This window comes from Marinobacter sp. EVN1, assembly GCF_000475375.1.
Taxonomy (GTDB): domain Bacteria; phylum Pseudomonadota; class Gammaproteobacteria; order Pseudomonadales; family Oleiphilaceae; genus Marinobacter; species Marinobacter nauticus.
The window spans coordinates 627,681-681,736 of record NZ_AXCB01000070.1; the positions used below are offsets into that span (position 1 = coordinate 627,681).

Annotated in this window: 65 protein-coding genes and 1 tRNA gene (2 of these 66 cut by a window edge); 19 read left to right on the forward strand and 47 right to left on the reverse strand. The window is 56.3% G+C overall.

Features of this window, described 5'->3' with window-relative positions:
- From rnhA to Q674_RS40090, 3 genes are all read left to right on the forward strand, one after another.
- Positions 1–357 carry the 3' portion of a ribonuclease HI gene (rnhA, locus tag Q674_RS40080; RefSeq protein ID WP_011785020.1) on the forward strand. 87 nt of this gene lie to the left of the window's left edge, so 357 of the gene's 444 nt are visible here — the last part of the coding sequence; the start codon falls outside the window, past its left edge; it ends in the stop codon at positions 355–357.
- A gap of 53 nt (positions 358–410) precedes the next feature.
- Entirely contained in the window at positions 411–1,121 is a 711-nt protein-coding gene (dnaQ, locus tag Q674_RS40085) for a DNA polymerase III subunit epsilon (RefSeq protein WP_011785019.1), read from the forward strand.
- 210 nt (positions 1,122–1,331) lie between these two features.
- The gene (locus Q674_RS40090; RefSeq protein WP_023010131.1) at positions 1,332–3,038 is read left to right on the forward strand and encodes a hypothetical protein; all 1,707 of its coding nucleotides are present in this window, start codon (positions 1,332–1,334) and stop codon (positions 3,036–3,038) included.
- Positions 3,039–3,122: 84 nt separating this feature from the next.
- Here Q674_RS40090 and Q674_RS40095 read toward each other — a convergent pair whose 3' ends face one another.
- On the reverse strand, positions 3,123–3,437 hold the full coding sequence (locus tag Q674_RS40095) for an SCP2 sterol-binding domain-containing protein (protein ID WP_011785017.1): 315 nt from the start codon (positions 3,435–3,437) through the stop codon (positions 3,123–3,125).
- A gap of 232 nt (positions 3,438–3,669) precedes the next feature.
- On the opposite strand from Q674_RS40095, the gene sohB reads away from it, so the two are divergent.
- On the forward strand, positions 3,670–4,731 hold the full coding sequence (sohB, locus tag Q674_RS40100) for a protease SohB (RefSeq protein WP_023010132.1): 1,062 nt from the start codon (positions 3,670–3,672) through the stop codon (positions 4,729–4,731).
- Between the two features lie 49 nt (positions 4,732–4,780).
- On the opposite strand, the gene Q674_RS40105 is transcribed toward sohB, so the two are convergent.
- From Q674_RS40105 to metH, 4 genes are all read right to left on the reverse strand, one after another.
- Entirely contained in the window at positions 4,781–5,287 is a 507-nt protein-coding gene (locus Q674_RS40105) for a DUF934 domain-containing protein (RefSeq protein ID WP_023010133.1), read from the reverse strand.
- Positions 5,280–6,932 carry a nitrite/sulfite reductase gene (locus Q674_RS40110; RefSeq protein ID WP_023010134.1) on the reverse strand — a complete coding sequence of 551 codons (1,653 nt, stop codon included), beginning with the start codon at positions 6,930–6,932 and terminating at the stop codon, positions 5,280–5,282. Before Q674_RS40110 ends, Q674_RS40105 begins: the two co-directional genes overlap by 8 nt.
- 351 nt (positions 6,933–7,283) lie before the next feature.
- Complete coding sequence (locus Q674_RS40115) at positions 7,284–7,517, reverse strand: DUF2970 domain-containing protein (RefSeq protein ID WP_023010135.1); 234 nt, start codon at positions 7,515–7,517, stop codon at positions 7,284–7,286.
- A 15-nt stretch (positions 7,518–7,532) separates the two neighbouring features.
- Complete coding sequence (gene metH, locus Q674_RS40120) at positions 7,533–11,231, reverse strand: methionine synthase (protein WP_023010136.1); 3,699 nt, start codon at positions 11,229–11,231, stop codon at positions 7,533–7,535.
- A 238-nt stretch (positions 11,232–11,469) separates the two neighbouring features.
- Between metH and nfuA the strand changes: the two genes are divergently transcribed.
- The 3 genes from nfuA (at position 11,470) to Q674_RS40135 (ending at position 13,834) form a co-directional block, all read left to right on the forward strand.
- Complete coding sequence (gene nfuA, locus Q674_RS40125) at positions 11,470–12,057, forward strand: Fe-S biogenesis protein NfuA (RefSeq protein WP_011785011.1); 588 nt, start codon at positions 11,470–11,472, stop codon at positions 12,055–12,057.
- A 184-nt stretch (positions 12,058–12,241) separates the two neighbouring features.
- Entirely contained in the window at positions 12,242–13,453 is a 1,212-nt protein-coding gene (locus tag Q674_RS40130) for a DUF445 domain-containing protein (protein WP_031210544.1), read from the forward strand.
- A 21-nt stretch (positions 13,454–13,474) separates the two neighbouring features.
- Positions 13,475–13,834 carry a hypothetical protein gene (locus Q674_RS40135; protein WP_023010138.1) on the forward strand — a complete coding sequence of 120 codons (360 nt, stop codon included), beginning with the start codon at positions 13,475–13,477 and terminating at the stop codon, positions 13,832–13,834.
- Positions 13,835–13,856: 22 nt separating this feature from the next.
- On the opposite strand, the gene Q674_RS40140 is transcribed toward Q674_RS40135, so the two are convergent.
- The 5 genes from Q674_RS40140 to Q674_RS40160 all read right to left on the reverse strand — a co-directional run bounded on the left by Q674_RS40140 (position 13,857) and on the right by Q674_RS40160 (position 16,049).
- Positions 13,857–14,183: a TusE/DsrC/DsvC family sulfur relay protein gene (locus tag Q674_RS40140; protein WP_023010139.1), complete on the reverse strand. Its 327-nt coding sequence runs from the start codon at positions 14,181–14,183 to the stop codon at positions 13,857–13,859.
- A gap of 3 nt (positions 14,184–14,186) precedes the next feature.
- A complete protein-coding gene (gene tusB / locus Q674_RS40145; RefSeq protein ID WP_023010140.1) occupies positions 14,187–14,474 on the reverse strand; it encodes a sulfurtransferase complex subunit TusB in 288 nt (95 codons plus the stop codon).
- Between the two features lie 9 nt (positions 14,475–14,483).
- Positions 14,484–14,834 (reverse strand): DsrE family protein, encoded by a 351-nt coding sequence (locus tag Q674_RS40150; protein WP_023010141.1) that lies wholly within the window; start codon positions 14,832–14,834, stop codon positions 14,484–14,486.
- A 2-nt stretch (positions 14,835–14,836) separates the two neighbouring features.
- Positions 14,837–15,247 carry a sulfurtransferase complex subunit TusD gene (tusD, locus tag Q674_RS40155; protein WP_023010142.1) on the reverse strand — a complete coding sequence of 137 codons (411 nt, stop codon included), beginning with the start codon at positions 15,245–15,247 and terminating at the stop codon, positions 14,837–14,839.
- A 100-nt stretch (positions 15,248–15,347) separates the two neighbouring features.
- Entirely contained in the window at positions 15,348–16,049 is a 702-nt protein-coding gene (locus Q674_RS40160; protein WP_011785004.1) for a Bax inhibitor-1/YccA family protein, read from the reverse strand.
- A gap of 263 nt (positions 16,050–16,312) precedes the next feature.
- On the opposite strand from Q674_RS40160, the gene Q674_RS40165 reads away from it, so the two are divergent.
- From Q674_RS40165 to Q674_RS41260, 3 genes are all read left to right on the forward strand, one after another.
- A tRNA-Ser gene (locus Q674_RS40165) sits at positions 16,313–16,403 on the forward strand.
- Positions 16,404–16,514: 111 nt separating this feature from the next.
- Positions 16,515–16,997: a hypothetical protein gene (locus Q674_RS40170; protein ID WP_023010143.1), complete on the forward strand. Its 483-nt coding sequence runs from the start codon at positions 16,515–16,517 to the stop codon at positions 16,995–16,997.
- Between the two features lie 32 nt (positions 16,998–17,029).
- Positions 17,030–17,182 carry a hypothetical protein gene (locus Q674_RS41260; protein ID WP_161629376.1) on the forward strand — a complete coding sequence of 51 codons (153 nt, stop codon included), beginning with the start codon at positions 17,030–17,032 and terminating at the stop codon, positions 17,180–17,182.
- A 148-nt stretch (positions 17,183–17,330) separates the two neighbouring features.
- Here Q674_RS41260 and Q674_RS40175 read toward each other — a convergent pair whose 3' ends face one another.
- The 26 genes from Q674_RS40175 to Q674_RS40285 form a co-directional block, all read right to left on the reverse strand.
- Positions 17,331–17,591 carry a hypothetical protein gene (locus tag Q674_RS40175; protein ID WP_023010144.1) on the reverse strand — a complete coding sequence of 87 codons (261 nt, stop codon included), beginning with the start codon at positions 17,589–17,591 and terminating at the stop codon, positions 17,331–17,333.
- Between the two features lie 24 nt (positions 17,592–17,615).
- The gene (locus tag Q674_RS40180; RefSeq protein ID WP_023010145.1) at positions 17,616–20,378 is read right to left on the reverse strand and encodes a phage tail tape measure protein; all 2,763 of its coding nucleotides are present in this window, start codon (positions 20,376–20,378) and stop codon (positions 17,616–17,618) included.
- An 11-nt stretch (positions 20,379–20,389) separates the two neighbouring features.
- Positions 20,390–20,764 carry a hypothetical protein gene (locus Q674_RS40185; RefSeq protein WP_023010146.1) on the reverse strand — a complete coding sequence of 125 codons (375 nt, stop codon included), beginning with the start codon at positions 20,762–20,764 and terminating at the stop codon, positions 20,390–20,392.
- 450 nt (positions 20,765–21,214) lie between these two features.
- Positions 21,215–21,628 carry a hypothetical protein gene (locus tag Q674_RS40190; RefSeq protein ID WP_023010147.1) on the reverse strand — a complete coding sequence of 138 codons (414 nt, stop codon included), beginning with the start codon at positions 21,626–21,628 and terminating at the stop codon, positions 21,215–21,217.
- Between the two features lie 4 nt (positions 21,629–21,632).
- Positions 21,633–21,812 (reverse strand): hypothetical protein, encoded by a 180-nt coding sequence (locus Q674_RS41175; RefSeq protein WP_152526099.1) that lies wholly within the window; start codon positions 21,810–21,812, stop codon positions 21,633–21,635.
- Between the two features lie 195 nt (positions 21,813–22,007).
- Complete coding sequence (locus Q674_RS40200; RefSeq protein WP_023010149.1) at positions 22,008–22,982, reverse strand: hypothetical protein; 975 nt, start codon at positions 22,980–22,982, stop codon at positions 22,008–22,010.
- Positions 22,979–23,224 carry a helix-turn-helix transcriptional regulator gene (locus Q674_RS40205; RefSeq protein WP_023010150.1) on the reverse strand — a complete coding sequence of 82 codons (246 nt, stop codon included), beginning with the start codon at positions 23,222–23,224 and terminating at the stop codon, positions 22,979–22,981. Before Q674_RS40205 ends, Q674_RS40200 begins: the two co-directional genes overlap by 4 nt.
- 515 nt (positions 23,225–23,739) lie before the next feature.
- Complete coding sequence (locus Q674_RS41725; protein ID WP_413540199.1) at positions 23,740–23,904, reverse strand: hypothetical protein; 165 nt, start codon at positions 23,902–23,904, stop codon at positions 23,740–23,742.
- Between the two features lie 397 nt (positions 23,905–24,301).
- Positions 24,302–24,589, reverse strand: coding sequence for a phage integrase central domain-containing protein (locus tag Q674_RS41730; protein ID WP_413540200.1), 288 nt, complete (start codon positions 24,587–24,589; stop codon positions 24,302–24,304).
- Between the two features lie 12 nt (positions 24,590–24,601).
- Positions 24,602–25,054 (reverse strand): DUF4124 domain-containing protein, encoded by a 453-nt coding sequence (locus Q674_RS40715; protein WP_023010151.1) that lies wholly within the window; start codon positions 25,052–25,054, stop codon positions 24,602–24,604.
- 74 nt (positions 25,055–25,128) lie between these two features.
- Positions 25,129–25,323 carry a hypothetical protein gene (locus Q674_RS40215; RefSeq protein WP_023010152.1) on the reverse strand — a complete coding sequence of 65 codons (195 nt, stop codon included), beginning with the start codon at positions 25,321–25,323 and terminating at the stop codon, positions 25,129–25,131.
- A 79-nt stretch (positions 25,324–25,402) separates the two neighbouring features.
- On the reverse strand, positions 25,403–25,642 hold the full coding sequence (locus Q674_RS40220) for a hypothetical protein (RefSeq protein ID WP_023010153.1): 240 nt from the start codon (positions 25,640–25,642) through the stop codon (positions 25,403–25,405).
- Between the two features lie 5 nt (positions 25,643–25,647).
- The gene (locus Q674_RS40225) at positions 25,648–26,199 is read right to left on the reverse strand and encodes a hypothetical protein (RefSeq protein ID WP_023010154.1); all 552 of its coding nucleotides are present in this window, start codon (positions 26,197–26,199) and stop codon (positions 25,648–25,650) included.
- On the reverse strand, positions 26,196–28,115 hold the full coding sequence (locus tag Q674_RS40230; protein ID WP_319802630.1) for a DUF927 domain-containing protein: 1,920 nt from the start codon (positions 28,113–28,115) through the stop codon (positions 26,196–26,198). Before Q674_RS40230 ends, Q674_RS40225 begins: the two co-directional genes overlap by 4 nt.
- On the reverse strand, positions 28,094–29,074 hold the full coding sequence (locus Q674_RS40235; RefSeq protein ID WP_023010156.1) for a toprim domain-containing protein: 981 nt from the start codon (positions 29,072–29,074) through the stop codon (positions 28,094–28,096). The genes Q674_RS40230 and Q674_RS40235 overlap by 22 nt, the downstream gene beginning before the upstream one ends.
- Positions 29,071–29,298 carry a hypothetical protein gene (locus Q674_RS40240; protein ID WP_023010157.1) on the reverse strand — a complete coding sequence of 76 codons (228 nt, stop codon included), beginning with the start codon at positions 29,296–29,298 and terminating at the stop codon, positions 29,071–29,073. Before Q674_RS40240 ends, Q674_RS40235 begins: the two co-directional genes overlap by 4 nt.
- Complete coding sequence (locus Q674_RS41735; RefSeq protein WP_081698963.1) at positions 29,295–29,489, reverse strand: AlpA family phage regulatory protein; 195 nt, start codon at positions 29,487–29,489, stop codon at positions 29,295–29,297. The genes Q674_RS40240 and Q674_RS41735 overlap by 4 nt, the downstream gene beginning before the upstream one ends.
- Positions 29,490–29,586: 97 nt before the next feature.
- On the reverse strand, positions 29,587–30,408 hold the full coding sequence (locus Q674_RS40245; RefSeq protein WP_023010158.1) for a hypothetical protein: 822 nt from the start codon (positions 30,406–30,408) through the stop codon (positions 29,587–29,589).
- 3 nt (positions 30,409–30,411) lie between these two features.
- Positions 30,412–31,710: a tyrosine-type recombinase/integrase gene (locus Q674_RS40250; protein WP_023010159.1), complete on the reverse strand. Its 1,299-nt coding sequence runs from the start codon at positions 31,708–31,710 to the stop codon at positions 30,412–30,414.
- A gap of 441 nt (positions 31,711–32,151) precedes the next feature.
- A complete protein-coding gene (locus Q674_RS40255; protein ID WP_023010160.1) occupies positions 32,152–33,105 on the reverse strand; it encodes a biotin-dependent carboxyltransferase family protein in 954 nt (317 codons plus the stop codon).
- Positions 33,102–33,785 (reverse strand): 5-oxoprolinase subunit PxpB, encoded by a 684-nt coding sequence (gene pxpB / locus Q674_RS40260; protein ID WP_022991211.1) that lies wholly within the window; start codon positions 33,783–33,785, stop codon positions 33,102–33,104. The genes Q674_RS40255 and pxpB overlap by 4 nt, the downstream gene beginning before the upstream one ends.
- A complete protein-coding gene (locus tag Q674_RS40265; RefSeq protein WP_023010161.1) occupies positions 33,782–34,522 on the reverse strand; it encodes a 5-oxoprolinase subunit PxpA in 741 nt (246 codons plus the stop codon). The genes pxpB and Q674_RS40265 overlap by 4 nt, the downstream gene beginning before the upstream one ends.
- A gap of 19 nt (positions 34,523–34,541) precedes the next feature.
- The gene (gene hemH / locus Q674_RS40270) at positions 34,542–35,654 is read right to left on the reverse strand and encodes a ferrochelatase (protein ID WP_023010162.1); all 1,113 of its coding nucleotides are present in this window, start codon (positions 35,652–35,654) and stop codon (positions 34,542–34,544) included.
- A 23-nt stretch (positions 35,655–35,677) separates the two neighbouring features.
- Entirely contained in the window at positions 35,678–36,106 is a 429-nt protein-coding gene (locus tag Q674_RS40275) for a TIGR01244 family sulfur transferase (protein WP_022991214.1), read from the reverse strand.
- Entirely contained in the window at positions 36,087–36,542 is a 456-nt protein-coding gene (locus Q674_RS40280) for a YeeE/YedE family protein (protein WP_031210549.1), read from the reverse strand. The genes Q674_RS40275 and Q674_RS40280 overlap by 20 nt, the downstream gene beginning before the upstream one ends.
- A gap of 3 nt (positions 36,543–36,545) precedes the next feature.
- Complete coding sequence (locus Q674_RS40285) at positions 36,546–36,983, reverse strand: YeeE/YedE family protein (protein WP_022991216.1); 438 nt, start codon at positions 36,981–36,983, stop codon at positions 36,546–36,548.
- 343 nt (positions 36,984–37,326) lie between these two features.
- Between Q674_RS40285 and Q674_RS40290 the strand changes: the two genes are divergently transcribed.
- Positions 37,327–37,746, forward strand: a complete 420-nt coding sequence (locus Q674_RS40290) for a phasin family protein (protein WP_011784979.1) — start codon at positions 37,327–37,329, stop codon at positions 37,744–37,746.
- 3 nt (positions 37,747–37,749) lie between these two features.
- On the opposite strand, the gene Q674_RS40295 is transcribed toward Q674_RS40290, so the two are convergent.
- The 10 genes from Q674_RS40295 to Q674_RS40340 all read right to left on the reverse strand — a co-directional run bounded on the left by Q674_RS40295 (position 37,750) and on the right by Q674_RS40340 (position 46,207).
- The gene (locus tag Q674_RS40295; RefSeq protein WP_023010163.1) at positions 37,750–38,379 is read right to left on the reverse strand and encodes a TetR/AcrR family transcriptional regulator; all 630 of its coding nucleotides are present in this window, start codon (positions 38,377–38,379) and stop codon (positions 37,750–37,752) included.
- 18 nt (positions 38,380–38,397) lie between these two features.
- Positions 38,398–39,210 (reverse strand): exodeoxyribonuclease III, encoded by an 813-nt coding sequence (gene xthA / locus Q674_RS40300; protein ID WP_023010164.1) that lies wholly within the window; start codon positions 39,208–39,210, stop codon positions 38,398–38,400.
- A 78-nt stretch (positions 39,211–39,288) separates the two neighbouring features.
- Positions 39,289–40,029 carry a hypothetical protein gene (locus Q674_RS40305; RefSeq protein WP_023010165.1) on the reverse strand — a complete coding sequence of 247 codons (741 nt, stop codon included), beginning with the start codon at positions 40,027–40,029 and terminating at the stop codon, positions 39,289–39,291.
- Positions 40,026–40,550 carry a DUF2878 domain-containing protein gene (locus Q674_RS40310; RefSeq protein WP_014421427.1) on the reverse strand — a complete coding sequence of 175 codons (525 nt, stop codon included), beginning with the start codon at positions 40,548–40,550 and terminating at the stop codon, positions 40,026–40,028. The genes Q674_RS40305 and Q674_RS40310 overlap by 4 nt, the downstream gene beginning before the upstream one ends.
- Complete coding sequence (locus tag Q674_RS40315) at positions 40,547–41,821, reverse strand: SAM-dependent methyltransferase (RefSeq protein ID WP_023010166.1); 1,275 nt, start codon at positions 41,819–41,821, stop codon at positions 40,547–40,549. The genes Q674_RS40310 and Q674_RS40315 overlap by 4 nt, the downstream gene beginning before the upstream one ends.
- Entirely contained in the window at positions 41,809–42,711 is a 903-nt protein-coding gene (locus Q674_RS40320) for a DUF1365 domain-containing protein (RefSeq protein ID WP_023010167.1), read from the reverse strand. Before Q674_RS40320 ends, Q674_RS40315 begins: the two co-directional genes overlap by 13 nt.
- Before the next feature lie 2 nt (positions 42,712–42,713).
- Positions 42,714–43,979 carry an NAD(P)/FAD-dependent oxidoreductase gene (locus Q674_RS40325; RefSeq protein ID WP_023010168.1) on the reverse strand — a complete coding sequence of 422 codons (1,266 nt, stop codon included), beginning with the start codon at positions 43,977–43,979 and terminating at the stop codon, positions 42,714–42,716.
- A gap of 25 nt (positions 43,980–44,004) precedes the next feature.
- Positions 44,005–44,787, reverse strand: a complete 783-nt coding sequence (locus Q674_RS40330; protein ID WP_023010169.1) for an SDR family NAD(P)-dependent oxidoreductase — start codon at positions 44,785–44,787, stop codon at positions 44,005–44,007.
- Positions 44,784–45,254 carry a nuclear transport factor 2 family protein gene (locus tag Q674_RS40335; protein ID WP_023010170.1) on the reverse strand — a complete coding sequence of 157 codons (471 nt, stop codon included), beginning with the start codon at positions 45,252–45,254 and terminating at the stop codon, positions 44,784–44,786. The genes Q674_RS40330 and Q674_RS40335 overlap by 4 nt, the downstream gene beginning before the upstream one ends.
- Positions 45,251–46,207 (reverse strand): acyl-CoA desaturase, encoded by a 957-nt coding sequence (locus Q674_RS40340; RefSeq protein WP_031210552.1) that lies wholly within the window; start codon positions 46,205–46,207, stop codon positions 45,251–45,253. Before Q674_RS40340 ends, Q674_RS40335 begins: the two co-directional genes overlap by 4 nt.
- An 8-nt stretch (positions 46,208–46,215) precedes the next feature.
- Between Q674_RS40340 and Q674_RS40345 the strand changes: the two genes are divergently transcribed.
- Positions 46,216–47,241, forward strand: coding sequence for an NAD(P)/FAD-dependent oxidoreductase (locus tag Q674_RS40345; RefSeq protein WP_031210554.1), 1,026 nt, complete (start codon positions 46,216–46,218; stop codon positions 47,239–47,241).
- 6 nt (positions 47,242–47,247) lie between these two features.
- On the opposite strand, the gene Q674_RS40350 is transcribed toward Q674_RS40345, so the two are convergent.
- Complete coding sequence (locus tag Q674_RS40350; RefSeq protein WP_023010173.1) at positions 47,248–48,732, reverse strand: HD domain-containing protein; 1,485 nt, start codon at positions 48,730–48,732, stop codon at positions 47,248–47,250.
- A gap of 112 nt (positions 48,733–48,844) precedes the next feature.
- On the opposite strand from Q674_RS40350, the gene Q674_RS40355 reads away from it, so the two are divergent.
- The 7 genes from Q674_RS40355 to Q674_RS40385 form a co-directional block, all read left to right on the forward strand.
- Positions 48,845–50,053: a PP2C family protein-serine/threonine phosphatase gene (locus tag Q674_RS40355; RefSeq protein ID WP_023010174.1), complete on the forward strand. Its 1,209-nt coding sequence runs from the start codon at positions 48,845–48,847 to the stop codon at positions 50,051–50,053.
- 14 nt (positions 50,054–50,067) lie between these two features.
- Positions 50,068–50,559, forward strand: a complete 492-nt coding sequence (locus Q674_RS40360; RefSeq protein ID WP_011784965.1) for an STAS domain-containing protein — start codon at positions 50,068–50,070, stop codon at positions 50,557–50,559.
- A gap of 52 nt (positions 50,560–50,611) precedes the next feature.
- Positions 50,612–51,673: an NAD(P)H-dependent glycerol-3-phosphate dehydrogenase gene (locus Q674_RS40365; RefSeq protein ID WP_023010175.1), complete on the forward strand. Its 1,062-nt coding sequence runs from the start codon at positions 50,612–50,614 to the stop codon at positions 51,671–51,673.
- 30 nt (positions 51,674–51,703) lie between these two features.
- On the forward strand, positions 51,704–52,153 hold the full coding sequence (locus Q674_RS40370; RefSeq protein ID WP_023010176.1) for a SixA phosphatase family protein: 450 nt from the start codon (positions 51,704–51,706) through the stop codon (positions 52,151–52,153).
- A 41-nt stretch (positions 52,154–52,194) separates the two neighbouring features.
- Positions 52,195–53,091, forward strand: coding sequence for a radical SAM protein (locus Q674_RS40375; protein WP_023010177.1), 897 nt, complete (start codon positions 52,195–52,197; stop codon positions 53,089–53,091).
- Positions 53,092–53,105: 14 nt separating this feature from the next.
- Positions 53,106–53,672, forward strand: coding sequence for a DUF1285 domain-containing protein (locus Q674_RS40380; RefSeq protein ID WP_023010178.1), 567 nt, complete (start codon positions 53,106–53,108; stop codon positions 53,670–53,672).
- A gap of 201 nt (positions 53,673–53,873) precedes the next feature.
- On the forward strand, positions 53,874–54,056 hold the start of the coding sequence (locus Q674_RS40385; RefSeq protein WP_011784960.1) for an FKBP-type peptidyl-prolyl cis-trans isomerase. Its footprint extends 279 nt past the window's final position; 183 of the gene's 462 nt are visible here — the first part of the coding sequence; it begins with the start codon at positions 53,874–53,876; its stop codon lies beyond the right edge, outside the window.

Consider the following 54,056-nt stretch of genomic DNA (forward strand, 5'->3'; position numbering starts at 1 on the left):
GATGCGTGCAAGACCATGCACGGTGGCGAGTTGCAAACCACCAACAACCGAATGGAGCTGATGGCGGCCATTCGAGGCTTGAGGGAGCTCAAGCGCGCTTGCCAGGTGGAGCTGTATACGGACTCACAATACGTGCGCAAGGGCATTACCGAATGGATGAGCGGCTGGAAGCGCAATGGCTGGAAAACCTCGGCAAAAAAACCGGTCAAGAATGCGGATCTGTGGCAGGAGCTCGATGCTGAAACTGCCAGACACACCGTTAACTGGCATTGGGTGAAGGGTCATTCAGGGCATCCTGATAACGAGTTGGCGGATGAGTTGGCCAACCGCGGAGTCCGCGAACTGAACGGGGCCTGAACCCTGGCCCCCTGGAAAACCGATTAATGAGCAGTGAGTGAGAGCGCAGTTGCATGAGACAGATCGTACTGGATACCGAAACCACGGGTATTGATCCGAACGAAGGTCACCGCATTATCGAAATTGGTTGTGTGGAAGTGATCGAACGCGAGCTGACCGGTCGCAACTATCACGTATACATTAACCCTGAGCGGGAGGTAGAAGCGGAGGCTATCACCGTTCACGGTATCACCAACGAATTTCTGGCCGACAAGCCAAAGTTTGCGGAGGTTGCCGACGAGTTCTTTGAGTTCATCAAGGGCGCAGAGCTGGTCATCCATAACGCCGCGTTCGACGTGGGCTTCATGGACTCCGAATTCGCCCGCCTGAAACCGGTTCGGAAAACAGCAGACCACTGCGGTATTGTCGATTCACTGGCCATTGCCAGGAAAAAACATCCGGGCCAGAAAAACAATCTCGACGCCCTGTGCAAGCGCTATGGAGTGGATAACTCCAACCGTGACCTTCACGGGGCATTGCTGGACGCCGAGATCCTGGCAGACGTCTATCTGCTGATGACCGGCGGCCAGACCGCGCTGTCCCTGGATGCCGGCTCCGGCGATGAAGGTGGCGATGGCGGTATTCGCCGGATCTCCGGTGAGCGCGCGCCGTTGGCGGTGGTTCGGGCCACCAGTGATGAAGCCTCTGCCCATGATGAGTTCATGGCGATGATGGAGAAGCAGGCCGGCGAAACGGTGTGGTCCCGGTTGCAGGCAACAGAATGAGAACCACGTTCAGCTGTACCATTTGTTACATTCCGGCTTTCTTGAGCTACTTGAGTTTTGTGTTATAAGTAATGATAAGTTCGCCAGTTTTTTGCGAACCGTTCAGGTATGGGCAAGGGCTGCCTCGCTGAACAGGAAGGACCTGCCCGTATGCAGGCTGCAGTTCATGAACAGGATGCGGTAGTCTCCGCAAATTAACAGGAAGCGTTTATGGTTCAATCGTCTCTGGCGACGAAATCGCAGTCGTTTGATCTGGTCAAAAGTGAAATCGAACAGACCATCAAGCAGGCAGAATCCAGCCTTGAGCGCTTTCAGGAAAACCGCGAGAGCGGGGAAGATCTGCAGAACTGTGTTGATTACCTGAACCAGCTTCGGGGAATCTTCATTCTGGTGGAGCTCCGGGGCGGAACCCTGCTTTGCCAGGAGGCGGTTAATCTCGCCAATGATGTGCCGGTTGGTGCCAACGACGACAAGAATATACTGCTGACAGCACTTAACAGCGCGCTATTCATTCTCCGCCGTTACGTCGAGTACTACCATCAGCAACGTGAAGATCATCCCGAGCTGCTGCTGCCCGTGATCAATGATCTGCGTGAAGCCCGTCGTGAGAAACCTTATCCCGAATCCTGCTTCTTTGATATCGACATCAAGGAGCGCCCGGACTTTTGCAGCGATCTGGGGCTGAGGTCCATGGATGACGCAGAGTCTGAATATGAAATCCTGGCCCGTCGCATGCGCCTGACCTTCCAGGTGGCACTGCTCGGCATTCTCCGCGAGCGCAACGAAGCGGTTAGCAAGAAGCTCATTGCCAGGGCTGCCCGTGGTCTCGCACGGCTGTGTCAGGGGGCGCCTATGGGGCAAATGTGGTGCCTGCTGGCGTTGGTCTCCGATACCATGCTGGATCGTGCCATGGGCTTTAGCAAGGCCCGCAAACGTCTGCTGATGCGAATCGAGAAATACGCGCGGGAAGTGGTGTATGTCGGCAAGGTAGCTACCGCCAAGGACGCCCCCGAATCGCTGATCAAAGATCTGGTCTATCTGCTTTACCGCAGTGGCTCAGCCAACCCTGAGGTGACGCGGGTACTCTCTGCTTATCAGCTCGGTCCTGCCGAATTCCCGGACGCACTTCTTGAGGCTCATTCCCGGCGCCTCTATGGCCCTGGCACGGACGTGCTCAAATCCCTGTCTGAAGCCTTGCAGGAAGAGCTTAATCAGCTGAAAGACAAGCTGGACATCATCGAGCGCGGAATAGAACCGGATCTGGCCGAACTTGCCTCGATTGCCGACACTCTGGAGCGCCTGGCCAATACGCTGGTGATGCTCGATCTGAACCGCCTGGCCGGTATTTCCCGTGAAGAAGCTGCCAAACTGCGTAAATGGGAAGAGGAAAACCGCCTGCCAGCGGAGGAAGAGCTCTATCGTCTGGCGGATTCCGTGCTGGGGGTAGAGGATGCCGTCATGCAGATCGTGACCCGCGGCATTACCTCAGAGACCGATGCCCTTGCTGGTGCAGACCGGAGCCGGGACGAATCCGTGTACCTGCAGGAAGCCATCTGGGTTGTGGCGGATGAGGCCCGTAGTGCGTTGACCCTTGCCAAGCGAGCGATTACAGCATTTATCGAATCCGATTACGACAAGCTTCATCTGGCCAACCTGCCGGGGACACTGCGCAGTATCTGGGGTGGTTTGCAAATGGTGGACGACCCCATCGCAGCGGACGTCATTGCCAGGGTCGCGACGTCTATTCAGGAGCGCCTGCTGGATGCGCGCGAAGCCCCTGCGTCACAGGTTCTGGAAGCGCTGGCGGATGCTCTCACCTCACTCGAGTACTACATTGAAGGCGTCGGTCGGCGGGAAGACCGGAATGTAGACCTGCTCAAGCTGGCTCAGAGTTCGCTGGATGACGTCGGTCTGTAGACGCCAGGGTGGCCTGAGTTTCTGAATGGCATAAAAAAACCTGCGGTTTGCGCAGGTTTTTTTATAGCTGGTGTTTAACCGGGCTCAGCCCATGTTGAACAGTTCACCCAGCTTGGTTGCCAGCATCATGTCGCCTTCGGCGCGCAGCTGGCCAGCCATGAACGCCTGCATGCCGTCAGTCTCGCCAGAGACAATACCCTGCAGGGTTTCAGAGTTCATGATCAGGGTAACAGAAGGATCGTCGTGTGCGCCTTCGTGCAGCTTGCAGGTGCCGTCATTGATCACGAGGTGGTAAGTCTTGTCGTCTTCGATGTCGAACTGGAATACCAGGTCCAGGCCCTGTGCTGCGTCTGCGTTGAAGTTCTGTTCGAGTTTTTCAAATACCTGAGCTACAGACATTGTTTTACCCTTTTTGATGGTTGTCTTGTCATGGTGGTGACGACTAGTGATCCCTGGCAGAGGCAGCCTGTACAGCAGCCGGGGTAGCGCCAACCTCGCAATCCGACTTTATGGTTAGAGCCGGTTCGTGTCAAGCTTGATCGAACGCTTGTTTTAATTTTATCGCGGGCTTATCAGGCCTGTGCCGAGGCGGTACACTTCGGGGTTTGCAAATACGTGTGGAGACTGCATTTTGGAATTTCTGACCGAATACGGCCTGTTCCTCGCCAAGGTGGCGACTTTCGTGGTGGCGGCGATTGTGCTCGTGTCCATCATTGTCTCGGCAACCCAGAAAGACCGGGACGATCACGAAGGTGAGGGTGAGCTGAAAATACGCAAGCTGAACGATCAGTATCGCCGGCTCAGAGAGTCAATCCAGGCCAGGTTGATGACAGACCAGGAACGGAAGGCCTGGCAGAAGAAAAAGAAAAAAGAGGACAAGGCTGAAAAGAAAGCCGCGAAGAAGCAGCCAGAATCTGACGCTACCGAAGAGAAAACGGCGCGGGTTTACGTGCTCGATTTCGACGGTGACATTAAAGCCAGCGATACCGATACCCTGCGGCGTTCGGTGTCGGCGGTTCTGAGTGTTGCCAATCCGGAAACGGACGAAGTGGTTATCCGCCTGGAGAGCGGCGGTGGTCTGGTTCATGCCTATGGGCTGGCGGCAGCCCAGCTGGATCGTGTTCGCAGCAAAGGTATCAAGTTGACCGCCTGCGTCGACAAGGTTGCGGCCAGCGGCGGCTATATGATGGCCTGCGTGGCTGATCGCATTATTGCTTCGCCGTTTGCCGTGCTCGGTTCCATCGGGGTGGTGGCGCAACTCCCGAACTTCCACCGGTTCCTGAAAAAGAACGACGTTGACTTTGAGGTGCTCACCGCGGGTGAACACAAGCGAACGCTGACAATCTTTGGTGAGAATACCGATAAGGGACGCCAGAAATTCCTCGAGGACCTGGAGGATACCCATGTCCTGTTCAAGGAGTATGTGAGTGAGCGGCGTCCGGATCTGGATATTCAGGCGGTTGCCAATGGAGATATCTGGTTCGGCAAGCGGGCCCTGGACGTGAAGCTGATCGATGAGATCAAAACGTCTGACGAATACCTGATTGAGGCTTGTGAGCGGGGAGACGTGATCTCAGTGTCTTTCCAGCGCAAACGTACACTGCCGGAAAAGCTCGGTTTGGCTACCAGCGCGGCGCTCGAACATACCGTCTGGAAAGTGTTGAGTGCGTTTCGGAATCAAAAAATGCAGTAAACCAGAACTGAACACCAGCGCATGAAGACTCATGCGCTGGTGATTGGTCTCAGGAGGCCCGGCGGCGGAACAGGGGCTGGTCCGTGTCGGTCGCAGCCTGGTAGGTCTGGGTGAAGAAGCTCAGGCACTTCGGTGCCTTCGCAATATCCTTGTCAGCGCGCAGTACGTAGCTGTCAAAGCCACAGCGCTTCATGAACTGAAGCTGGTCAAGCAACACATCGCCAATGGCTCGCAGCTCGCCGCGGTACCCGAACCGTTCACGCAGCAAACGGCCAATGCTGTAACCACGGCCATCGACAAAGCGCGGGAAATTCACCGCGATCAGTGGCAATTCATTCACTTTCTCGCCAAGCAATTCCGGCTCATCGTGGCTGTCAAACCAGACACCCACTGAGGGCTTTGCGGCAAAGTGCTCATGGGCGGCCAGCCACAGATCTGCCGGAATCAAGACCGGCTTATCTTCAGGAATATCCATGGATTCACCCGCCGCAGGGCGGGGCACCACAACCCAGTCGTCATTACGAATCGTGCCGTCAGCGGCAATTACATCAGGCATATACCCGCTCCTTGAAAGGATCCAGACCGACCCGGCGATAGGTGTCCAGGAAGGTTTCCTCTTCCGTCCGGTTTTCTACGTAAACATTGATCAGCTTGGCGATGACCTCTGGCATTTCCTCACGAGCGAAGGACGGCCCCAGAATCTTGCCGATGGTGGCGTCGTGGTGTGACGATCCACCCAGGCTGATCTGATAGAACTCTTCGCCTTTCTTGTCGACGCCCAGAACACCAATATTGCCCACGTGGTGGTGGCCACAGGCGTTCATGCAGCCTGAAATGTTCAGGTCGATGGGGCCGAGGTCGTACAGGAAGTCCAGGTCATCAAAACGACGCTGGATTGCTTCAGCCACAGGAATCGACTTGGCGTTGGCCAGGGCGCAGAAATCGCCGCCGGGGCAGCAGATAACGTCGTTCAGTGTGTTCAGGTTCGCCGTTGCGAAGCCCAAAGGCACAAGCTTTTGCCAGAGCTCAAACAGTCGATCCTGGCGGACGTCTGCCAGCACCACATTCTGTTCGTGGGTGGCCCGGGCTTCACCGTAGCTGTACTCATCCGCAAGATCGGCAATCTGCTCCAACTGGAAGTCGGTGACATCCCCCGGGGGCGTGCCGGTCTTCTTGAGTGTCAGGGTTACAATAGCGTAGCCCGGCTTTTTGTGACTGTTGACGTTGTGGGTCAACCACTTGTCAAACTCACGGTTCTCGAAGCGCTGTGTCGCCAGCAGGTCGGTAGCATTGTCCAGTGCTTCGTATGCCGGCTCGGTAAAGTAGCCCTGGAATTTGCTCACTACCTCCGGCGTCAGTTGGGAAGGTGAGTCCTTGATGTGGGCCCACTCTGCTTCAACTTTTTCGGCAAAGCCCTCAGGGCTCAGCGCCTTGACCAGAATTTTGATACGCGCCTTGAACTTGTTGTCCCGGCGGCCGTAACGGTTGTAAACCCGGACAATGGCTTCCAGGTAAGTCAGCAGATCCAGCTCAGGCAGGAAGTCGCGGATGACCGGGCCAACCATGGGGGTACGACCAAGTCCGCCACCAACGTGAACCCGGAAGCCAAGTTCCCCCTGGTCGTTGCGCACCAGCTGCAAGCCGATGTCATGAACCCGGATAGCTGCCCGATCCGTATGCTCGGAGGCGTTCACGGCAATCTTGAATTTACGTGGCAAAAACGCAAACTCCGGGTGGAACGTCGACCACTGGCGAATAATCTCGCAATAGGGGCGTGGGTCAGCGATTTCGTCCACCTGGACACCGGAGAACGGGTCCGTGGTCGTGTTCCGGATGCAGTTACCGCTGGTCTGATTTGCGTGCATTTCCACTTCCGCCAGCTCAGCCAGAATATCGGGCACGTCTTCCAGGTTCGGCCAGTTCAGCTGGATGTTGGTGCGGGTGGTGAAATGAGCGTAGCCTTTATCATAGTCCCGGGTTACGCGTGCCAAGCGGCGGAGCTGCTCGGAGCGAAGCATGCCGTAAGGAATACAGATACGGAGCATGGGTGCGAGACGCTGAACATAAAGCCCGTTCTGCAGTCGAAGTGGAAGGAATTCCTCTTCAGACAGCTCACCAGCAAGGGCGCGCTCGGTCTGGTCACGGAATTGGGCAACACGCTCTGCGGCTATCTGCCGGTCGTGCTCATCATAAACGTACATAGTGGAACGTCCTGCCTGCTACATCAGAAGAGCTAAAATTTACGGCCGGGTTTCATGGACCGGGCCTTATTCCTGCGAGGCAGGATACCATCGTGTTTTTATTCTCAAAATGATTATTTCAACATAACATTATCGATTCAGGTGATAAGTGATCGCCGCCGGAACTGGACGAATGTCAATTTGCTGCTTTACTTGATCGGGAAAGCCAGAAAAACAACAACTTCGGGTAGGAAGGAGGAAGTGCCATGAAAAAATCCGTGCAATCAGACAGTCAGGCCGATGCAGTGGCGGCGGTATTGCTCGTGCTGCTGGCAGTTGCTTTTGCGGTGGTCTGGGTATCCGGGCAGTAGGCTACTGCCCGGCCAATACCAGTTTCACCACGATGATCAGCCCGCCCACAAACGCGACGGTAAACAGAACGCCTGCAATGATATAGGGCAGCGGGCTGTGGTGTGAAAAGTCTTCCTGGCGGCGCTTGTCAGACTGCACACCGAAAGCGCCGGCAAGGATGCTTTGCATGATCTTCAGAACCCCCGGGCTGCGGTGGCGTTCATTGTTATTGTTGTTTTCGGTCACGTCATTCATGGAATACGCCTCAGGTTATTCCGCCGGATCGTACGCCAGGCTTGGCATCAACCAGCGTTCAGCCTCAGCCTTGGTCAGGCCTTTGCGTTCAGCATAGTCCTCAACCTGATCAACGCCAATTTTGCCAACGGCAAAGTATTTGGCTTCCGGGTGGGCGAAGTACCAACCGGAGACCGCTGCGGTTGGATACATGGCGAAATGCTCCGTTAGCTGGAGGCTGGTGTTGGCGGTGGCATCCAGCAGTTTGAACAGAGTGGCCTTTTCGGTATGGTCCGGGCAGGCAGGGTAGCCGGGGGCCGGGCGGATACCACGGTAGCGCTCCTTGATCAGGTCCTCGTTGGCCATCTGTTCATCGGTGGCATAACCCCAGAATTCCTTGCGCACCCGTTCGTGCATGCGTTCGGCAAAGGCTTCGGCCAAGCGGTCTGCCAGGGCCTGCACCATAATGGCGCTGTAGTCGTCGTGGGCGTTTTTGAACTCAGCGGTCAGTTCGTCCACGCCGATGCCTGTGGTCACCGCAAAGCCTCCGACATAATCGCCCAGGTGCAGACTTTCCGGCGCCATGAAATCTGACAGCGCCATCATTGGCTTGCCCGGAGCTTTCTCATCCTGCTGACGCAGGTGGTGCAGGGTAGTGAGCTCTTCGGTCCGGGATTCATCGGTGTACACGACAATGTCATCACCCCGGCGATTGGCGGGCCAGAACCCGACAACGCCTCTTGCCGAGATCCGCTTGTCCCCGATCATCTGTTTCAGTAGTTTCTGGGCATCGTCAAACAGGGTACGTGCGGCTTCTCCTCGTTTCGGGTCGTCGAAAATGGCCGGGTATTTGCCGGCAATGTCCCAGGAAATAAAGAACGGTGTCCAGTCGATGTAGTCCACCAGTTCCTTCAGATCATAGTCCTCGAAGACCCGGACACCGGTAAATGCGGGCTTGGGCGGCTGGTAGTTCTCGAAATCGATTTCCGGTGCACGGGCACGGGCTTCTTTCAGCGACACCAGCTTGGTGCGGTCACCACGGTTTTTGCGGCGTTCACGAATTTCATCATATTCGGTGCGGGCTGCTGCCACGAACGCGGGCTTCGCGGTCTTGCTCAACAGCTGGGACGCTACGTTTACGCAGCGGGATGCATCAGAAACATAAAGGGCGATGTCGTTCTTGTACTGGGGCTCGATTTTGACCGCTGTGTGGGCTTTCGAGGTGGTGGCACCACCAATCATCAGCGGTATATTGAAGTCCAGTCGCTGCATTTCACGCGCTACGTGCACCATCTCATCCAGTGACGGTGTGATCAGGCCGCTCAGGCCAATCATGTCGACATTTTCTTTTCGGGCTGTTTCCAGAATCTTTTCACAGGGCACCATCACGCCAAGGTCGATTACCTCGTAGTTGTTGCACTGCAGGACAACGCCAACAATGTTCTTGCCAATGTCGTGTACGTCGCCCTTGACCGTGGCCATCAGTATCTTGCCCTTGGCCTGCTGGTCTTCAGTTTTCTCTGCTTCGATGTAGGGAATCAGGTGGGCCACGGCCTGCTTCATTACCCGGGCGCTCTTGACCACCTGGGGCAGGAACATCTTGCCGTCACCGAACAGATCGCCGACCACGTTCATGCCGGCCATCAGAGGGCCTTCGATCACTTCAATGGGATGGCTGGCGTTCTGACGGCAGGCTTCCGTGTCGTCGATGATGTAACTGGTAATGCCTTTAACCAGGGCATGCTCCAGGCGCTTCTCAACGGGCCACTCACGCCAGGCGAGATCTTCTTCTTTGGCCTGGCCGCCTTTGCCTTTGAACTTTTCGGCCGCTTCGAGCAGGCGATCGGTGGAGTCATCCCGGCGGTTCAGAACCACGTCTTCCACCAGCTCTTTAAGGTCCGGCTCTATTTCGTCGTAGATCACCAGTTGGCCGGGATTCACGATGCCCATATTCATGCCGGCCTTGACCGCGTGATACAGGAAAACCGAGTGGATGGCCTCACGTACAGCATCGTTGCCGCGGAAAGAGAACGACACGTTACTGACGCCGCCGGAGATAGAGGCGTGGGGGCAGTGCTCCCGGATCCAGCGCGTGGCGTTGATAAAGTCCACTGCGTAGTTGTTGTGCTCTTCAATGCCGGTGGCAATGGCAAAGATGTTGGGGTCGAAAATAATGTCGGCTGGGTTGAAACCGATTCCGGTCAGCACGTCATAGGAGCGTTTGCAGATTTCGGTTTTGCGTTCGAAGGTATCTGCCTGGCCGTCTTCGTCAAAGGCCATCACCACCACCGCGGCGCCGTAGCGCATACAGTCCCTGGCACGTTTGATGAACTCTTCTTCGCCTTCTTTCAGGCTGATGGAGTTCACCACGGCTTTGCCCTGTATACAGCGCAGACCCGCTTCGATCACATCCCACTTGGACGAGTCGATCATGATCGGCACGCGGGAAATGTCCGGTTCAGAGGCCACCAGGTTCAGGAAGGTAACCATCACCTCCCTGGAATCCAGCATGCCCTCGTCCATGTTGATATCGATGATCTGGGCGCCATTTTCAACCTGGTCCCGGGCAACGCTCAGGGCTTCTTCATACTGTTCTTCCTTGATCAGCCGCAGGAAGCGCTTGGAGCCGGTTACGTTGGTGCGTTCACCCACGTTGATGAACAGGGTGTTTTCGTCACCGGTAAACGGTTCCAGGCCGGAGAGTCTGAGCGCTTTCGGGCGTTCGGGAATCTGTCTGGGCGGATACTTGGCCACGGCCCTGGCGATGGCTTCAATATGATCCGGGCGCGAGCCGCAACAGCCGCCGATGATGTTCAGAAAGCCGTCTTTGGCAAAGCCTTCAATGATCTCGGCCATTTCCTCCGGGGTCTGGTCGTATTCGCCAAACTCGTTGGGCAGCCCGGCGTTAGGGTGCGCTGATACGTAGGTTTCGGCCTTGTTCGACAGTTCTTCCACATAAGGCCGAAGTGCGTCCGCGCCAAGTGCACAGTTCAAGCCCACGGAAATCGGTTTTGCGTGGGCAACCGAATTGTAGAAAGCTTCGGTGGTTTGCCCGGAAAGCGTTCGGCCAGAGGCATCGGTGATAGTGCCGGAAATCATGATCGGCAGCTCAATACCACTGTCGATAAAGAACTGCTGGGTCGCGTAGATTGCCGCTTTGGCGTTCAGGGTGTCGAAAACAGTTTCAATGAGAATAAGGTCTGAACCACCTTCAACCAGGCCGGAAACTGCCTCGTAGTAATTGTCGACCAGAGTCTGGAAATCCACGTTCCGGTAACCGGGATTGTTCACATCCGGTGAAATAGAAGCGGTGCGTGAGGTGGGACCCACGGCACCGGCTACAAAACGTGGCTTTTGGGGATTCCTCGCGGTGAACTCGTCGGCGATTTCCCGTGCCAGCTTTGCCGCAGCTACGTTCAACTCCCGTGCCAGGGATTCCAGGCCATAGTCGGCCTGCGACAGCTTGGTGGAGTTGAAGGTGTTGGTCTCGATAATGTCGGCGCCCGCGTCCAGGTACTCTGCATGGATGTTGCGGAGCAGGGCAGGCTGGGTAAGGTTCAGCAGGTCGTTGTTGCCCTGAACTTCCCGTTCGTAATCCTTGAATCGATCGCCCCGGAATGCGGCCTCATCCAGTTTCTGGTTCTGGATCATGGTGCCCATGCCACCATCAAGAATGACAATCCGTTCCTTGAGGGCTTGGTGCAGCTGTTCCAGGCGTGTATTGCGATCGGTCATAGAAAACTCTTCCGGGTGTCGTTATTAACGTCGTGTTTTACGTTTTGGCGCGGGATCATAGCAAAAATGCTGAAAGGCGTCTTAGTACGGATGATCATTATCAAGTTCCGTTTTGCCTGTCCGCCGTTGGGATAAGGGAAACTGATTACCCCATTAATGCCCGACTATTTTACTTGGTCTTTTATGTTCCGACGATCTCTCATAAAATGTCAGTCACACTTGATAACAGGTAGGAAGCATGGCTCTGGTAACTGTGACTGATTCCGCAAGGGATTATCTTGCGCAACTGATTGAAAAGCAGGACGTTGAAGGTATGGGCGTACGCATTTTCGTGACCCAGCCCGGCACCCGCAACGCAGAGACCTGTCTGGCATACTGTCCGCCCAATGAAGTTGTGCCAACCGATGAGCAGGTCAACCTGGAGAAGTTTACTCTGTATCTGGATCATAATTCGGTGCCGTTCCTGGAAGACGCCTATGTCGACTATTCAAAGGATCAGATGGGCGGGCAACTGACCATCAAGGCGCCTAATGCCAAGGTGCCGCAGGTGGCTGATGATGCGCCCCTGCCGGAGCGTGTGAACTACGTGCTGGCCTCTGAAATCAATCCCAACCTGGCAGCTCATGGCGGTGATGTTTCGCTGGTTGAGATTGTTGACGAATCGGTTGCGGTGTTGCGCTTTGGTGGCGGGTGCCAGGGCTGCTCTGCGGTCAGCCTTACGCTGAAGCAGGGTGTCGAGAAGACCCTGAAGGAACGCGTACCTGAAATCTCCGCGGTGCGTGATGTGACAGACCACTCGAATACCGAAAACGCTTACTATCAGTAAGTTGCACCCTTCCTCCGGCAGTCGCCCCTTCTCTGGCGGCTGCCAGAAACACCCGCCTTGCCTGGCTACACGGCCAATGGCCTGTTAAGCGCAATACTTCATTATCGGTCACATAAACAGAATCAAAGCCCGGGTATTATCCGTGCCGTGTGAGCGAACGCTTTTCTTGATTTCGGGGTAACGCTTGACTGACCTTGCTCTTGTGTCCGTGCCTGTAATGGCTGCCGTGGTGGGATGGTTCACTAACTGGCTCGCCATTCAGATGTCCTTTCATCCTGTCCGGTTCATCGGCGTTGGGGTTATTGGCTGGCAAGGGGTGATTCCGCGCAAGGCCGAGAAAATGGCCCACATCTGCATTGATCGCACACTGCAGAAGTTTGGCGACCTGAATTCTGTGTACCAGAAGCTGGAGCCCAACCGCATTGTGGAACAGGTGGTGGCTCAGGTAACGCCCCGTATGGATGAGTACATTGACGAGGTCATGTATGAAATCCAGCCGGTACTCTGGGATAACCTGCCGCTGTTTGTTCGTGCCCGGATCTATCAGTGGGCACGGCAACAGTTACCCAATCGGGTAGAAGAACTGGTGGAGGATTTTGGTGACGACCTGGATGAGCTGGTCGATCTCAAGGCTCTGTTGAGTCGGGAGCTTCAGAACCATCCGGACCTGATGAATCGTATATTCCAGCAGGCCGGTGCGGTTGAACTCAGGTCGGTCATTAATCGGGGCGCGATTATCGGTGCCTTGATGGGCGCGGTGCTGGCGCCGGTTTCGGTGTTCTACCCCCAGCCCTGGTTACTGCCGGTAGGCGGCTTTTTTATTGGCTTTATCACTAACTGGATTGCCATCAACCTGATCTTTGCACCGGTGCGCCCGCGCCGGGTATTGTTCTGGCAGTTGCAGGGGCTGTTCCTGCGTCGGCAGGATGAAATCAGCGATATCTGGGCGCGCCTGGTGGCGGAGGAATTGATCACGGTGGAGAAAGTCGCCGATGCCATGATCAACGGTCAGCATGGTGACCGTACCCGCGCCATCATCCAGAAACACCTGCGCCCCATGCTCGACAATTCCATGGTCATGAAGCTGGCGGCCCAGGTGTCTGTGGGCATGACCGGTTACACCGAGCTCAAGCGCGTGATGAATCAGAAAGCGGTGCTGGCAACCCGGGATGTATTCAGTGATCCCGCTTTCAATCGGGAGCGTGCACCCGTCGTGGCGGGGGTGCTGGCCAGCCAGATGAAAGCCCTGCGCCCGGAAGAGTTCCAGGACATCCTCAGGCCAGCGTTCCGAGAGGAAGAAATCCAGCTGATGTTCGTAGGTGGCTTGTTTGGTGCCGTGGCCGGGCTCGTTCAGTTTCTTGCCATGACCGGCTTGCCCCAGGCCGTACTGGGCTGACCACACCAGGGAGAATAGCGTATGCCAGTTTGGGCACAGATCCTCACGCAGGTTTTACTGACAGCGGCCACCGTAACGGCCGTTCTCTTCGGTTTCTGGTTCTGGGTGGTAAAGCCATGGCTGGCTGAGCGCATTCAGGAACTGATTGATACCGCCAATGAGATTGAGCCGAGGGTGACCAGTGGCGTTCAGAAGGGTGTGGCTGAATCTATCCGGCAGATACCCCAAAGCGCCTGGGACGGTGCCACCAGGGAATCCACTCGCCAGTTCCTCAAGTTTGGTTCGAATCTGTTTGAAAACGGGCTGAGCACCTTTCTGGGGGCCGCTGCCGAAGAGCAACAAGCCAATCAGGCGCGGTCAGCCGAAAAGCGGGACAGGTAACAGCGCGACATCTTCCACTGGCTCAGAGGCAATTCGTAGGGCGAGGCAGTCCGGCAATCCTGCAGGCTGTTTTGGCGGGGGTTCCGGGGAACAGTGTCATCAGATAGATGCTGTCGCCTTTCTCGTCCCCCAGCGCATCTCTTACGGCCTTCACGAACAACCGGTTCGACGGTGGCGACATCTCATGCTGTTTATAAAAACCCCTTAAAAAGTATATGATTTCCCAGTGTTTTTCCGTTAACTCAATGTCGTCTTCCTGAGCGATTTCCTGGGCTACCTCATTGGTCCAGGTGGCCGCGTCCTCCAGAAAACCTTCGTTGTTTCTCACAGGCGAATTAGAAGCACTCATGGTTTACCAGTTGATGATTCTTGAATGATTGACGGTCAGCTGCACAAAACCGGCGTAGTCGACCAGTTGCTCCGCGGGGACGCGGTTAGCCACGGCGCGCGCATTCGCGTCTGTCTCCAGGCCATAAGACGCCCCTGGCAGCTGTCTTTCCCGATCAAGCAGTGCGAGCACCGCATCCTCAATCAGCAGTAGCGTGTCACCCTGCTGAACAGATGCCAGACAATACCGGAACCTGGCGTGTTCCGGAGCCTTGTTGATGATGTGCAGGGTTGCGGTCGTGTTTTCAGGCATGACAGGGTCCTATCCGGCAAAAACAACGCGGGAAAACTGGCTCAGGGTTTCGGAAATCGATTCCGACGGCGTGCTTCCTGGCAGCAAATCGTCGAACTCCAGTCCATATTGCGCGCATGCTTGGGCATCCACCAGTATCTGTTCAACGCCGAACAGGGCGGCCGCAGAGAGGTTCTTCGCCACAGATTTCTGGCCGACGGCGTCGGCGGCCTGGCCTTTGCACAGCCAGTTGACGCCAGCCCCCAGAAACAGCATGGCGGCGGGCTGGTCGAAGGCTGCCAGGGAGAAGGTCATGTCCAGCGCTTCTCGTCCAGTCCAGGAGCCATAGGGTGGCTGATCGATCACAATCAGGGTGGTCATGGTCAGTGTGCCCCGTGAAAATAAAGAACCCGGTTGGACTTCAGGTTACCCTCTACCCATTCGCCAAGACCGGCAATCTCGAAGGGTGCCCTGAGATTGCTGGCGGTCAGTTCGTAACGGGCCTGTTCGGTCTTATCGACAATGCCACGGCGCAGGGCTGAAGCAATGCAGGCGACCGCTGTGATGTTGTTCCCGGAAAGGAATTCAGACCACAGTCGCGGCCAGTGTTGCTCATCGGAGGGAGGAGCGCTTAGGGCCGACGCCAGGTGTACGCCATCACCATACAGGAACACCCGGTCGATACGGTGGCCCGCTTTCAGCAGGGCCTGAGCGAATGACAGGGCAGTCTGGGGAGCCTGTGTTGCCCAGGGGGCACCGGTAATCACGAGTGTGTAACTGAGTGGCTGAGGCATGGAACTGGATGCTGACTGATGGAAACCCTGCAAGTGTACCTAAAGCAAAAACCCCGGCATAGGCCGGGGTTTTCTCAAGGCATTGGACTGAGTGTACTGATCAGTCTTCGCCGCTGAACGCAGACAGCAGGTGCAGCAGGCTGACGAACAGGTTGTAGATGGACACATACAGGCCCACAGTGGCGATGATGTAGTTACGCTCGCCACCCTTGATGATCTGGCTGGTCTCAAACAGGATCATGATCGAAGCGAAGATCGTGAAGCCTGCTGAAACGGCCAAGTGCAGAGCAGAACTCTCCATGAAGAACGCCAGCAGCATGGCCCCAATCAGCACAAATGCGCCAGCGGTCAGGAAGCTGGACAGGAAGCTGAAGTCCTTCTTGGTGATGATGGCGGTTGCGGACAGGCCTACGAACGCGACGGCCGTCAGCGTCAGTGCCTGAGCAACAATCTGCGAGGCGCCGGCTGCGACAAACGCACCGATGATCGGACCAAGGGTGTAACCCATAAAGCCGGTCAGTGCGAAGGTGGTGACGATGCCCCAGGGGCTGTTTTTCAGTTTATAGGTGGCAAACAGCAGGCCGATGTAGCCCACGATGGTAATCAGGAAGCCCGGGTGCGTGCCATTCATGTTCAGGAACGCAGTCACGGCTGAAAACGCCAGGGTCATACCGAGCAGCATGTAGGTATTACGCAACACCTTCATGGCGTCGTCGCTGATACCGGTCGTTGCGCGACTGGTTTCGCTGGCCGGCGAGTAGGCCGCCTGGTTGTTCTGAACGCCGAAACGTCTGTCTTCCATTGTCATCTCCGTTTAGTGCTCTAGTGCAACTGGATACTGTAGACCATCATAATGTCGAAACCGCAACTTTCAATCATTTACGACAGAGAAACACCAAATGGATTCCATTAAAACGCGGTAATCTTGTCTAAGCTCTGACCAGAAGCCACGGAATTTGCTTTGTTTTTCTTGCAGGGCGTTGACAGAGGGGGCAAATCCGGTATCATTCCTCCCGCTGTCGACACGGCAGCTAGCCGAAGCGTTTCCCGATGCTTCGACAAGACGGTGGGCTGGCAGAGTGGCTGAATGCAGCGGTCTTGAAAACCGCCGACGGTTAATAGCCGTCCCGGGGTTCGAATCCCTGGCCCACCGCCATTTTTCCTTTCAAAACAGCTCCTTATCTCCCGAAATTCCAAAAGGCCTACAACTTGGCCCACATGCCTGATTCGCTTGTTTTTCACCCAACAATCGAAAAGGAATGTGACCATGAGCGAGTTTGCAAACTGCCTTACTGACTGCCGATCCCGTTTGCTTGATGCAGACGCATTGCTGAATTATTTGCACAAACCTGAAAACCTGAATCATATGCTTGAGAGTGACTCCCCAGAGGTCACCCTGGCCGCAATGATTGAGCGCACGTTCGATCTTGTATCCGATGCCTGCGGAAAGACTGAGTTGCTTTGTAAGCAATACGAGGCTGAACCAAAGTCTCTGCCCACACCAAATGATGCACAAGCCACGCAGGAGTCAAGGGTGGAGGATGCCGGCGCCGAGCATTTCAACAACATCGACCTGATCCATGAACACACCCGATCCATGTTGCTCATGATGCTGGTATACCTTGAGCAAGCCAGGGATGGAGGCTCAGAATTGAGCGGTCTCATTGTTGAAAACTATGTCGGCCAGATGATTGATAATATGGACCGAGCGGGTCAGGAAATGAGGGCGCTCGCTGAAGTTGGGCGCTGAGCTGCGATTGCGACAATGAGGAAGGTGAGAAAATGAAAACACCAACAGAATACTATTATGTCTGTCGTCCGGACCAGCCAGCTCTCCCGCTGTCGCCGGAGTTCGAGAAGATCGAGCAGGCGCAAGAATGGCAAAGAGAACAAGGCGACCCAACTTTAAAAATTGCCCGGGCTGGGTTTTGCTGAAAGATTACGCCGATTTTCGGAAGGGCGGTTATCCAGCATTCCCCAATGGGGGAAAGTATTAAACTCTGAGTTTTGCGAGTATGCCGTGAAAGCCCCGGGGAACTCCCGGGGCTTATGATTTACTGTGTTTTGTCGGACAGTTGACTGGTTACTGCTTGGTGGCCGGCGCTGCTGCGTTGGTTTTCTCAAGCCTGTCGTAATTCCGTTTTGCGTTGCCCTTGGCGGCCTCGTGCAGGAAGTCGTGGTCCTCTTTCGATAGCTCTCCCTGGAATTCCAGAAGCATAATCATTCCGTGAGCCATGCTGAGATAACGCTCAAGCTCAACATCGTCGGTTGCCACCTCCATTATTTGGAAAACGTAGCCCAGTGGGTGGTGTTGAAATCTTTTTTTAAACTCTTCGCTGGTCATGCTGTATGCCTCATTCAGTGGGGGTTAGTTGCCTTTCAGGCCCAGGAGCATTTCTTCACCCTCGGCGTTCACTTTTGCCTGGAGCTTTTCTAGGATCTGGAACCAGATCGCTTCCAGGTGGGGCTCAAGGCCGGCTGCGTTGATTGTCAGCTTGGCGTCACCGTTCCGAAGTTGCCGGGTTTTTTCCTTAACCCATTCCACCTCAGCCTCGGTCAGTTTCTTCTGTAGCTTCATCTGGTCGTCACGAAGCTCGTTCTCTTTCTTGATTTGCTTTTCAATGCCCCATTTTTCCCGGAAGTTGTCGGCATCGCCAAGTAGCTCGAAAAGATCGCCGGCAAACTTCGTAGACTCCCCAAAGGTCGATGAAATGGAATCCACCAGGGCCTCAACCTTTTGGGCGTTGGCTTCTGCTTCGGCAATATTCAGGTCTACGTTTGCCTCAATGTTGGCTATCCGTTCATTGCTGGCGATTTTCTCCATCTGAACGTAATAATCTTCAGACTTGGCGATGGCCTTTTCCGTTTTGGTGGCGGTGTCGTCCATGGCGTCACCAGATCGCACGATGGCGCCGGACCAGCTGTTAACCTTGCCGGTGGCCTTGTCGTACCCAAGAACCAGGGTTTCGTTGTTCTCCGCCAGCTGCTTGGTAGCCCGACCAACGTTGCCGAGGGCGTCCCCGCTTTTGTTGGCCTCACCCTGTAGCCGCTCTACGGCGTTGGCGGAACGGTTGAGGTTCTCCCCGGTACCGCTCATGGCCTCGTTGAGATCGCCGTGTTTGTTGGCTGCGTTTACCAGTTCGTTGGCGTAGTCCTGCCAGGCCCGCTGGGTGTCCTTCGTAGCTACTTCGGTTTTGCCCAGCTTTTCAGCCAGGCTGGCGTTTATGTCGCGTAGATCCTGGGTGTCTTTGACCAGTTTCTGCTGGGCCTCGGAGACCGGCGCCATGGCCTTGGTGATTTTCTCCAACTCATCCTTGTTGAACTGCTCATAGAGCCAGCTGCCGATAGAGGTGCCGAATTTGTCCTCCAGCGGTTTGATAATGGTGTCGTTGATGACGGTACCGATCGCATATCCGCCAGCCAGGGCAAAACCGATAAGGCCGCCTTTCCCGACTTTACCCATCTTCTCAAGTTCGCCCAGATTGCCCAGCAGGGCCTTGAAGCCTTGCGCACCGGCCAGGGCGGTTAACCCAGAGCCAACGGACTGCAGGCCGCCAGCCAGGCCGCCCAGAAGGGGCAGAACGGTATCAATGGCCTTGGCAATACCGAGCAACTCTCCAACGCTTTTCTGGGTGGCTGAGTCCAGGTTCTGGAATTCCTCAATGCCGGCGCCAATGGCGTCGAATAGCGGCTCCAGGCCGTTGATGATGCCGGCTGAAACGTTGGTCAGTGCGGTGAAAGCATCCACTACTTTTTGCAGGGCCTGCTGCAAGCCTTCTGCTGCGCCCAGGTCGATATCACCGAATACCGCGGTTACCGCGTCCCCGAGTTCATCCCCCAGGCCGTCGAAGGCCGCCAACAACTGCGAGAAGTCCAGGCCCTCGAAAGCTTCCGGCAAATTCTCGGCAATGATGTTGACCTGTTCGGAGAACCGTTCCAGGCCACCCCGGAGGGCGTCAAACAACTTATCCGCGTTGTCACCCTGTAGGGCTTGCTGGAAGGCTTGAACGAGGCTTGTGGTAGCCTGGGTGGCGGCTTTCGTTTCCTCGATGTACTCCATCCCGGTAACTTTGGCTGCCGTGGTGAATGCGGCCCGAAGTTGGTTCAGGGCGAACTCTGCGGACTGGGTGCGGACCTCGAATTCTCGGAGCGTGGAACCGCTGGCCTCCAATGCTACTTTGAGAATTTCCTCGGAGCGTTCCGCGCCATTCAGAACCGCCAGGAACCGGCTCATTTGCTCGGCGCCGGCAATGACCGTTGCCACGCGCTGTTTCTCGTTGTCGTCCAGGCTCTGGGTGGCTTCAATCAGGTCATACAGAACATCTTTGGTGTTCCGGCGCTGGCCGTCGATTTCAAGCTGAATGCCCAGCTCATCCTCCAATAGTTCCTTTCGCTCTTTGGTCGGCTTGATGAGATTGGAGATTGCCGTTTTCAGGGCGTTGGCCGATTCGGATCCGGAGCGGGTCACTTCAACTACCGGTGTCAGCAGGGCGGCGGTTTCCTCGAAAGTCAGCCCGAGCGTTTTGGCCACCGGGGCCAGAACCTTGAAGCCGTCCCCGAGCTGGGCCACTGACGCCCCGGCATTGTTGGAAACGGCATTCAGAACGTCCAGCAGGTTGGCGGCATCTGCAGCCGGTGCCTTGAAGCCCGCCAGCGTACCAATCAACAGGTCCGCCGATTGCTGGGTGGTCAGATCCGCAGCGTTAACCGCCAGCAACGACTGTTCAACGAGTGTTAACGAGTCGTTGATATCGAAACCGGCCTGGCGGAAATCTGCCGTGCTCTGAACAATGGCTCCGGCGTCCACACCGAACTGGTTGGAGAGGTTGCTGAATGTGTCCGCGTAATCGGCTGCAGCTCCCTCGTTATCGCCCATGACTTTCTGAAGGTCAATCAGGGCCGCCTCAAAGCTAACGGCCTCCTTGGCTGCAAAGGTGAGAGCAGCAGCGCCCAGGGCAACCAGTGAGGTCTGCAACTTCAGAATACTGTCGGCAGCATCCGCCAGCGGGCCGGTGATGTTGCCGGTTTTATCGACGAGTGTATCAAGGTTCCTGCCAACGGATGAGATAGCGGGGCCGGTTTTATCGACGCCACCAAAAATCAATTCAACGGTTTTTTTCAGGTCAGCCATGATGTTTACCCTCAGTGGTAGCCGCTTGTCTTTGCGGCGGTGATAGCGGTTTTAAGTAACTGTGCTGGGTTGTCCATGTGTTGAATGAGTGGGCTGGCGTCAATGCCTGCGGCCTGGGCGATGTCCCTCAGTTCCCGGGCAAGCTTCAGCTTTTCTTTAACCGCCTTTCGAGGAATCGGGCGTTGGCATAGAGCAACGAACAGATCATCTTCGGAATTGGCGATGCACAATTTCAAAATGTCATCCTTCGTGGCCAGGTCGTATTCCTGGCGTAGCTCCTGCTCGATCGCTTGAAGTTTTTTCAGCTCCGCTTTGAATGCAGCGGAGGCCCGTTCAGCTGTGGCCAGTTGGCTGTTCAGCTTGGCGAGGGTGCTCTGGGTAGTCATTGGTTCTCTCCTGTCTCTGGAATCATCAGATGAATCAAATCTAGTTTATTGTTTTGTATAGGGTTTCCCGTCCAACTGGTGAGGCCCCATGTAGCGCCAAAAATTTTCCGAATACCGGGTGGTTGCCCCGTCCCCGCGGAGTTTTTGAGGTGCCAGGGTCCCCCGGGTTTTTCAGGTGGTGTGAGTGACTACCGTTTGTGCTTACTGAACAGCCAATGTGTTCACTGGTGGCCGTGGGTGATTTCTCACTGGATCCACCGCAAAGAGAGAGCTGAATAAACACCCCCCTTGGTAAACTATAAGGTGTACACATAGCGACTAATGAGCGCGCCCAAAATTGCATGACTGATACACATAGCGACCAGTGGAAGGGGGAGGGAGGGGGAAAATCCCCTGACTGATACACATAGCGACTACATTGATACGAATAGCGACTACAAGTTTTAATTTTCATGCTGCGAGTTTCTCCAAATTCAGATAGCGGGCGCTGGGGGCCTGGGTTGGTTTTGTGTCGAGCTTGCCTTTGCACTCGTCGATAGGGCGCCACGTAACGGCGTAGAGAGAGCACCGGTTCCGGCCTCCCTGCCTGGTCTGCTCCAACAGGCCGGCTTCAGTCAGCGCTTTGAGGGCCTTGTTCAGGGTTCCCGGTGACCGCCACCCCTTATCCCTCAAAACGCTCCATGAGGCCGTCAGATCGCCGTTGTTGTTTCCGCAGAACTGGCCGGCAACATCAACCAGCAATTTCACCGCCCAGCCGTCCAGGTTGAGATAGGCCTCACTCTTCAGAACATCGCGGGGTATATGGAGGTACCCCGCTTGTCCTTTCCGGCCCTTGTGCTTTGCCCTGGGGTCTTTGGCCGGCATCCGTTCAGGCTCCCTGGCAGGCGATAGAGAGAAGCTCTCGGGCGAGGGGAATGGAGTCCCGGGACAGTTGGTAGATTCCAGGCCGGCACAGAGTTCCATCCTCGTTGATGAGGGTTCGCCTCAGGCAGGCGATGGTCAGGCCCCGGCTCCGTAAAGTGGCAATGTACTGAGGCGAGTTGCTCACACGGCCTATTCTGTCGGCTTGCTCACGACTGACCGGGCCCATGAGGAGGGCGGTTAGGATTCGTCGTTCTCGAGCTAACAGTGGGGTGGAGATTCGGACTCTATTTTGTTCGGGCAGGGGTGTGCTAAGATTGTTCATGGTTTTATTCCTCCAGGAAGGCAGCTCACCAAATGGGCGTGGTGAGCTGCCTTTTTTTCAGCTCTTGCGAATGTCCGCCAAAATTCCCGCAACTCTCTCAGAAACCAATTCCTCATCGGCGCTGATTGAGTTGTTCTCGATACCGTGAAAGCCTCCCATATCAAGCCTGACGCGCCCGCTTAAACGGCTGAACTCGTCCCCGGTGCCGTGGGTGCCCGATAGCTTATTGGCTGCCAGAATCTCGTTGAGAGCGGGGCCGATTTCCTCAAAGGCCTTTACGATTTTCTGGAGCCCGGCATCGTGAATTTCCTTGGCGTACAAGCTCAGCTGACAACGGAATTCCTGCTCTGCCTGACGCTTGGTTTCTGAGAGGTCCGCCAGCCGTTTCTCGTAGCCTCGTTGAGTTGCGCCGGCCAGACTGGCGGTTTCCTCCTGTTCTGCCAGCTGTTTCCTCAGCTTGGTCAAATGGGTGGTGGCTTTCTTGAGATCCGCCTCGGAGCCTTCGCCGAGGTCCAGGTCAGCGGCCAGCAGATCACGGTCAGAAGCCGCTTGGGCGATTTCCTCTTTCAGAGATTCAATACCTGCTGTCGGTGTCCGGGCTGCTGCTTCTTCCCGGGCCTGACCGATTCGGTCTATCTGTATTTCGAGTTTGGTGATTTCGGCTTGAGTCTGTTGAAGGTCCGCCAGCGATACCTTGGGTGGGTTGTTCAGGAGCGATTCTTCTTCCTTGGCCAGGTGGTCCAGCTGTTTCTGGAAAGGTCGCATTTCTTCCTGAAGCTGTTCGTTGCTCTGCCTTACTTGATCCAGTTCACGACGAACACGAGCCGTGTCACCTGACCGGCCTGCAGTCCGCCAGCCATGTTTCGGAGGTGGTGAGGTGAGTTCCTGAAGCTGTTTCTCAAGATTCGCTTGTTGGCCTTGGACATTTTGGAGCCGGGATCGAATGTTGCTGAACTCCGGCATGAGTTCTTCACGTTGGGTCTCGATTTCTCGGAGTCGATTGGCGCGTTCTGCTGCGGTTAGTTTTTTCATGCAACGGCCCTCCCTGTCGATTCCCAGGCATGTTGAGCGATTTGATCACGCTCAGCGACGCGGGCCTCAATCCAGGCGTTTACCTCTGATTCAAGCCAGCCAACAGCGGAACCCTGACGGGTGAGCTTTATGGATTTGGGAAAGTCCCCGGCGGTTTGTAGATCGTAGAGCGTGCTGCGAGAGAGGCCGGTTCGGCGGAGAGTTTCAGCGAGTCGAATGATGGTTTGATTGGCGGCGGCCATAACATACCTCTTTAATTCAGGTGTAGTTATGCCGTTGAGGGGCAGGCCCCAGGATACAAAGCGAAATTGTAGAGACGCTAACGCCCTGTTATCGTTTGGGGGCTATTTGGAGTCGCATCTTAATAGCACCCATCCTTCAACGGCTCTGGGTTCGGGCGGATACGGTTGCCTGGTACGCTTCCGTATCCGCTCACTTCCGAACACGTCATAACCCTGCCGCTTTAATCCAAAGTCCGCAAGCTGATCTTCCCGAAAATGCCCGCACTCCCTCGCCTGTGGAGAACTTGCCCAAGATTCAAATGGTTACGGTATGTTATTCGTTGCTATCCGTAGACGTCCGCCAGCGGCTGCTCACTATGCCTGTGGCGATAGCGTCAGCAATCCTTTTTGAATTTCTTTATTGAAAAATACAATGATTGTTCAGGCTTCTTTTGCTTTGAATGGCAGAATTGAGCGTCCAGTTTTCAGTGAGTCGAGGTAGTCCACCCAATGCTGCAACATCGCTTTTCGCTCTTTCAGACTGGCCGCTCGGTTGTGTCGTATACAACGGCTACTTGGTTTCGCGGGCGGTGAGGAAGTTGCAGCTCGATGACTTCCGGCTGCCAGCCCATCTCATGCAAAAGTGTTGACACGGTTGCCCGGAATCCATGACTAACCATAACCTCAGTGTCATAGCCCATGCTCCGGAGCGTGGTGTTGATCGTGTTTTCTGAGAGTGGTCTCCCGGGTTCGATTGCCTCGAAAACGACGGGCGCTGGCCTGTGATCTGTTACAGTGGCTTGAGGATCTCGCCTGCTTGGCGGGGCAGGGAAATGATATGGTTCGGTACCTGGCCCGCCCGCTTGGCTTTCAGTTTGCCATTCGTCTTTTCGCCGGGAACAATCCAGGTGCCGGCATCAAGATCAATCTCCCAACTAAACCGCTTTTCTGAGCTCCCCGGGCCGCAAGAAATTCATGGGCGCCAACTTCAGTGCAGCGCAAGTTGTCGGCTGGCCTGCATAGGCCTCAACGGCCCGTAACAGCCCGCCGAGTTGATCCGGTTTTATTATGGAAACTCTGATTTTGCTGGCATGGATTTCAGCAGGCCGCGAAGGTCGGCTGCAGGATCCTTTCAGCCCAGCCATCTGAAATAGCGAACCTAGATACCTGGCTGATTCGCTGTTTTATTCTGTGCGCGGTTTCGTACTTGCCCTGTGCTTGGATCTTTCGGAGCACCAGTGGCGGCTCAATACCAGTGATGGGGTGTTGCCAGGTAGAGGTAATTCCATTCTGTGAGCCGGTTTCATTAACGCTGCTGTTTTGTGGGCAGGCCTGCAGTGTTTTTCTCCGCGTATAACAAACCGGCGCTCGGCAGGGCCTCTTCACTGAGTATTTGTCTCAGTTACAGTCTCGTTGAACCTCTCGCTCAGCTTCTCGTTTCCAGGACTCCAACTGATCTTTTTCCCACTGCTGATATCCGCGCCTGCCAAGCTCTCGCAAGCGCACTTCGTATTCCTCTACTCGATCCTTGGAATACTTGCAGGCCCAGCTCTCCTCAGGCCCTCTTGCTGCCTCAGCTCTGGCAGCTGCCTCGCGTCGATCCACCTTCCGCTGCAACTCCTCACGCTTTCGTTTCAGCTCTAACCGTTGGGCTCGCAGCTCTAGGTCTGACGATGCAGGGTTTCCCTTGCCCATGGCGCCCGGGGAGCTTTCTCGGATATGAACAGATTCGTGTTGGCCAGCCGGCGGTTGAGTACCAAAGTGCGTAACGCCGTTCTCATCAGTCCATTTGTAGACCTGGGCAGCAGCTGAGAATGAAAGTGCAGTCAGAAGAAGAGCAAGAAAACGCATGAGATTACCTCCCTGTAACGATATGTAACAGCCTAGCATAAGGACTTTGGCTGCGCGCCTCCAGGCAGAGCCATCTACGCACCGGCCAGTTTCTTGGCCCTGGCTTGCTGTTTCTCCGCGTTCGCCAGTAATTCAGGCAGGCAGGGCGCGGCTTTCGGCGTTGCGGTGGTGAGGACTATCGACAGGTGCAAATTAGCCGGTTTGAGCGCTTCTGTGTCCCCGTGCTGCGCAAATTGCTCCAGAAACCTCAGGCGATCCGCAAGCGCCATTCCGTGGCCATGCTGGCATCATTGGTCGGTTATGTCTGCGGGGTGGTTGCTGGCGGCATGGGGGCGTGTTGCTGCAATCCTATGGCGCGGTGCCGTTGGCGTATAGCAGGTTATAGATAGTATTGCTTGCCTCGCATAGCGCCCCGTATTGCTCGTCTGGGTCGTGCTCTGGGAAGAACAGAACATCATGCAAAACCTTCTCAATATCGGCGGCTATGCTTTCGTGCTTCAAGCCTTCAGCCAGGGCGCGGGTAATGTCTCCAGCCTTGTATCGGTAGATTGTCGTGGGGGTAGGGTGCAGCAGTGTCACGTTGGTCATGGCGCTTACTCCGTTTGTTGTGCGTTCCGGTAGCTCTCAAGGTATGCCCGGCGTAGCTCTGCCCCGGTGGTGCAATACCGGGTGCGGGGTGCGTAGCAGTCGTTACAGGCCATCAGGTGGTTAATCAGTGCATCGTGGGCAGGCTTCCATGCCCGCATCAGTTCGACGTGTCCCGGGCAGCTCTCCGAATGCCTGGCAGGCTCTGGTGTATCGTCCGCCTGCAGTTCGCCGGTTTCCTGTTTCAGCCTGAAGTACGCCAGCAGGTAGGCCGGGGTATATTCACCATTGGCGGTGGCTTCTATGTCGTCGTCATCCATCATTGCCCACAAGCTGGCGGGGCTGACCCGAAGTTGCCGAGCCAATTCCAGCAGGACAGCATCCGGGCTTGCGCGCCTTGGGTTGTTGTCTGCCTCTCTGTCTTTTCCGGGGGTACACGGGGTTCGTGTGGTACTTGGTTGTTTTTCATGGGTGTTTTCTGTCCCCTCGCAGAAGTGGACCGGGGGAACAGGTGGCACAGTCTGAATTCCCAGGGTTTGCAGCAGGTTGGCAATACTCATTCGTCAGCCCCCTGGTCTGGTCTGATCCAGTACAACCGGAGGGACTCGTTTCCAATCCTGACTTTCTTTGATTTCTTCCCGCTTTCCCTGTCCACAATCCAACCAGCATGGTCCAGAGCGGCCAATATCCGGTTAATGTCGAAGCCCGGCGCAGCCTCCCGGAGTCCATGGCTGTAAAACAGATACACACGCTCCCCTCCGTCTGGTGCGTCCATGTAGTAACCGGCTCTGTCTCGTGTTATCTGGCTGGCTTCGGTTGCCTCCTTCGATTCAAAGCGGGCGTTACCGTGTTTTGCGATAAACTCCTGAACACCAGCAAGTATTTGGCTGTTTTCATCCTTGCTTGGTCCTCGGTGTTTTCGCCAGGCGCTGAATGCCTCAATTGCCGCCACGAGTGCAGCCCCATTTTCCCAGCCGGTTAGACCGTAATCAGTGGCCAGCTCACCGGCCATGGCGATCAGGGCAAAGGTGCTGGCGGCCCGTGATTCCAGCCCATCCTTTCCGGTAAACTCGTCAGCTTCTATCAGTTCGGCGTACTGGCGTTTTAGGTCGCGGGTATCCTTCAGCAAGGCTGTCACGAATGCCGGGCCGGTGTGCCCGTAATTCTGGCCAGTCGCCTGTTTCAGATAGTCGGCAAAGGCGCGGGGCGATTCTTGATTGTGCAGGTCGTCAAACAATCCGTAACGGCGCTCTGTTGCAGGGATGTCCAAAAGCCTGGCCTGTTGTCCTGCTTTGGCCCGTTGGTTGGCCTCTCCCATATGAGCGCTTAATGTTCGTTCTCCGCTGGAGATCAGCGCAACGCGCCAGCTTTGCGATTCTCTGGCTCCTCCAGTTCTCCGGGCGCGTTGCTTGCCTTGCCCGTTACCCAGTGCGTAAACCACGGCCCCGATTTCCCTTGGGTTGCTCTCGCTGATTTCATCCAAGGGTAAAAGAGTATCGTTGCGGGCGGCTGCGGTAGCCTCCAGTCCGTTGCTCGTGCCTCGCCAGCTCATAACATACCCAGGACTACCCCAGACGCTGGCGGCAACCTGAAGCGCGGTTGTTTTTCCTTTGGATGAATCCCCGACAAGGTGCAGGCCAATGGCCCCTTTCGGCTTCTGTGCGGCAAGCTTCAGTAGAGGTGCGGACAGGGCGCAAGATACGGCAATAATCAGCAGTTTGTTTCCCTGGCAAAAACGGCCCACGGTGTCCCGCCAGCCTGCCACGCTCCCTCTCTGCATATAGGCATCATGGGCAGCGTGTTCAGATTGAAAGCGGTAGCTGTTGTCTCCGATGGTACGGCCAGGCAATACAAAGGCGGTATTATCCGAGTTCCAGCCCGTGCGGGTTGCAGCGACAACGCGGGCGGATGGGTACTGCTCCATTAGCCACTCCGACAGCAGCCGGTGGGCTCTAGGATTGATCCGGGCTCCGTTGTCCAACAGTTCCCCGCGTAGTTCTTCCCCGCTTCCTTTGAGCATATGCATTGGGGCTGCCCATTCTTTCCTCCGGCCTTCTGAATCCCAAAAGCGAAGCATTAGACCGTGCCCGCTACCGATTTCATCCCGCGTTTCGGCTACCGCCTCAAGTGGTGAGCTGATCCATATATCTACGGGCTCGGGTTCGCTGTCACCTTTTGGGGCTGTGTTGCCATGCCAGTAAAGACCGGGGCGGCGGCGCACTCCATTAAGGGTGAACCAATCCAGGTGATTCAAGGAACAAGGGCGCGTGATTTCCGGCTCTGGTGGTTCCTCTGGAGGCTGTTCCATCGGGTAAACCGCGTTCAAGCCGCTAATTGTCCCCTCTGGCCCCTCGCTGCTTTTGCTCGGGGGTACGCTGGAGCCCGCGTCATTACTGGCTGTACCCTCTGTTCCCTCTGCCCCCTCGAATTTTTCAGGGGCGTGGTTGTAATCGGTCATTTGTGCCCCCTCTGCCATTGGTGCAGGTCGTTGAAGTCCGAAAGGTGAACAGGTGCGGCGGCTGGCCAGTCCGGCAGGGCGAAGCGGGCTCCAGCGGCAAGGGCAGCGGCACGTGCTGCGGTGGCTCCGGGGTTGCCCGGTGTCTGGCGGTCATCATCCCCGCACACAATCAGGTCAGCGTCAGGCCAGCGGTTACGGGCTCCGGTTGCTACGGTCTGAAGGTTGCCGCAATCCACGGCAGCCAATACCAGGGCAGCAGGGTCTATCTCTGCCAGGGTGCAACCGGTGGCCCAGCCCTCGCAGATAAGCACGCGGGCGGGGTAGTCGGGTCCATCCACGACAATGAAATGCCCAGCCTTCTTACCGCCAGCCATAAGGCGCTTGCTCCCGGCCTCATCTATCGTTTGCAGGCTCCATGCTTTGCCGGTGAAGTCCGCCAGCAGTAACACAAGCTCCCGTCCCTTCTGGCGGGCCCGGTGCGGCTGTATGCCTTTGCGTTGCAGGTAGGGGTGTAATGGGTCTGCCGGGCTGCATGAATGCCAGTGGCGGGCGGCTGCGGCGGCTCTGGCTTCCCATTGCCGGGCCTGTTCTTCCTCCCTGGCCCGTTTGGATTCCGCCATCCGGCGTTTCAGTTCCCGGCGCTCGTCAGGGTTCAGGGTATCTCCGGTTCCGGCTACCCACTTTGTTTCAGCTCCGGTGCTCCAGTCTCCGGCAATAACGACAAACGGCAGGCCCCGGTCATGGTAGGCGATCAGCCAGCCGTTTTTACTGCGGGGCTTGCTGGCGGTGCTAAACCGTACCGGCTTGCCTTCAGCATCAGCCAGGCGGGACAGCAGGGCGTCAGAGTTGGCCGGTTCTATGCCAGCTTCCAGAAGGGCGGCGCGAATGGAATTCAGGCGCTCTGCATAGTTGGCGGGGGTGCTATACTGACTCTGGGTTTGGTGCCTTGCCCCTTCGGGGGCGGGTGCCTGTTTCATGCCTGGCCCCTCCCGCTTTCTTGCATATCAATCCAGTCGAACAGTTCCTCCATTGCGACGACTTTGCAGCCGTTCACACGCTCGATTCTGAGCTGCCCTAGGGATATGGCTTCGGTTACTTCGGAGGTCGTCAGATTGACTGTGGCTGGCACTTCGGAAACGGCCAGGTACTGCCGGCCATTGCGGAAGAACCAGCCAGGCTTAACTGGTTTGTCTACTCTCATGCTGTGACCCCCCTGCTGGCTTCCCAGGCTTCAATCTCTGAGAGCTTCCAGCGGGTGCAGTTAGGTCCGAGTTTTACGGGGCGGGGGAAAGATCCTTGCTTGGCCCAGCGCCAAGGCGTAACCAAAGATACTTCGTAACGAGAAGCAAGCTCTCGGGCTGAAAGGTATTTCTCTTTCTGATCTGATTTCATTTCATGACCTCGGGTGCTTTCTGATAACAACGAGGTCAGTACATCAACGTGGGCTATTGATTTGGCGCAGTTGCGTTATGTGGTTGCGCAATTGCGCTTAATCTTCTAAATCGCGGGCCTCTTTCAGCAGGGTTTCAAGTGTGCGCTTGCTCGGAATCGTCAGGCCCATAGTGTCCGCCATTGCGATTATTTGGCCGGCGGTGGTTGAGTGCTGATTGAGATCAAGGTGCTCGTGATCTTCACAGAGGGTCCTGATGATTTTGAGATAGGTTTTCTTTTCTTTCGTCGATAGCTTTTCATGGCTTTCAGGTTTCGAGCTTGGTTCTGTAAGGGAATCAATTTCCGCTTTTCGGACAACAAAATAGGTTTTGGGGGGTATTTGGTAGTCCGGAATTCTTATTGCGACTCTGCTTTCATCATCTATGAGGTTTATATATTTGCAAAACCTTACAGATTTACCTGACTCGTTTATTAGGACCGGAGGAGAAGAGAAGGTTTGACCGTTTGTATCCTGCTGTCCATTTTTAAGCGCTATCCAGAGATCGGATATGATTTCGCTGCTGTCGGCGTCATTGGCTATGTCATAAATACCCGGCATTAAGTTTGTTTCGTCGCGCAAAGCGACAAAATATTGCTGATTTCTATGAATTAAAAAATGGATGTCGCGAATGGGATCCTGCACCCCCTCACTGAGTTCCTTGAGGCTCGGACCTTCATTATTGCTTAAGTGTAGATCCCCATACGGAAAACAGTGCTCAGTCCACCTATTGAGACGCACCGATATCGTGAGCTCTGCATCGAGAGCATATTGAATAACATCTGCTTCAGTAATCTCAGTGCCTTCAGTTATGTCTGTCAGATACTTCGCAGCGTCGGCTAGAGTGAACCACTCTTTCTGTTTCAGCTTTAGTTTTGCCATGATTTATCCCTTTCCCTCGCCAATGGCTACCACCTTGCCGGATTCCTTTTTGGTCTCGCCGTGCATACAGAACTGCTCCCAATCCGCCATCATGAGCCGGCGCTTGTCTATCAGCTCTGAGCGGGCGTAGGCGGCCCGGGTGGCGTCACTGTTTACGTGAGCAAGGGCCAGCTCGGAAACTTCGTCAGCGTATGCTGTGCGCTCACGTGCCCAATCCTTGAACGTCGAGCGGAAGCCGTGTGCGGTGACTTGCCTTTCCATTCGCTTCAGGAGGGCGGTAAGGAAATTGTTTGACGGAATCCCGCCTTTTGGCCCGGGAAAGATCAAATCTTCCGGGGCTCCCTCTCCCATCCCTTTGAGAAGCTCAATGGCTGAGTCAGTCAGAGGGACGCGGTGGACCTTTTCGGACTTCATGCGGTCAGCTGGCACTGTCCATACTTTGCGGGCCAGGTCAATTTCCTGCCAGGTAACTCCGGCCTTGCCAATCCGCTTATCTCCAATGACCTCGTTTGTGCGGCTGGCGGTCAGAATCAGAAACTCCAGGGCCCGGGGTGCTGTACCTGTCCGCTTTTTCAGATCCTTCATAAACTCCGGCATATCCTCCACCGGGAGGGCGGCAAAGTGGCCACGTTTTTTGATTTTCTCTGGAGACGGGTAGACCTCATCAAGATAGCCTTGCCATCGAGCGGGGTTTTCAGCTGAACGGTAGCCGTGAATCGCGCACCAGCCGAGAATGTTCTCGATTCGGGCGCGTACGCGATTGGCGGTTTCGGTTTTGGTTTCCCAGATCGGGTCCAGAACCTGCTTGATGTGGGGGAGGTCGATTTCACGAACCGGCAGCTTGCCGAGGTGCGGAATTGCGTATGTGTTCAGGCTGTTCGTCCACTGCGTTTCCTGCCGGGGGTTCCGGAACTCTTTGGCCTTCATCTTGATGTATTTTTCCATGGCCTTCTGGAATGTCAGCGTGCTGATTTGTTCCGCCAGCAGGGCGCGTTTCAGGGTGCGCTTTTCTTCCAGGGGGTCTATCCCGCTCCGGATTTTCTCTTTCAGCTCCCGGGCTTTGTCGCGGGCCTGAGCCAATGAGATTTCCGGGTAGGGCCCCAGGCCCATATCCGGGCGCCGATTGCCAACTTTGGCGCGCAGAATCCATTGACGGGAACCGGAGGGAGTTATTCGGAGTAGCAGGCCAGACACACCACCTACCGGATAGCGAACTTCCGTCGCCTCTCCGGTGTCCGGGTCTATCCTGCAAGTGAGGCGCTTAACCTCAAGGGCGGAAAGTTCCTTGGCAATCTTCGGCATCGCTTGGCCCACATCCTGTCACACAAAAAGTATTGATATTTGATGTTATACAGTGTTACGGTAAGACACAAGCGAAACAGGTAATCTTTGATTTTTCGGGTAGTTAGGAGTCGGAAAGCCGCGTGGTTGGCGGGTTTTGTAAGGTCTGGCCCACCGCCATTTTTCTTCTTGTTTTTCCTCTCGATACCCCAATATCTTGGTTACACCAATCCCCCCGCTGGATTCCAAACGCCGCGCTTCATATCCGGGAGATTTCATCCATGGCTGAACATCCGGAAAACCAGGAACAGACAGATCGCAAAAACCGCCGATTCGCCGTGTCAGCCAATCGAGGCAGGGCGAGCCATCGCGTGCGTTATGTCGAGACGGGTGGCGCGGCCGTGGATACGGAAGAGTGCACCTTTTGTCAGGCCGTTCCCGACCTTGCACATGCCGGGGGAATTAAAGCCACTCAAGTGCCTGGCCATTCTGACACCAGCGAGTGTTCTGGTAGTGAAGCTCAAAAAGCCGACGCTGATTCTGCGCCGTAGCCAGATCGCATAATTCAAACCGGACACGGCCACCGGGTAGTTGCTGGGCCAAACGGCTGCAATCCAGGATCGGTACCACGCCAGGCTTCGGGTAGCCACCAATCGTCTGGCCATCGTTCAGCAGCACGATAGGCTGACCATCACCGGGAATCTGAACGGATCCGTGCGCAATACCTTCGGAGATGATGCCGGGAGGAGGGCAGTCCAGGGCCGGGCCCTGAAGCCGGAAACCCATACGGTCGGATTGATCGCTAACGGTGTAGCTGCTGGTTGTCAGCCGCAGGATATCCGTACGTTGAAACTGTGAGTATTGATAGCCCGGTACCAGGCCGATAACCACCTCTGAACTAAAATCAGGGCGCTGGTGCGCGGGCACTTCCCGGCTTGGCACTTTTCGTTGCGGTTCCCGTAGTACCAGTTTATCTCCTGCCTTTATCGGGCCCCGGCCCTCAAGCTTTTCCCGAACAACCACCGTGCGACTGCCGAACTGCTGCGGCGAATCCAGTCCTCCCGCCACGGCCAGGTAGATAAGCCGGTTGTGAGCCGAATGGCTGATGGTCATCTCGTCGCCGTCGTTCAGGTTCAAGGTTCGCCACATTTCAACGGGTTCGCCGTTCACGGCCACCCTGGTTCTGGCGCCGGTGATGGCAATCTGAAGCGAGCCGTGGGCAATGGCGCGGAATCCCCCTAACATTATTTCCAGGCAGCCAGCATGGCGAGGGTTGTCCAGCAGCTTGTTGGCCCAGGTAAAGCTGATCAGATCAAGGGCGCCGCCTGCGGCCAGCCCGTGGTGGCGATAACCCCGGCGACCACTGTCCTGCACAGAACTTTGCACGCCGGGATGAATGACCTCCAGCCAGCTCATGAAATGAGCTCCCCACCGGCGGCCAGAAACGCCTCCCGGCTGATGGGGGTAAAGCGCACCCGATCGCCCACCTTGAGGAGCGACAGGTTCGTTGGATCAAAAAGGCGTGTCGGGCAGCGCCCAATCAGCTGCCAGCCGCCCGGAGAAACCTGCGGGTAAACTGCTGTCTGCCGATTGGCAATGCCAACGCTTCCGGCGGGTACCTGTTTGCGAGGAGTGGTTTTCCGGGGTGCGGCGATGCTGGGGTCAACCTGCCCCATAAAGGCGAAGCCGGGGGCAAATCCAAGCGCATGCACCCGGTATTCAACCGAGCTGTGTCGACGAATCACTTCCTCGCAATCCAGGCCGCTTTCCGAGGCCAGCCACTGCAGGTCAGGCCCGGTCTCGGCACTGTAATACACCGGCAGTTCCACCAGGCGGCTTTTCAATTCCGCCGTGTGCGCCTGTGTGCTTAGCCTGTGAATGATGAGCCTGAGTTCGGCGGTTACCTGCCGGAAATCGATGAGCATGGGGTCGTACACCACCATCAATGTGGTGTATGAGGGCACCATATCCACCAGCCAGTGAAAACCGGCACGACGGATGCTGTCGACGAGGCTGGCAATGCGAGCGGGCAGGGTATCGTCAATGGCCGGGGCCAGGGTAATCAGGATGGTGTCTTCGGAAACCGGTTCAATCATTGGCCGGATTTGCCGAGCGCCTTGCGGATGGCTTTGATCGCCTCCAGTGCGGCATCATTGTCGCCATGCACGCACAGGCTGTCTGCGGGAAGCTCAAGCCAGTGGCCGGTGGTACTGAACACACCACCTTTGTCAGCAAACGACTTTGCCTGGCGAACGATGATGTCCGGATCCTCGTGTACGGCGCCGGCCTGGCGCCGGGAAACCAGCTGGCCTTCGTCATCGTAGGCGCGGTCTGCAAAGGCTTCCAGCAGTAGGGGCAGGCCAACATCGGCCGCCATCTGCTGATGTTTGCGGTAATTGCAGGTGACCGGAATCATCAGTGGCAGATCGGTCCGGAAGGTGCGTACGGCCTCCATCACGGCACGAAGCAGTCTATTGTCCCGCATCATGTCGTTATTCAGGGCGCCATGGGGTTTGACGTAGCTTAGCGTCAGGCCTTCACTCCGGCACATGCCTTCGAGCGCCCCGAGCTGATACAGCATCAGGGCTTCGATCTCTTCCGGCGTGTGGTGAATCGAGCGCCGGCCGAAGCCGGGCAGGTCGTGATAGGACGGGTGAGCGCCAATAGCCACGTGGTGAACGGCTGCCAGTGCCAGTGTTTTGCGAATTACCATAGGGTCTGCGGCATGAAAGCCACAGGCCACGTTGGCCATGTCGATCAGGGGCATAACCAGGTCATCCTGGCCCATTTGCCAGGCGCCGTAGCTTTCCCCCAGATCGCAATTCAGTTTCATGGCACTGTCCTGTCTTTCCTTAGATGTCGCTGCGGCCCGGGAAGGTGGCCTGTTTGCGCTCTTCCGCCAGTCTGGCCCGCTGTTCCAGGGATTCCGGCGAATTCTCGGGAATACCCCATCCCTGCAGATTTTCCTCAACCAGTGTCACCAGGGCATCGATGTGCCCCGGAGTGGCGTTCAGGCAGGGAATATAGCTAAAGCCTTCGCCGCCGGACTCCATAAAGTATTCGCGGTTTTCCTCGTTAATCTCCTCGATGGTTTCCAGACAATCGGCGGAGAAACCAGGACAGAACACATCGATCGATTTTACCCCTTTTCCGGGCAGTGCTTTAAGGGTTTCGTCGGTATAGGGTTGCAGCCATTCTTCCCGCCCGAACCGGGACTGGAAAGTGGTCATGTACTGGTCTTTACCGAGGCCAAGGCGCTCCGCCAGCAGCCGCGATGTCTTATGGCATTCGCAGTGGTAGGGGTCGCCCTTCAGCAGGTATTTCAGCGGTACGCCGTGGTAGGAGAGAATCAGTTTTTCCTTGCGGCCATGTTCAGCCCAGTGCGATTCAATATGGCGCGCCATGGCTTCGATGTACGGCGGGAAATCGTGGTAATGGGAAACAAACCGGAAATCGGGCAGCCAACGCCGCCGGGTAAAGTCTTTTGCAATGGCATCGAAGGTTGAGGCTGTGGTTGAGGCCGAATACTGGGGATACAGCGGAAGTACCAGCAGCTTGCGCACGCCCTGTTGTTGCATCTCTTCCAGTACCCGGGGGATGGAAGGGTTGCCATAACGCATAGCGAACCCAACCACCACATTGGTACCGAAACGCCGTTTCATGGCCTCACGGATACCCTCAGCCTGTTTCGCCGTGTGAATCAGCAGGGGAGAACCCTCCTTTTCCCACACACTGGCATAGGCTTCCGCACTTTTCCGGGGGCGGATGCGGAGAATGACGCCGTGCAGAATCAGCCACCACAGGGGGCGCGGTACCTCGACAACCCGCGGATCCCAGAGGAATTCCGCGAGGTATTTCCTCAGGGCGGGAGTAGTAGGTGCGTCGGGGGTTCCAAGGTTGGTGATCAGCACACCGAGCCGGTCCGGCTCATTGTGGCGGTAGTTATCGATCCCGTTGTAAGGCATTGAGACGTTCCGTGAGGTGAAAATTAACGCTTGCCGGCCTGCTGCATCAGGCGGGGAATAAGCCCGGTAATGTCGTAACCTGCATTCCGTGCCCGGGACAGGATTTCCTCTGGCTGGTGGTCGCGGGCACTGCTCAGGGCCCATAGTACCGTACAGCGGGTGCCGGAACGACAGAAGGCTAGTACGGGTTTCTCGGCATCACGGATCATGGGCGCGAAACGTTCTACGTCCTGGTCGGTAATATTGCCAGACTCAACCGGCATGTAGACCCATTCAAGGCCCTCTGCTTTCGCTGCGGCCTCAATGTCGGCCATGGCCGGTTGGCCGTATTCTTCATGGTCGGGCCGATTGGCGACCAGGGTCCGAAACCCCAGCCGCGCAATTTCGGCAACGTCATCAATAGCGATTTGTGGCGCTACGGAAATACTGTCATCAATTTTTCTGATATCCACGCGTGTCTCCCAACGACGGTCGTTTAATCCGCTCGATCACTTCGAATGCCATCATACCGGCCACCATGGACGCAACAAAGACCACGGCCTTGATTTCTCCGGCACCAAGAGCCACCAGGGCGGGCCCTGGACAAAAACCGGCAATGCCCCAGCCAATACCGAACATCATGCTGCCAATAACAAGTCTGGGCTCAATACGGTTGTTCGCCGGCATTTTCATGGTGAATCCGAGGAACGACAGGGTACGCCTGCGCGCCACGGCGAAAGCGACCAGTCCGACGATGATTGCGCCTCCCATCACGAAAGCCAGTGAAGGGTCCCAAAGCCCGGCGATATCGAGAAAACCAAGTACTTTTTCCGGATTGGCCATACCCGATACCATGAGCCCCAACCCGAAAATCAGTCCTGCCAGAAGTGAGGTGACAGAGTACTTCATCATTCAGACTCCCATCAGGTGGCGAATTACGAACACCGTTAAAAATCCTGTTGCCATGAAACTCAGGGTTGCGACCAGTGAGCGAGGCGACAGACGAGACAATCCACAGACACCATGCCCGCTGGTGCAGCCTGAGCCGTAGCGAGTGCCTATACCCACCAGCAATCCGGCAATGATCAGGGCTGGATAACCTGCGTCAACCTGAATGGGTGGAAGTTCAGAAAACAGCAGCCACAGGCTTGGGGTGCCTACAAGCCCGGCGAGAAAAGCCACCCGCCAGAGTATATCGCGGCGAGCAGGCACCAACAGGCCACCCAGTATTCCACTTATTCCTGCAATGCGGCCGTTCAAAAGCAGGAAGCTTGCAGCGGCCAGGCCGATCAGCAGGCCGCCGGTCAGTGCAGCGCCAGGGGTAAACTGGCTCCAGGCAATATCAATCATTCATCGACTCCCGCCAAATGTCAGTTTTGGAATAACCATATAATGGGGTGAAATAATAACAAAAAAAGCCCGGCAGGGAATGCCGGGCAGAGGCGTGCGAGTAGTATCCATGAAAGACTTCCAGACAAACCGACATCAACAGGGATGCCGGTATTGGGAAGTATTGACCATAATTTGAGCAGTTCAAGTGAGAGACGCTTTCGTTTGAAAACATTTTTTCATATTGCATCAGTGGTTATACTGCGGCCTTTCGTTATGCGGTTCTCAGGGCCACCACTGCAATCCGGGCCCGGCTGTAATACAATGGCAGCTAACGCTAATGCCCGACTCCCATGAGGTATGCATGTCTGAGCACGACGACAAAAATCCTGAAAATGATCCGCAACTGGCGGGCAAGATCAAGGATTCCGCCCGGCAAATCTGGCTGGCTGGCCTTGGCGCCTACACCAAAGCGGAAGAGGACGCCGGCAAGTTCTTTGATCGTCTGGTTCAGGAAGGCGAACAGCTGGAGAGCAAAACCCGGGGTGTGGTCGAGAAACAGATCCGCACCGTGGAAGATCGGGTAGGCGAGGTTCGTGAGCGGGCCACCGGGACCTGGGACAAACTCGAGCATATGTTCGACCAGCGGGTTTCTGGCGCACTCCGTCGCCTCGGCATCCATCGTCGGGAAGAAATCGAAGCTATGGAGCGTCGTATCGAGGCATTGGAAAGTGAGCTGTCCAGGCTGCGCGGTCAGAACACTGCGCGCGACGAGGAAGAATAAGCTCTAGAGATAGGTCCGGCTGGTGAGCCGGACCTGTTCCTGTTCTTCTTCGTTCAGGTAGGGAAGCAACAGGTGCAACATCTGATAGACACCGCGGCCCGGGTCCACTGACTCCCGGTCATCCAGATGCGAAAGCGTGTCGAAGCTACTCCAGTAACACACCGTCAGGGTAAGCTGCTCACACACCGAAGCCAGTTCATCCGAACCGATGTTCATGATGCCTTGCCGGCGAAAACTCTCACACAGCGTGTTGAACGCCAATTCCTTCTTTTTGAGAATCCTGCGAAATCGAACCTGAAGCTGATCGTAACGGGACAGGACATTGACCAGATCCTGGTACAGGAAACGGTAGCGGGCCACGGCTTCAAACAGCAGATGCAGGAAGAAGCTGAACTGGTCCATGGGAACGTCTGCTTCCTCGGGCACCGCCAGAAGATCCAGCATCTCTGCCTCATAGGCCCGGAACAATTCCTCAACGATATCGCCTTTGCTTTTGAAGTGGTAATACAGGTTGCCCGGGCTGATCTCCAGCTCATCAGAGATCAGCAGAGTGGTGACGTTGGGCTCCCCAAGGCTGTTGAACAGCAGCAGGCTGGTGTCGAGGATCCGATCCCTGGTTTTGACTTTCTTCATCCGTAATGGCCTGGTCAATCAGAGGTCGAATGAGGCCCACACCGGGCAGTGATCGGATGGTCGCTCCATGGCCCGGATATCGTAGGACACTCCTGCTGCTTTTGCCTTGGGCAGGAGGCTGTCACTGGCCATGATCAGGTCAATGCGAAGGCCTCGCCTCGGGTCACGCTCAAAGCCTTTGCTGCGATAGTCAAACCAGCTGAAGGTGTTGGCTTCGTCCGGGTGCAGATGGCGGAATACATCGGTAAAGCCCCGTTGTTCAACCTGCCCAAGCCATTCCCGCTCTTCCGGCAGAAAACTGCATTTTCCCGAACGCAACCAGCGTTTTGCATTGTCGGCGCCAATGCCGATGTCGCGGTCTGTGGGCGATATGTTCATGTCGCCCATTACCATAATATGGCCGGGTTTCTTGGCCAATTCGTCCAGGTAGGCCATCAGGTCGGCGTAGAACTTTTCCTTGGCAGGAAATTTTACAGGGTGGTCCCGGCTTTCCCCCTGGGGAAAATAACCGTTGATGACGGTCAGGGGCTCGCCGTTAACGGTGAAATGACCGGTAATCAGGCGCCGCTGGGAGTCTTCACCATCGGAGGGGTAGCCTTTGAGGACCTCTTCCGGCTCCGCGCGGGATAACAGAGCAACACCGTAGTGGGTTTTCTGGCCATGAAAGTGAACGTGATAACCGAGCTCGCGAATGGCCTCGACCGGGAATTCCCCATCAGTGACCTTGGTTTCCTGAAGACCGATGACATCCGGATTAAGCTGCTGAATCACGGCTTCGAGCTGATGCAGGCGGGTGCGGATACTGTTCACATTGAACGACACAAACATCATGGGCGCAGAATCTCCGGGAAAATTTTTTCGGAGTTTAACACACCCCAGGCCGGGTGCCGTCTGGCAGCTGCGACCAGATTACCGTGTCAGTTCACAATCCGGTAAGCGGGCAACCTGATAGCGAATGTGGGCGATGTGGTTGGATTCGGCATCTTGCCGGATGTTGGTTAACCCCAGATAGTCGGTCAATGCGCCGTCTGAGCTGTACCCCAGCACGATAGGGTCAACGAGAACCCGTAACAACAGGCTGGTGGGGCGGATCTGCACGGTCAGGTCTGCGTCCACCTTGACGGAGGTGGCTGGCTCGAGAACAAAACCGTAGTGCTCCCCCCGGGTGGGCGCCAGAAACCGGAACTCCACTGACTCGCCTTGCCGGATACGTTCCCAGTTGGCCCGGACAAAGTAGTCAAACCCTGAATCCACCACCAGCTGCTGGTCGAATGGCACCGTGAATTCTCGAGTCTCGCCCGTTGGCTCCTGCCAGGCAATACTGAGAGCCCGCTCCTGCGGGTAGGTGATGGTTAACGCTTCACCGAATGCTGGCTGGCGGAACTCTACCCGGGGCCGAAACGCGGAGTTATTGTAAGACAGCGATTTACTGGCGAATGCGTCTCCGCTTTCCGGATTCCGGTAGGAAACCTGGTGGTCAACCGGGTCAAAGACGCCTTCGGAACACGTGCCTTCGATTCGATGATCCTCCTGGTAAAGCACCTTCCCATCCTGTTTGGCCGTACCTGAAAATTCAAATACCTGGCCAGACACGGGGGATGCGGCTGCTGTCAGGAGTAGGGTAAGGAACGTCGAACCAGCGAGTTTCATGTTTCCAGCTCCGCGTACAGGGCCTTGCGAATGAACAGCAGCAAAGGAAACAGGACGAACCAGCCGACGGCCATGGCGACCAGGGAAAGTGTCAGGTCCGGCAGCGCCACTATACCGAGCTGGCTGGCGGACCAATAGGCAAAGGGGCCGGCAATGGGGGCCAGAGCCCACGGCAGCCACTGGCGCTGGCTGATCCAGCCCAGGGAATGGCACAGGGTGGTCATGAAGATGGTCCAGATCGCGATTAGCCAGGGCGGGGCAGCCAGCACCTCTTCTCCGGAATCAAGGGCCAGCACCCCGGTTCGGAACCAGAGTGTATCCATCAATCCGCCGAGCACCACGCCAAAGCCAATAAACTGCAGTTCGGAAAACCGCCGTTGACTGACCAGAGCAAGATGCAGGCCCAGGAACACCAGGATCAGCCCCACCGTAGCTAGCCCGGGGTACAGCACGCAGGCCAGCCAGCCTGCCTGGAACAGTATAAAGTTCAGCAGGTTACGGGCTGTTTTTGAAGTGATCATACACTCAGAATGTTCGCGCGTTTGTTGGCCGGCTTGGCCATGACCAGATGGGCAACGCCAATCGCCCGCTCGCTGAAGCCAGCCTCGCAGTACGCGAAATAGAAATGCCACAGGCGTTGGAAGGCCTGGTCGTATCCCAGCTGTTCCAGTTCCTGACGGCGCGCCATGAACCGATCACACCAGTCCCTCAGCGTTCGGGCGTAGTGAAAGCCGAAGTCTTCGGCATGGGTGAGTACCAGGTCTGAGCCCCGGTTTATAGAGCCAAGAATAGCGCCAAACGATGGGATAAAGCTGCCGGGGAAAATGTAACGCTGGATGAAATCCACATTCTTCAATGCCCGGTGGTAACGCTGTTCCGGCATGTTAATGGCCTGAATCAGCGCCAGGCCATCCGGCTTCAGCAGGTGGCTGATCTGGGACAGGTAGCTGTCCAGGAACTGGGGGCCAACGGCTTCGATCATCTCGATGGACACCAGTTTGTCGAACTGTCCCTGCAGATCGCGGTAGTCGTCGAACAGCAGCGTAATCTTGTCTTCGAGGCCTTCCGCTTTCACTCGCGCCTTGGTCAGCTCCAGCTGCTCCCTGGAAATGGTAGTGGTGGTGACATGGCAGCCATAGTGTTTGGCGGCGTGAATGGCGAAGCCACCCCAGCCAGTACCGATTTCCACCACCCGGTCCTCCGGACCTAAATCCAGCTTGCGGCAGATGGTATCCAGCTTGTGAACGGCCGCTTCGTCCAGGGTTGAATCCTCGCGGGGGTAAATGGCGGAGGAATACATCATGGTTGGGTCCAGGAACAGGCGGAACAGGTCATTGCCCAGATCGTAGTGGGCGCTGATATTCTTGCGGGAGCCTTCCGGGGTGTTTCGGTTCAGCCAGTGCAGTGCCTTGAGTGCGGGCTTGCTGATCCAGGCAAACCGGTCTTCAAACCGGTTCATGGTGTCGATATTGCGGGTAAAGAACCGAAGCAGGGCGGTCAGGTCTGGCGAGCTCCAGTCACCTGCCACAAACGATTCGGCAGCACCGATGCTGCCACCGGTCACCAGATCCCGCCAAGTGCTGTGGTTGTGGATCACTAACTCGGCCTGCGGATAGCGGTCATCGCCATCACCGAATACGAGGTCCTCAGCTCCTGCCTCTCTGATCACCAGCCTGCCATGACCAAGCTGCGCCAGTTGCTGGCAAGCCAGGTGCTTTGCGACACGGCTGATCAACGAAAGCCCCGTGTTCCCAGTGCGCTGGTGTTCAACCGAGGTGTTCAGGTTCTCCATGAGCTTACCCTTCCTGCCGAATCAAATGCGTTGTCTTGTTGTGCCGATGGTTTTTCCGTTACATCCAGCCCCAGATCCTCGGTACCGCGCTGGTAGGCGCTGTCGGTTGCATCGAGTTTGTCCGGGTGGGTGTAAAAGGGGGCCCCTTTGAATTTCAGCTTCAGGGCATTCCAGTAAATACCGGCAACGCCTTTGATGGTTTCCAGGGGAAACCGTCTCAGGCTCCTGTGCAGGGTTTTACGATCAAGAGGGGTGCGTTGGACTACCAGCGTGGCATCAAAATGCTTGCGGCCTTCCTCTTCCACATTCATGTGAACGCGCATGTCCTTGCCGCGAAAACTGAACAGCCACTGGTAGTGCTGATTCATGCCATTAAATGGTGAAACGTGGAAGCGTTTGCTGAAACCAAAACGCTCGGTGTGCCAGGCGTTATCGGAGCCCGGCCCCGGCTGGGTGCATTCCATGCAGTACACATGGCGCTGTTTCCAGGGGGTGTTGGTAATCTGGGCGACAATCACACGGGGGGTGGCGCCGGCTTCTGGCCTGCAGCCCCGTTCATAGCACAGGTAAAAGCTGACCGGATTGAAAATGTAGCCCAGGTAGCGCGGGTGGGTAACCAGCTCTATTGGCCCATCCGGAGCCCAGCCGGTGGCGCTTTTAACCCGGTTGAATACCGCCTGGCGCAGGCTGGGCACTTCCGGGTCAAGGTAATCCCGCCGGTAGAGCCCCAGCCAGTTAAAACGTTCGAGGGAAAAAAACGGACTGGTTCTGGTTACCGTGGACCAGTCGTCAAGGTCGAGGGCGAGCATTCCGATGTTGTAGCTGAACTCATGCTGAACCGGTAGCTTGCGCCGATGCCTTATGGTGCCTTCCAGCCATTCACTGGCCATAATCAGAGCTCCACCCCGAATGCCCGGGTAACTCTCAGTGCGCTGCGCACACCGTCTTCGTGGAAGCCATTGAACCAGTAGGCACCGCAAAAGTGGGTGCGGTTCCGGTTACCGATGTCATCGTAGCGCTCCTGTGCGGCAACGGCGTCCAGAGTGAAGACGGGGTGATCGTATTCAAACCGTTTGATCACCTTTTCCGGATTAATATCCCGGCTTCGGTTCAGGGTGACGCAAAAGGTTTCCGGAGCGTCGTCGAAGTTCTGAAGAACGTTCATGTTGTAGGTTACGGAAACCGGTTGCGTGCTGTGTTCCGGGATCATGTAATTCCAGGCGGCCCAAGCCAGACGGTTCGAGGGCAGTACGCTGGCGTCCGTGTGCAGAACCACGTCGTTCTTCTGGTATGCGATGGCTCCGAGGATGCTTCTCTCATCGTCAGTGGCGTCGTCCAGCATGGCCAGGGCCTGGTCACTGTGGCAACCGAAGATGACCTGGTCAAACCGGTGTTCCTGGCCGTTGGCCACCAGAGTAACGCCGTCGGCATCCCGTTTTACCGATGTCACCGGACTGTTCAGGTGAGTCTGCTCGCCCAGCCGCTCCATCATTCGATCCACGTAGGTGGCCGAGCCGCCGGAAATGACCCGCCAGGTGGGCCGGTCATCCACGGATAACATGCCATGGTTGTTAAAGAACTGCAGGAAAAACCGGATCGGAAACTGTTCCAGCACAATCTCCGGGGCAGACCAGATGGCCGCGCCCATGGGGACAATGTAGTAGTTGCGGAAGTACCGGCTGTATCCGTTGCGGTTAAGGTATTCCCCGAGTGTCTCGCCATCCGGAATGGTGCCTGCGGCCAGGTCAGCCCGGGTTTCCTTGTTGAACCGGAGAATCTCCCGGATCATTTTCAGGAAATTCAGATTGAACAGGTTCCGGCGCTGGGCAAACAGGGTGTTCAGGCTGGTGCCGTTGTATTGCAGTCCACTGGCGTGGCAGTCCACGCTGAAACTCATGTTGCTCACTTCAGAGGCCACCCCGAGCCGATCCATCAACTTGATGAAGTTGGGGTAGGTCCAGTCGTTGAACACGATAAACCCGGTATTCACCGGCCAGGTACGGCCACCAGCTTCCACCTGTTCCGTGTTGGTGTGGCCTCCGGCATAGTCGCCGGCTTCGAATAGATGCACATCGTGCTTGTCGGCCAGCAGCCAGGCGGCTGTTAAACCTGATACTCCAGCGCCAATCACGGCAATTCGCTGACGTTCCTGATTCATGCAAGGTAATTCCTGTGGTAAAACTTTAATGATCGGTTTTGCGGGCCATGGAGGCGGCCATGCGGTCGATAACGCTCCGGGGCAAGGCGGCTAGCAGCTTCAGGGACCAGGTAAAGCGTTTGGGGAACGCGATTTCGTTACGGCCTTTCTCAAGCCCGGTGCGGATTCGTCGTGCCGCATCGCCGGCTGAGATGATAAATGGCATCGGAAAATCGTTTCGGTCCGTCAGTGGCGTTTTGACAAACCCCGGGGATACCACCACAACCTGAATCCCCTCGGCCGCCAGATCGGCTCTCAGAGACTGGGCAAAGTAGGTAAGCGCCGCCTTGGAGGCGCCATAGCCCTCGGCCCGCCCGAACGGAAACCACCAGGCCGAAGAACTCACAATTACCAGAGTAGCCGGCTTGCCTTTGGCGCGGGTCGCACGCAGAGCCGGAAGGGCAATATCCAGGCAGCGCGCTGTGCCGATCACGTTGGTGGTCACGTTGTTGGCAATGACATCGCTGTTGTATTCCGCCACCTCCAGATACTCACAGGTACCGGCGTTCAGAATGGCCATGTCCAGGTCGCCGAAGTGGTCGAGCTGCGACTTAACTCGCTGCAAGTCGTCCTTGCTGGTGGTGTCCGCAGCAGCCGTGGTGATCTGGTTCGGGAAAGCTTGTGACAGCTCATCCAAAGGCTCCTGCCGGCGTCCTGTCACAATCAGTTTGTGACCGGCACCGGCGAGTTCGTGAACCAGCGCTTCGCCAATACCGGATGAGGCACCGGTTAACCAGATGTTGCTGGCTGACGTCAGTAATTGGCTCATCCTGCCTGCTCCTTGACCCAGCGAATCATCCGGCCGAGCACCGGCAGGTTTTCATACAAAAGCTGGCCGGCGTCGAAATAGTCCCGGTGATAACGCACTTTTCCATCCCGGATTTCCAGATGGCTGATGCCCTCTACAAACACCGGTTTGCCGCCGCGGACACGCTTGTGTTGAAGCTCCATTACCCAGGGCAGGCTGCACCAGCATTCCTGAATGACCGGCTCGTGGAACCGGAACTGGCAGCGGATAACGTTGCCGTAGGCACCCGCCATGTATTCGGTCAGTTGATCAAGGCCATGCACCTGGCCAAAAGGATCCTGAAACTCGATATCCTCGCCGTATACCTGCTGGAGCTTGTTGAGATTGCCTTTGTCGAGCGCGTTATACAGCGAACAGAAACGGTCCAGTACCACGGGCAATCCTGAATCCGGTGCCCCGACTTCAATGGCAGAGGCAGACGTCGTCATGAGCGGTTCCTCCTCTTGTTGTCCAGTTCCCGGGTTTCTTTCTGGATATGAGCCGGAATCGGATTGAGATCCCAGATAATGCCCAGCTTGGAAAGCAACCACAGGCCATACCAGGTCATATCAATTTCGTACCAGCGGAAACCCTGGCGTACCGATTGCGGCCACCGGTGGTGGTTATTGTGCCAGCCTTCACCCAGGGTGATCAGGGCCAGCCAGAAATTGTTGCGGCTGTCGTCGTCGGTCTCAAACCGCCTTTTACCCCAGACATGTGACAGCGAGTTGATCGATACCGTTGCGTGGAAAAGCACCACGGTTGATATGAAGAACCCCCAGACCAGGAGCTGAAGCCCGTTCGTGCCCAGCCCGGGCGCCCACAGGGCCAGTGCCTCGCCAAGCAGGTAAATAGCCACCGCAAACGCGGCGGGTACCAGTGAATCAAAGCGATTGATGAACCGGAGTTCCGGGAATCTCAGCCAGTCGCGCACCCGACGTTCATCCATGGCAAAGCCTGCATCACAGGTGAACCATCCCACATGGGACCACCAGAACCCGCCCTGGTGCGGTGAGTGCAGATCCTGCTCGTTGTCCGAGTGCTGGTGGTGGTGCCGGTGGTGTGCCGCCCACCACAAGGGGCCTCGTTGAGCCGCACTGGCCCCCAGAACGGCAAAAATGAACTGTGCCGGCCGGCTGGTTTTGAAGGTCTTGTGGGAGAAATAGCGGTGGTAGAAGCCAGTGATTGCGAACATCCTTACCAGGAAAAAGGCAACGGCAAAAACCACTGCGAAGGTGCTGACGCCGGTGTAGAGTGCCAGCAGACAGGCAAGGTGGAGTGCGATGAATGGCAGTACCCGCACCCAGTTAAAGGCGCGGGATGCCGTATCCAGGTGATCTGAACCTGCTTCGGAATCGAACCATCTCAGAATGTTTGTTAACCAACTATTTACTCGGGTCATATACAACCATGCGTGAAGTAACATCAGACACCACATCAATACGCAGCATCGCGGTTATTGGTTCAGGGCTGGCGGGGCTGACGGCCGCAATTCTTCTTGGCGATTCGGGCCATAATGTCCGGGTATTCGAGAAAAGTCGCGGCCCCGGTGGTCGTCTGGCGTCCAAGCGCGTGGCGAACGCGTCCGCCGATATCGGCGCCCAGTACTTCACGTCTCGTAACCCCGGCTTCACCCGGTTTCTGGATCGCTGGGCCGGGCCCGAAAGCTACCAGATCTGGAATGCCCGGTTCGGTTATCAGACGGAAAGGGGCAGCTGGCAGGCGTTTCCGGAGGAGCACCGGTTTGTTGGTACGCCGCGAATGACGGCCATTTCCCGGGCTCTGTCTGAACACATTTCGCTGGAATCAGGCGTTCGAATCGCCAGACTCTCGAAAGACGGTACGAAATGGCAGCTCACCGATACCGATGGGCAGCACTACGACGGCTTCGATCAGGTCGTGATCACGGCCCCGCCGGCCCAGGCGCAGGATCTGCTCCGGGACAGTGGTCTGGAGCCGTTGGCGGAAGGATTGGCGGAGCACGTGGGTAATATCCTGCCGTGCTGGGCGGTAGCGGCCCATTTCAATCGCCCCGTTGATTTCCCGTTTGATGCGGTGCGCCCCAACTCCGACGTGTTGTTCTGGGTGGCCAACAACTCCTCCAAACCCGGCCGCGAAGACGAGGGCCAGTGGTGGGTGCTGCACGCCAACCCCGAGTGGACACAGCGGCACGTGGATGACGCTCCGGAAAGCATTGCTGAAGCTCTGCTGGCGGAATTCCGCGCGCTGACCGGGCATGAAGACGCTGCGGACGATTGGGTGCCGCACCGGTGGTTGTATGCACGCTCGGAGTCGGGCGATAACCCCGGCTATCTTTTCGACCCGAAAACCGGCATTGGCCTCGCCGGCGACTGGCTGGCGGGCGGCCGGGTTGAAGGCGCCTGGGAAAGTGCCTCGCAACTAGTGCAGGTGATGACCGACAGCCCTGAACAGTAATCTGCGTTACTCGGTCAGGTCGGAGGGAGCTTTTTCTGCCACTTCCGGCCGCCGGTAGAAATGAGTGATGGTGCCGTCGCCGAATTTTGAGAAGAAGGCACTCACCTCGGTGATTTTCCTCAGGCTGCGCTCCCGGGTGATCGGGTTTTTCACCAGCACCTTGATGCCGTTGAAGTTGTCCTGAATGTTCGAGAAGCGAGCCTTCATGGAGCAGGTAACCACGTTGTCCGGGTTAATGCCCAGCTCCGATGCCAACCAGCGGCTGTGATTCAGGATTTCGATCTTGTCCAGATTCTCTCGCGTGTCGACGTGGTCCAGCTTCACACGGTTCACGATGCAGAACGAGTAGCTCCTCGGTTCCCGGCGGGCCACCTTGCGGAAGGCTTCCCAGAAGAAGTTATCGGTCAGCTCGGCAAACCATTTCATGTTGCTCAGGCAGGTATCCACCCAGTCGAAGCTTTCCGGGTCCTCCAGCACTTCGTTAATGGCCTCACGCAGCAACCAGTCGAAGCCCAGAGCGGTCTTGTGCGCATATACCTTGCGGTACATCTGGTGGCGGCTGTACACGAAGTCTTCCAGGGCGCCCAGGCCTTTCTGGGTAATCGCCAGCCCCATCCAGGGCTCGGAAACGTCCCAACCAAACCGCAGGTTGCTCAGCAGGTGGTCCAGATTGAAGCCGCCGATGGTGACCGAGCTGTGGAAGCCGTCCCGCAACATATAATCGGCCCGGTCCGCATCAATCTCCCCCGATACGATGGACGACAGCAGGCCCATCACCAGCTGCGGCACATCCCGGGGCGGAATAGTGCCGGCAATGGCATCGTCGCCGGCGATGAATTCCCAGAAAGTCTGGGCGTGGCGGCAGAAGGTTTCGCTGGGCGTAACATCGGTGGTTTCCATAATGCCGATGACATCGATAGCAGCCAGCCCGGCGCTCTCCAGATCCACAGACGAGAGTACGTCATGGGCAACTCGAACAGAGTAGTGTTCATGCTCCAGTTCTTCCGGTTCACTGGCGTGGTAGGCGGAATAGTCAACACCATCCCACAAATCCCGGAACCGTGCCGGGCGAGACATCAGGTCGCGGATCTTCCGGGCCTGGGTGAACTGATGGGAGAAACTGGAGTGCCCGCTGTCGTGCAGCAAGCAGCCGAGCCGGATGGTTTTGGCGAGGTAATCAATGGCATCGAGCTGGCTCAGGCTGAGATCGGTCTGCTCACTCAGCTGTCGTTCCCGAAGGTAAGCATCGATCATGGCCCGGAACATCCGCGTGCCTACATGCATCACCCCGATGCTGTGCAGGAAGCGGGAATGCGTGGCGCCGGGGAAAACCAGGCTTAGAATGTCGTTCTGGCAGATGTTGCGCAAGCGCTGGAACAGAGGGTGGTCAATCACCTGGATTTCGTGCCGGTAGAGCGGGATACCGCCATGCACCGGGTCCATGATCAGTTTGTCATAGGCTCCGAGCAGATCGTTAACGGCACGTCTCATGGTTACAATTCTCCCAAAATGATGATTGCGGCCTTGTTATATCACAGGGGCATGCCAGAATAGGCCATATAAAGCCTTTTTTCTTTACCGCTGGTAGTTTAGGGCAGCCAACATGACCTCGCGCACCGAGCGCATTCTGATAATTGACGCCGATGAACAGGCCCGAGCCGATCTGTCCCGTTACCTGGAGGCGCGGGGGTTTTACGTAACTGGTGCAGCGGGGGTAAACGCTGCCCGAGGATTGTTCGACGACAATATCCCGGATGTGATCTTTGCAGATCTCCCTCCAGAGGCGATCAGAGACCTGTCCCGGCGCCTTGATGAAACAGAAAGTTTCACGCCGATAGTGGCCTGCACCAGCAGCCAGTCCAGCGCCGATGTGGTCCAGGCCATGCGGGCCGGAGCCGCCGATGTCGTGCTCAAACCCTGCAATGACGACCGCAATGCACTGGACGACATTATCGGCAAGTTGTTTGACCGGGTCAGGGTAAACCGCCTGAACCAGTTGTACCGGCAGGAACTGGAAGAAGCCAACCGGGACCTGCGCAACGGTATTGCCGAGCTAAGGGCCGACCAGAATGCCGGTCGCAAGGTGCAGCTAAAAATGCTGCCAGACCATCAGCTCACGCTTTCCGGGCTCAGCGTTGATTACCTCATCAAGCCGTCCCTGTATCTCAGTGGCGATTTTCTCGACTATTTTCGCATCAGTGAAGACAAGGTCCTCGTTTATATCGCCGACGTTTCTGGCCATGGCGCCAGTTCCGCATTCGTTACCGTGTTACTGCGAAACCTCACCAATCGTTTGCAGCGGAATCTTCGGCGTCAGTCCAGTGAAGACATCCTGCACCCGGAACGTTTCCTGGAGCGCATCAACTCAGAGCTGTTGGATACAGGGCTTGGCAAGCATGTCACCGTGTTTGTTGGCATTATTTCAACAACAGAACGTACATTGAGTTATGCGGTCGGAGCGCATTTCCCCATGCCCATCCTGTCGTTTGAAGATGGTGAAACCCGTTTTCTGGAAGGCAGCGGGCTGCCGGTAGGGCTGTTCGAAACGCCGGAATGGGAGCTTTACAAGGTGAAGCTGGATCGACCATTCCGGCTTTTGTTGTTCTCTGATGGCCTGTTGGAAGTGATCCCGGCCAAATCTCTGGATGAAAAGGAGAACAGACTACTTGAACTCGTTTCAGGAGGTAGTCACACTATCGCATCGCTGAGCGACGCTCTGGGGCTGGATAAGATCTCGGAGCTGCCTGACGATATCGCGATAGTATCGGTAACTGATACCATAAACGGGTCAGATAACACGTCGTCGACTTAGTGGCAGTGTGAAAAATGGCTGGTTATAAAATCCTGCAAGCAGAACAGCAGGGAATATACGTCCTGAAGTTTATTGGGGAAATCCGGCTGAACCTGTGTTCGACGCTGGACAATCTGGTTGAGTCCATAACCCGTGATCCGGCATTCAAAACCGTGGTTATCGATCTCACCGAGACCGAAATCATCGACAGCACGACGCTTGGCCTGCTGGCCAAGATTGCGCTGGCGGCGCAGAAACAAAGTCATTTTCTGCCAACGCTGATTTCCACCAACCCCGATATCACCCGCATTATTACGTCCATGGGCTTCGACAAGATTTTCATTATTGTCCGTGAGCCAGCTTCCCGAATTGAAGAACTCGAAGAAATCCCCGTGCTCAAGGCGAGCGAACAGCAGGTTCGCGATAAAGTTCTTGATGCCCATAAAGTACTGATGGGCATGAATAGCCGGAACAGGGAAGAATTCAAGAATCTGGTACGGGCGCTGGAATGCGAGGAAACTGGCTGAAACGCCAGTCCTGCACCGGGCCCGGCCCTGACAGAAACAGAACGGAACGTTTATGCCTGATAACCCGACGCCCGGTAATCACGGGGCGAATTCCTACGATGTGGCAGTACTTGGTGGCGGCAGTTTCGGTACTGCCATGGCAAAAGTACTGGGCGAGAATGGCCACGTTGTGCATTTCTGGATGCGCGATGAAGCACAGGCAGAGGAGATACGCAGCACCCGCATTAACCGCCGGTATATGCCCGCCGTTACCCTTGAGGGTGACATTCAGCCGACAACAGACCTGGCCGATGCGGTGCGCAAAGCGGAGATTGTGCTGGTTGCGATCCCATCGAAAGCGTTTCGGTCGGTCATTCGCGAACACAGCAGCGAATTCCGCGATGGCCAGATCGTCGTCAGCCTGACCAAAGGCATCGAAGAGCTCGGTTTTAAATTGATGAGCGAAATCCTGCTGGAGGAGCTTCCCAGGTGTCGCTCCGGTGTTCTGAGCGGGCCGAACCTGGCTGGCGAGATCGTCAACCGGGAACTGACCGCCACTGTGATCGCCGCAAAAGACCCGGATGTGCGCCGCACAGTGCAGGAACTGCTGGGCTGCGAATACTTTCGGGTTTACGCCAATGTTGATGTCTACGGTGTGGAACTGGCGGGCGCACTCAAGAATATCTACGCCATTGTTGCCGGCCTGGCATCGGCCCTGAACATGGGCGAGAACGCGAAAGCCATGCTGATTACCCGTGGCCTGGCCGAAATGAGCCGTTTCGCGGTTAGCCTTGGCGCCAACCCGATGACCTTTATGGGCCTTGCAGGTGTTGGCGACCTGATTGCCACCTGCACCTCCAGCAAAAGCCGGAATTTCCGGGTTGGCTACGCCATTGGCAAGGGCCAGAAACTGGAAGAAGCCGTGCAGGAGCTGGGGCAGGTGGCCGAAGGCATCTATACCCTGAAACTGGTGCGGGAAAAATCCGAGGCCATTGGCATCTACATGCCGCTGGTACGAGGGCTTTACGAGATTCTCTATGAAAGCGCTTCCATCAATGCGGTGATCAACAGCCTGATGATGGCCGTGCAGAATTCTGATGTGGAGTTCATTCTGCCGCGCACCATTACCCAGTGACCCGGGATTGTCATCCGGAAGGAGAGGCACGTGCATCTGATTGTTATGCGCCATGGTGAGGCCGGCTGGCATTCGCTGGATCAGGAGCGTGAGCTGACCGAAGCGGGTCGCCGCGGCGTGGCAGCCGTGGCGGCGCAAATTGCCTCTTCCCCGTGGCGTCCCGCCCAGATATGGTCCAGTCCCTATGTTCGGGCCCGGCAAACCGCCGCGATTGTGGCGGAAGTGCTGAATTGCCCGGTCCAGGAAAAAGCCTTTATCACACCCGATGATGACCCTGGCCGTTGTCTGGATGAGCTTCTGGACAACCAGGTTTCACCATTGATGTTGGTTTCCCACATGCCATTCGTGGGTAGCTTCTCTACTCTGTTGGTTGATGGCCATCGGCAGGGCATTCCCTTTATGACGTCTCAGGCTGTACTGCTGAATATGCCTGTAGTGGGGCCAGGCTGCGCCGACTTGAAAGCCCAGTTTCTGCCCTGATCTAATCAGTACATCACTCATTTCCGATACTGAACGAACCTATGTACAGTTTTCCCATTGATTACATTGAGCCAGTCTTCCGGCCGCCCAGCGAGGCGAAATCGCTGATTCTGCCGGTGACTAATGGCTGTTCCTGGAACCAGTGCACCTTCTGCGAGATGTATACCCAGCCCCAGAAGAAATTCCGGGCTCGAAAGCCCGAAGACATCAGGGCAGACATCGAGAAAGCAGCAGCGGCATTTGGCGACGTGCGCCGGGTTTTCCTGGCCGATGGAGACGCCATGGTGCTGCCCACCCGGCGCCTGCTGGAAATAATCGCTGATTTGAAGCGAGGCTTTCCCGGCCTGGAACGCGTTTCCAGCTACTGCCTGCCACGAAACCTGGCAAAAAAATCGGTTGAAGAGTTGATCCAACTCCGGGAAGCCGGCCTGAAAATCCTTTATGTGGGCATGGAATCCGGCGACGACGAGATTCTTCGGCGTGTTAACAAAGGTGAAACCTGGGAATCCACCCGGTCGGCCCTGGTGAAGATCCGGGAAGCGGGCCTGGTGAGCTCGGTGATGGTGCTCAATGGTCTGGGCGGTGAAGCTCTTTCACGGCAGCATGCCATTAACACTGCCACACTGTGCAATGAAACCCAGCCCGATTACCTGTCTACCCTGGTGGTCAGCTTCCCGCAGGGTGAAGAGCGATTCCGCGAGGGTTTCGGGGCGGATTTCGTACCCCTGGGCCAGCAGGCCCTGTTCGAGGAAATTCGTGTGTTTCTGGAGCACCTGGAACTGGACAACACCATTTTCCGAAGCGATCACGCCTCCAATTACCTCGTGCTCAAAGGCACGCTGGGCCGCGATAAAGACCGCCTGCTGCAGCAGGTAAACATGGCCATTACCCAGCCTGGCGCTGTGCCTCTGCGGGCAGAATGGATGCGTGGGCTCTGATCAGGGAGAAAACGATGAACCGGACACCCGATGACATTGCCAAATCCCTCGAAGACGCCGGCAAGAGCAGGGATCTTCCACCGCTGGATAAATGGCACCCCGAACTTTCCGGCGACATGGATCTGGTGATCACCCGGGATGGCCAGTGGATCTTCAAAGGTGAGCCCATCGCCCGGGAGGCCACGGTAAAGCTGTTCTCTACCATTCTCAGGCGGGAAAGCGATGGAGAGTACTACCTCGTTACGCCGGTCGAGAAATGGCGTATCCGGGTTGAGGACGCACCACTGCTGGCCCATGGTCTGGAGGTGAAAGGCGAGGGCGCGGAGCAGGTTATCACCCTGGCCACCAACATGGGCGAAACCCTGGAGATTGGCGAGCAGCACCCGTTACATGTGGGTTCCTACTCCGAGACTGGCGAACCTCGGCCAGTTATTCAGGTGCGCCACGGCGTTGAAGCCCGGCTGGTTACCTCGGCGTTCTATGACCTCGCCGAGCTGGCCGAGGAAACCGAAGCGGCGGGAAAAACCGTGTACGGGGTGCTTAGTCACGGAAAATTCTGGGAAATCGGGCAGGGCGGTTGAAAAGCGCCTGACCACCCCAATGAATAAGGTAGAAAACGCAGTCTGTCACTTGTTAAACTGTGGTTTCTTACTTGTTATCGAGCCTGGCTCTCTAACGAGGCCCGGTGGTCGTTAGTCCCTCTGTGCAGTCTGGCTGTTCACGATCACTTTCGATTGCCTACAATCTAAATACACAGTCATTGCGACACGCAAGGAGATCACATGGCCCAACCTCGTGTTGTCACCATCCATTACACGCTCACTAACGACCAGGGAGAGCAACTCGATTCCTCCCGCGTAGAAGGCCGTGAGCCACTGGCGTATCTGGAAGGTGCACAGAACATCATCGGCGGACTGGAAAGTGCGCTGACCGAGAAGAACGCTGGCGACCAGGTTAAAGTTTCC

Excerpts from the sequence above, each read along its gene's own strand:
- hemH (WP_023010162.1), bottom strand. The coding sequence starts at position 35,654 with ATGCCTTACAACGGGATCGATAACTACCGCCACAATGAGCCGGACCGG.
- Q674_RS40350 (WP_023010173.1), bottom strand. The coding sequence starts at position 48,732 with ATGAGACGTGCCGTTAACGATCTGCTCGGAGCCTATGACAAACTGATC.
- Q674_RS40200 (WP_023010149.1), bottom strand. The coding sequence starts at position 22,982 with ATGAAAAAACTAACCGCAGCAGAACGCGCCAATCGACTCCGAGAAATC.
- Q674_RS40325 (WP_023010168.1), bottom strand. The coding sequence starts at position 43,979 with ATGAATCAGGAACGTCAGCGAATTGCCGTGATTGGCGCTGGAGTATCA.
- Q674_RS40150 (WP_023010141.1), bottom strand. The coding sequence starts at position 14,834 with ATGACCACCCTGATTGTGATCGATCAGCCACCCTATGGCTCCTGGACT.
- Q674_RS40215 (WP_023010152.1), bottom strand. The coding sequence starts at position 25,323 with ATGGCGCTTGCGGATCGCCTGAGGTTTCTGGAGCAATTTGCGCAGCAC.
- Q674_RS40330 (WP_023010169.1), bottom strand. The coding sequence starts at position 44,787 with ATGAGCCAATTACTGACGTCAGCCAGCAACATCTGGTTAACCGGTGCC.
- Q674_RS40105 (WP_023010133.1), bottom strand. The coding sequence starts at position 5,287 with ATGCCTGATGTAATTGCCGCTGACGGCACGATTCGTAATGACGACTGG.
- Q674_RS40375 (WP_023010177.1), top strand. The coding sequence starts at position 52,195 with ATGTACAGTTTTCCCATTGATTACATTGAGCCAGTCTTCCGGCCGCCC.
- dnaQ (WP_011785019.1), top strand. The coding sequence starts at position 411 with ATGAGACAGATCGTACTGGATACCGAAACCACGGGTATTGATCCGAAC.
- Q674_RS40305 (WP_023010165.1), bottom strand. The coding sequence starts at position 40,029 with ATGAAACTCGCTGGTTCGACGTTCCTTACCCTACTCCTGACAGCAGCC.
- Q674_RS40310 (WP_014421427.1), bottom strand. The coding sequence starts at position 40,550 with ATGATCACTTCAAAAACAGCCCGTAACCTGCTGAACTTTATACTGTTC.
- Q674_RS40285 (WP_022991216.1), bottom strand. The coding sequence starts at position 36,983 with ATGATTGATATTGCCTGGAGCCAGTTTACCCCTGGCGCTGCACTGACC.
- Q674_RS41735 (WP_081698963.1), bottom strand. The coding sequence starts at position 29,489 with ATGAAATCAGATCAGAAAGAGAAATACCTTTCAGCCCGAGAGCTTGCT.
- Q674_RS40380 (WP_023010178.1), top strand. The coding sequence starts at position 53,106 with ATGAACCGGACACCCGATGACATTGCCAAATCCCTCGAAGACGCCGGC.
- Q674_RS40320 (WP_023010167.1), bottom strand. The coding sequence starts at position 42,711 with ATGGCCAGTGAATGGCTGGAAGGCACCATAAGGCATCGGCGCAAGCTA.
- nfuA (WP_011785011.1), top strand. The coding sequence starts at position 11,470 with ATGGCTCTGGTAACTGTGACTGATTCCGCAAGGGATTATCTTGCGCAA.
- tusD (WP_023010142.1), bottom strand. The coding sequence starts at position 15,247 with ATGCCTCAGCCACTCAGTTACACACTCGTGATTACCGGTGCCCCCTGG.
- tusB (WP_023010140.1), bottom strand. The coding sequence starts at position 14,474 with ATGCCTGAAAACACGACCGCAACCCTGCACATCATCAACAAGGCTCCG.
- Q674_RS40180 (WP_023010145.1), bottom strand. The coding sequence starts at position 20,378 with ATGGCTGACCTGAAAAAAACCGTTGAATTGATTTTTGGTGGCGTCGAT.
- Q674_RS40315 (WP_023010166.1), bottom strand. The coding sequence starts at position 41,821 with ATGGAGAACCTGAACACCTCGGTTGAACACCAGCGCACTGGGAACACG.
- Q674_RS40220 (WP_023010153.1), bottom strand. The coding sequence starts at position 25,642 with ATGACCAACGTGACACTGCTGCACCCTACCCCCACGACAATCTACCGA.
- Q674_RS41725 (WP_413540199.1), bottom strand. The coding sequence starts at position 23,904 with ATGGGCTATGACACTGAGGTTATGGTTAGTCATGGATTCCGGGCAACC.
- Q674_RS40365 (WP_023010175.1), top strand. The coding sequence starts at position 50,612 with ATGCCTGATAACCCGACGCCCGGTAATCACGGGGCGAATTCCTACGAT.
- Q674_RS40170 (WP_023010143.1), top strand. The coding sequence starts at position 16,515 with ATGAGCGAGTTTGCAAACTGCCTTACTGACTGCCGATCCCGTTTGCTT.
- xthA (WP_023010164.1), bottom strand. The coding sequence starts at position 39,210 with ATGATGTTTGTGTCGTTCAATGTGAACAGTATCCGCACCCGCCTGCAT.
- Q674_RS41260 (WP_161629376.1), top strand. The coding sequence starts at position 17,030 with ATGAAAACACCAACAGAATACTATTATGTCTGTCGTCCGGACCAGCCA.
- Q674_RS40255 (WP_023010160.1), bottom strand. The coding sequence starts at position 33,105 with ATGAGCTGGCTGGAGGTCATTCATCCCGGCGTGCAAAGTTCTGTGCAG.
- Q674_RS40345 (WP_031210554.1), top strand. The coding sequence starts at position 46,216 with ATGCGTGAAGTAACATCAGACACCACATCAATACGCAGCATCGCGGTT.
- Q674_RS40715 (WP_023010151.1), bottom strand. The coding sequence starts at position 25,054 with ATGCGTTTTCTTGCTCTTCTTCTGACTGCACTTTCATTCTCAGCTGCT.
- Q674_RS40185 (WP_023010146.1), bottom strand. The coding sequence starts at position 20,764 with ATGACTACCCAGAGCACCCTCGCCAAGCTGAACAGCCAACTGGCCACA.
- metH (WP_023010136.1), bottom strand. The coding sequence starts at position 11,231 with ATGACCGATCGCAATACACGCCTGGAACAGCTGCACCAAGCCCTCAAG.
- Q674_RS40175 (WP_023010144.1), bottom strand. The coding sequence starts at position 17,591 with ATGACCAGCGAAGAGTTTAAAAAAAGATTTCAACACCACCCACTGGGC.
- Q674_RS40190 (WP_023010147.1), bottom strand. The coding sequence starts at position 21,628 with ATGCCGGCCAAAGACCCCAGGGCAAAGCACAAGGGCCGGAAAGGACAA.
- Q674_RS40205 (WP_023010150.1), bottom strand. The coding sequence starts at position 23,224 with ATGGCCGCCGCCAATCAAACCATCATTCGACTCGCTGAAACTCTCCGC.
- Q674_RS40265 (WP_023010161.1), bottom strand. The coding sequence starts at position 34,522 with ATGAAACTGAATTGCGATCTGGGGGAAAGCTACGGCGCCTGGCAAATG.
- Q674_RS40115 (WP_023010135.1), bottom strand. The coding sequence starts at position 7,517 with ATGAATGACGTGACCGAAAACAACAATAACAATGAACGCCACCGCAGC.
- Q674_RS40135 (WP_023010138.1), top strand. The coding sequence starts at position 13,475 with ATGCCAGTTTGGGCACAGATCCTCACGCAGGTTTTACTGACAGCGGCC.
- Q674_RS40250 (WP_023010159.1), bottom strand. The coding sequence starts at position 31,710 with ATGCCGAAGATTGCCAAGGAACTTTCCGCCCTTGAGGTTAAGCGCCTC.
- Q674_RS40240 (WP_023010157.1), bottom strand. The coding sequence starts at position 29,298 with ATGAGAGTAGACAAACCAGTTAAGCCTGGCTGGTTCTTCCGCAATGGC.
- Q674_RS40295 (WP_023010163.1), bottom strand. The coding sequence starts at position 38,379 with ATGAAGAAAGTCAAAACCAGGGATCGGATCCTCGACACCAGCCTGCTG.
- Q674_RS40090 (WP_023010131.1), top strand. The coding sequence starts at position 1,332 with ATGGTTCAATCGTCTCTGGCGACGAAATCGCAGTCGTTTGATCTGGTC.
- Q674_RS40230 (WP_319802630.1), bottom strand. The coding sequence starts at position 28,115 with ATGGCAGAGGGGGCACAAATGACCGATTACAACCACGCCCCTGAAAAA.
- Q674_RS40335 (WP_023010170.1), bottom strand. The coding sequence starts at position 45,254 with ATGACGACGTCTGCCTCTGCCATTGAAGTCGGGGCACCGGATTCAGGA.
- Q674_RS40245 (WP_023010158.1), bottom strand. The coding sequence starts at position 30,408 with ATGGCAAAACTAAAGCTGAAACAGAAAGAGTGGTTCACTCTAGCCGAC.
- Q674_RS40095 (WP_011785017.1), bottom strand. The coding sequence starts at position 3,437 with ATGTCTGTAGCTCAGGTATTTGAAAAACTCGAACAGAACTTCAACGCA.
- Q674_RS40160 (WP_011785004.1), bottom strand. The coding sequence starts at position 16,049 with ATGGAAGACAGACGTTTCGGCGTTCAGAACAACCAGGCGGCCTACTCG.
- Q674_RS40280 (WP_031210549.1), bottom strand. The coding sequence starts at position 36,542 with ATGAAGTACTCTGTCACCTCACTTCTGGCAGGACTGATTTTCGGGTTG.
- Q674_RS40140 (WP_023010139.1), bottom strand. The coding sequence starts at position 14,183 with ATGAGTGCTTCTAATTCGCCTGTGAGAAACAACGAAGGTTTTCTGGAG.
- Q674_RS40290 (WP_011784979.1), top strand. The coding sequence starts at position 37,327 with ATGTCTGAGCACGACGACAAAAATCCTGAAAATGATCCGCAACTGGCG.
- Q674_RS40355 (WP_023010174.1), top strand. The coding sequence starts at position 48,845 with ATGACCTCGCGCACCGAGCGCATTCTGATAATTGACGCCGATGAACAG.
- Q674_RS40235 (WP_023010156.1), bottom strand. The coding sequence starts at position 29,074 with ATGAAACAGGCACCCGCCCCCGAAGGGGCAAGGCACCAAACCCAGAGT.
- Q674_RS40110 (WP_023010134.1), bottom strand. The coding sequence starts at position 6,932 with ATGTACGTTTATGATGAGCACGACCGGCAGATAGCCGCAGAGCGTGTT.
- pxpB (WP_022991211.1), bottom strand. The coding sequence starts at position 33,785 with ATGATTGAACCGGTTTCCGAAGACACCATCCTGATTACCCTGGCCCCG.
- Q674_RS40225 (WP_023010154.1), bottom strand. The coding sequence starts at position 26,199 with ATGAGTATTGCCAACCTGCTGCAAACCCTGGGAATTCAGACTGTGCCA.
- Q674_RS40340 (WP_031210552.1), bottom strand. The coding sequence starts at position 46,207 with ATGACCCGAGTAAATAGTTGGTTAACAAACATTCTGAGATGGTTCGAT.
- Q674_RS40360 (WP_011784965.1), top strand. The coding sequence starts at position 50,068 with ATGGCTGGTTATAAAATCCTGCAAGCAGAACAGCAGGGAATATACGTC.